The sequence below is a fragment of the Mesorhizobium sp. WSM4837 genome (assembly GCF_055811435.1).
This window is the reverse complement of the sequence record NZ_JBVVQE010000005.1, coordinates 113,893-166,860: the sequence shown is the minus strand read 5'-3', so window position 1 is coordinate 166,860 and position 52,968 is coordinate 113,893. Positions and strand designations below refer to the sequence as shown.

Genomic DNA, 52,968 nt, shown 5'->3' with positions numbered 1-52,968 from the left:
GACTGGCGAAAACTGGCGCGACAGCCAATCTCCCCCCTCGTGGGGGAGATGTCCGGCAGGACAGAGGGGGGCGCGACAGAACGCGGACTTTGCAGATTGGCTGCTTTTTTTCTCGCCGCACTGACTGCATTCCTGCTCGCCACTCCCGCCTCCGCCACAAAACTCGACACCCAGTTCCGTGCCTGGCTCAACAACGACCTCTGGCCCGAGGCCAACGCCAAGGGCATCTTGAGAAAAACCTTCGACGCCGCCTTCGATGGCATCAAACCGAACCTCAAACTGCCCGACCTGGTGATGCCGGGCAAAAAGGCGACGACGCCGCAAAAGCAGCATCAGGCGGAGTTCGGTTCGCCCGGCGCCTATTTCGCCGAAAAGACGGTTCGCGCCGTGACCGCTGGTGGGCGCACCCGCAAGGCGGCCAATGCCAGGACCATTGCTGCGATCGAGAAGCGCTACGGCGTGCCGGGCGAGGTGCTGCTGGCGATCTGGGGCCGCGAGAGCGGCTTTGGCGCGGCGAAGATGCCCTACGACGCTTTCGAAGTGCTGGGGACCAAGGCGTTCATGGCGACCAGGAGGGACTTCTTCCGCACCGAGCTTATGGCAGCGCTCGAGATCGTCGAGCGCGGGCTGGCCCCGGTCGGCGCGATGAAATCGTCATGGGCCGGCGCACTCGGCCAGCCGCAGTTCATGCCGAGTTCGTTCCTCAAACATGCCGTCGACTTCGATGGCGACGGTCGGGTCGACATTTGGAACTCGGTGCCGGACACGCTGGCCTCGATCGCCAACTACCTCGTCCATTATGGCTGGGTGAAGGGCCGCGGCTGGGGTTTTGAGGTGACGGTGCCGGAAGCGGTCTCCTGTTCGCTCGAAGGCCCGGACCAGGGCAAGCGGATTTCCGAGTGGGCTGATCTGGGCATCAAGCGCATCGCGGCAAGACCGGTCCCGGCGCGCGAATTGAAGGCCGAAGGCTTTCTTCTGATGCCGGCCGGGCGCAGCGGTCCGGCCTTCATCGTCACGCCCAATTTCTACGTCCTGAAGCAATACAACACCAGCGATCTCTACGCGCTGTTCATCGGCCACGGTGCTGACCGTATCGCCAATGGCGACAGCAATTTTTCTGGGCGCTGGGGTGCTGTCGGCGGGCTCCACAGGTCCGACATCGCCACCTTGCAGCGGGCGCTGGAGGCCGAGGGCTACGACGTCGGCAGCGCCGACGGCCTGCCCGGTTTCAAGACGCGCCGGTCGATCGGCAAATGGCAGGCAAGGAACGGTCGCGCCGCCACCTGTTTTCCCGACGCCGACCTGGTCACCGCGTTGAAATAGGGCGACTGCGGGTGCCGATTCCGGCGGCGGCGGCTGGCTGATCCTGGCCCAACAAACAGCTTTGCAAATGCTCGTTGCCGCGCCTGAAACCGCCGGATATGGTGAGGCGGAACTGGATAAAAATCACCAGGACGACCGGTTCAGGGTCACCGTTCGATTAGAGCGCCGCGCGTCCGTTGGACGCGCAAAGGACGCTCTAAGACTTTGAACTACACATCGTGCTTTCCGAAAATCGATTCCGATTTTCAGGCCGATGTGTCAAGTGAATGCCAAACCCTGAGCCGGGAACTCAGGTCAACAAAAACAGGGAACAGTCAAAAATGATGATGGAAAAGTTTGCTCTACGCTCCCGCGTCCTGCTCGCCGGCGCAGCCATGTCCGCGCTGCTTCTGGCCGGTGCTCCTGCCCTTGCTGTCACGCCGGCCGACACGCTGGTTGAGGGTTTCGCCATCGACGACATCATCTCGATGGATCCGGGCGAGGCGTTCGAGCTGTCGACCGCAGAGGTCACCGGCAACACCTACGATCTTCTTGTCCGCCTCGACTTGAGCGACACCTCCAAGGTCAAGGGCGATCTCGCCGAAAGCTGGACTGTCTCCGACGACGGCCTGACCTACACTTTCAAGCTCAAGCCCGGCCTGAAATTTGCATCGGGCAATCCGATCACCGCGGCTGATGTCGCCTATTCGTTCGAGCGCGCCATCAAGCTCGACAAGAGCCCGGCCTTCATCATCGGCCAGTTCGGCATCAATGGCGACAACGTCACCGAGAAGGCCAAGGCCGTCGATGACACGACGTTCCAGTTCACGGTCGACAAGGCCTATGCGCCGAGCTTCGTCCTGAACTGCCTGTCGGCAACGGTCGCGTCGGTCGTCGACGCCAAGCTGGTCAAGGAACATGCTGCCGCGGTGACGCCCAGCGCCGACTACAAATACGACAACGACTTCGGCAACGCCTGGCTGAAGACCGGCTATGCCGGCTCCGGCGCCTTCAAGCTGCGCGAATGGCGGGCCAACGAGGTCGTCGTCATGGAGCGCAACGACAATTACCACGGCGAAAAGGCCAAGCTCGCCCGCGTCATCTATCGCAACATGAAGGAAAGCTCGGGCCAGCGCCTGGCGCTGGAGGCCGGCGACATCGACGTTGCCCGCAATCTCGAGCCGAACGATCTCGACGCCATCGCCAAGAACGCCGATCTCACCACCACCAGCGCGCCGAAGGGCACGGTCTTCTACATCAGCCTCAATCAGAAGAACCCGAACCTCGCCAAGCCGGAGGTTCGCCAGGCCTTCAAATATCTCGTCGACTATGATGCCTTGAGCTCGACCATCCTCAAGGGCATCGGCGAGATCCACCAGACATTCCTGCCAAAAGGCGTGCTTGGCGAGCTGGACGAAAATCCGTTCAAATTCGACCTCGCCAAGGCCAAGGAACTGCTCGCCAAGGCCGGCTTGGCCGACGGCTTCAGCGTCACCATGGACGTACGCAACACCCAGCCGGTGACCGGCATGGCGGAATCGTTCCAGCAGACGCTCGGCCAGGCCGGCGTCAAGCTGGAGATCATTCCCGGCGACGGCAAACAGACGCTGACCAAGTACCGCGCCCGCAATCACGACATCTATATCGGCCAGTGGGGCCAGGATTATTTCGATCCGAACTCCAACGCCCAGACCTTCGCCAGCAACCCTGACAATTCGGATGAAGGCAAGACCAAGACCTTGGCCTGGCGCAACGCCTGGGATATTCCGGACTTGACCAAGCAGACGGAAGCGGCCCTGCTCGAGAAGGATCCGGCCAAGCGCGCCGCAATGTACCAGGATCTGCAGAGGAAGATTCTCGAAACCAGTCCTTTCATCATCGTTCACCAGCAGCTGGAAGTCGCCGGCCTGCGCAAGAACCTCAAGGGTTTTGCGCTCGGCCCGAGCTTCGACACCAATTTCGTCAGCCAGATCTCCAAGGAATGACGCTGGCGGACGCGCCGCATGAGTACTGTTGAAAGCGAAGCGACGGCAGGGCGCGGCAGCGCCCGCGCTGTCGCTGTCGCGTCGTCGATCGCCCGTTTCCTGGTCATCGCGATAACCACCTATCTCGGTCTTCTCGCGGTGACCTTCTTCATCGGCCGGGTCATCCCAATCGACCCGGTGCTGGCGGTGCTCGGCGACCGGGCGCCGGCCAATGTCGTCGAGCGCACCCGCCGCGAGATGGGTCTCGACCTGCCGCTGATCGAGCAGTTCTACATCTATGTGAAGAATGCCCTGAACGGCAATTTCGGCACCTCGGTGCTGACCACCAATCCTGTGATGACCGACATCCGCCGCGCCTTTCCGGCGACGATCGAGCTGGCGACGCTGGGAACGCTGATCGGTGCTTTGCTTGGCGTGCCGCTCGGCGTGCTGGCCGCGGTCCGGCGCGGCAGCATCATCGACCAGATCGTGCGGATCATCGGCCTGGTCGGCTACTCCGTGCCGATCTTCTGGCTGGGACTGCTGGCGCTCGTGCTGTTCTACGCCAAGCTGCAATGGGTGGCTTTTCCCGGCCGCCTCGATATCGTCTACGAATATACCTTCACGCCGATCACCGGCTTCTATCTCCTGGATGCGCTGTGGCAGCGGCAGTGGGATGTGTTTCGCGACGCCTTCCGCCACATCATCCTGCCGGCCTCGCTGCTTGGCTATTTCTCGCTCGCCTACATCAGCCGGATGACGCGATCGTTCATGCTGAACGAGCTTGCCCAGGAATATATCGTCGCGGCGCGCGCCAAGGGCCTGTCGGAAACACGCATCATCTGGGGCCACGCGCTGCGGAACGCCGCGGTGCCGATGGTCACGGTGATCGCGCTTTCCTATGCCGGCCTGCTCGAAGGCTCGGTGCTGACCGAGACCGTTTTTTCATGGCCGGGCATCGGCCTCTACATCACCAATTCCCTGCAGAACGCCGACATGAACGCGGTGCTCGGCGGCACCATCATCATCGGCTCGGTGTTCATCGGCATCAATCTCCTGTCCGACCTGCTCTACCGGGTGCTCGACCCAAGGACCAAGGTACGATGAGCGCTGAAGCAATCCAGAGCCGCCGCGACTGGCTGCTCAGCGAGCGGCCGGCGTCGCGCATGCAGGCCAGGCTCGGCCGCGCCTATGTCGCGTGGCGGCGCTTTTCAGCCAACCGGCTGGCGTTTCTCGGCCTGCTCATCATCATCGCTTTGCTGGTGGTCGCCGCCTTTGCCGATGTGCTGGCGCCCTATTCGCCGACATTCGGCGACCTCAAGGGCTCGCGGCTGCTGGCGCCAAGTGCCGAGCACTGGTTCGGCACTGACGACCTCGGCCGCGACATCCTTTCGCGCGTCATCTTCGGCTCGCGATGGACGCTTTACGTCGTCATTCTCGTCGCAGTCATCGCCGCTCCTATCGGCCTGCTGGTCGGCACCGTCGCCGGTTATGCCGGCGGCTGGATCGATGCGATCCTGATGCGTATCACCGACATCTTTCTCGCCTTTCCGAAGCTGATCCTGGCGCTGGCCTTCGTCGCCGCACTCGGCCCCGGCATCGAGAATGCGGTGCTCGCCATCGCCATCACCTCATGGCCGCCCTACGCCCGTATTGCGCGTGCCGAAACGCTCACCGTGCGCAATTCGGATTACATCAAGGCGGTGCAATTGATGGGCGCCTCGCCGTTCCGCATCGTGCTGCGCCACATCATGCCGCTCTGCATCTCCTCGCTGATCGTCAGGGTGACGCTCGACATGGCCGGCATCATCCTGACCGCCGCCGGTCTCGGCTTCCTCGGCCTCGGCGCGCAACCGCCGCTGCCGGAATGGGGCGCGATGATCGCGTCGGGCCGCCGCTTCGTGCTCGACCAATGGTGGGTGGCCGGCGCACCGGGCTTTGCCATCCTCATCGTCAGCCTCGGCTTCAACCTGCTCGGCGACGGCCTGCGTGACGCGCTCGACCCGCGCAGTGGTGACCAATGAGCACGCTTCTCGAGGTCGACGATCTGCGCGTCACCTTCCCGACGCGCACCGGCCGGATCGAGGCGGTGCGCGGCGTTTCCTTCTCGCTCGGCCGCGAACGGCTCGGCATCGTCGGCGAGAGCGGTTCCGGCAAGTCGCAGACCGGCCGCGCCATCATGGGCCTGACCCCGCCGCAGGCCGAGGTCACGGCCAGGAAACTTGCCTTCGACGGCATCGACCTGCTCGCCGCCTCGCCCCGCGACCGCCGGGCGCTGCGCGGCAAGCGCATCGCCATGATCCTCCAGGATCCAAAATACTCGCTCGACCCGGTGATGAGCATCGGCCGCCAGATCGTCGAGACGCTGCGCACGCATGAGAAGGTCGGCAAGGCGGAAGCCCGCGACCGGGCGCTCGCCATGCTGGAGGCGGTGCAGATCCGTGACCCCGCCCGTGTCTTCGACCTGCATCCCCACGAGGTGTCGGGCGGCATGGGCCAGCGCGCCATGATCGCCATGATGCTGATCGCCGGGCCGGAGATGATGATCGCCGACGAGCCGACCTCGGCGCTCGACGTCACCGTGCAGCTCGACGTACTCGGCATCCTCGACAGGCTGGTCAGCGAGCGCGGCATGGGCCTGATCTTCATCTCGCACGATCTGCGCCTGGTCTCGTCCTTCTGCGACCGGGTGATCGTCATGTATGCCGGCAAGGTGGTCGAGCAGCTCAAGGCGTCGGAGCTCGGCCGCGCCCAGCATCCCTATACGCGCGGCCTGCTCAACTGCATGCCCAAGATCGGCGCCGACCGCCACCCGCTGCCGGTGCTCGACCGCAAGCCGGAGTGGGCGGCATGACGGCAGCACTTTCTGTCGACAGGCTGGAGGTGGTCTTCGACCGCTTTCGCGCGCTGAAGGGTGTCAGCCTCGAGGTGCAATCCGGCGAATCCTTCGGCCTGGTCGGCGAATCCGGCTCCGGCAAATCGACGCTGCTGCGCGCGATTGCCGGCCTCGCGCCGGCCGCTTCGGGCAGCATCACCGTCAACGGGAAAAAACTCGGTGCGCGCCGCGACAAGGCGTTCTATCGCGAGGTGCAGATGGTCTTCCAGGACCCCTACGGCTCGCTGCATCCGCGCCAGACCGTCGACCGACTGCTGCAGGAGCCGCTCGCCATCCACGGCTTTGCCGATGGCGAGAAACGCATCCAGCGGGCGCTCGACGAGGTCGGGCTCGGCACCGGCTTCCGCTTCCGCTATTCGCATCAATTGTCGGGTGGCCAGCGCCAGCGGGTGGCGATTGCGCGGGCGCTCATCCTCGAACCGGCGATACTGCTGCTCGACGAGCCGACCTCGGCGCTCGACGCTTCCGTGCAGGCGGAGGTGCTCAACCTGTTGGAAGACATCCGGCGGCGGCGCAAGCTGACCTTCCTGATGGTCAGCCACGACCTCGCCATCATCACCCATATGTGCGAGCGGCTGATGGTGATGCAGAACGGCGAGGCGGTCGAGCACCTCACCGCTGATGACCTCGTCGAGCGCCGCGTCAGCAAGGATTACACGCGCAATTTGCTCAGGGCGAGTGAGGGGTTTGTGCGGACGGCGTGAGTCAAATCAGCTGTCCGCGTCGCGAAGGAATGCGACCTTAGCGGCGGCAGGCCCAATCGCCTGGCGGCGGTGCCAACTTGAGGAAAACGTGAAATAAGGTCAGAACAGGTCTTAGCATATACCAAACGAGAACGGGCGCCGGCCCGGTGAGGGAACATCATGAAGAACTCAGCCATCTCCGAACGCAAGAACCAGTCGATCTCGCGCGGCGTCGGCATGACCACGCAGATTTATGCCGACCGCGCCGAGAACTCGGAAATCTGGGATGTCGAGGGCCGTCGCTACATCGATTTCTCGTCCGGCATCGCCGTCGTCAACACCGGCCACCGCCATCCCAAGGTGATCGAGGCGGTCAAGGCGCAGCTCGACCGCTTCACCCATACCTGCCACCAGGTGGTGCCCTATGAGAGCTATGTCAGGCTGGCCGAACGGCTGAACGGCTTGCTGCCGGGCAAATTCGACAAGAAGACGATTTTCGTCACCACCGGTGCCGAAGCGGTGGAGAACGCCATCAAGATCGCCCGCAACGCAACCGGCCGTCCGGCGGTCATTGCCTTTGCCGGCGGCTTCCATGGCCGCACCTTCATGGGCATGGCGCTGACCGGCAAGGTTGTGCCCTACAAGGTCGGCTTCGGCGCCATGCCGGCCGATGTCTTCCACGCGCCGTTCCCGGTGGCGCTGCACGGGATCACGGTCGCCGATTCGCTGGCCGCGCTCGACCGGCTGTTCAAGGCCGATGTCGATCCGGCCCGCGTCGCCGCCATCATCGTCGAGCCGGTGCAGGGCGAGGGCGGATTTTACGAGGCGCCGCGCGACTTCATGACGGCGCTGCGCAAGATCTGCGACCAGCACGGCATGCTGTTGATCGCCGACGAGGTGCAGACCGGTTTTGCCCGCACCGGAAAGATGTTCGCCATGGATCATCACGAGGTGGCGCCCGACATCACCACCATGGCCAAGAGCCTTGCCGGCGGCTTCCCGCTGTCGGCGGTCACCGGCCGCGCCGAGATCATGGATGCGCCCAGCCCCGGCGGGCTCGGCGGCACCTATGGCGGCAGCCCGATCGGCGTTGCCGCGGCGCATGCCGTGCTCGACGTGATCGAAGAGGAAAAGCTCTGCGACCGCGCCAACACGCTAGGCAACCGGCTGAAGCAGCGGCTGCAATCGATCCGCGACGACACGCCGGAGATCGTCGATATCAGAGGCCCGGGCTTCATGAACGCTGTCGAGTTCAACGATGTGAAGAAGGGCCTGCCGTCGGCCGAGATCGCCAATGCGGTCCGGCTGAAGGCGCTCGACAAGGGCCTGATCCTGCTCACCTGCGGCGTCTACGGCAACGTCATCCGCTTCCTCGCGCCAATCACCATCCAGGACGGCGTCATGAACGAAGCGCTCGACATCCTGGAAAGCTCGATCCGCGAGGTCCGCGCCGCCTGAGCGGATCTTTCTTCCCTTGTTGTGGGAGAAGGGAAGGATCAGCGCAGAAAACCGCCGTTCGCTGGCATCAACACATCCTTATTCGGCGGCGCGGACGGGCTCTACCTGCTGGAAAGCGGCGAGCGCCGCCTTCAATCCGTCCGGTCCCGTCGCAACCGTCTGCGGCGTCGGCGAAAAGCCGGCGCCGAGCATCTTGCGGCCAAGCATGTGGTCGCCAGGCCGGTTGACCGATTCGATGCCGAGCAGACGATTCCCAGCATAGTGGTAGATGGAGAACCGGTTCTCGTTGACGTCGCCCAGCACGACATGGCTGTCGCCGCCCGAAATCAGGCCGACCATCTGCAGCTTGATGTCACCGATATCGGACCAGAACCACGGCACCGCCGCAAACGCGTCCGCATGGCCGACAACGGTGCGTGCTGCAAGACGCGCCTGGTCGGTCGCATTCTGCACCGATTCCAGCCGCACATCGCCACCGGTGAGCCAGTGCCGGTAGGAGGCGGCATCGCCGATGGCGAGGATTTCGGGCACCGACGTGCGCATCTGCTGGTCGACGCGGATGCCGTTGGCGATAGTGATGCCGGCGGCTTGCGCCAGTTCGACATTCGGCACGACGCCGATGCCGATGATGACCATCTGCGCCGGCAGCCGCTCGCCGGATGCGGTGATTGCCGCCGAGACATGGCCGTTCTCGGCTTCGAGCCGTGCAATCGTGGTGCCGGTGAGAATGCGCACGCCGGTCGCTTCCAGCCGCTGCCGCACGTGGCGCGCGATGATCGGCGCCACCGCCCGGCCGAGCAGCCGGTCGACCGCCTCGACCACGATGACCTTGCGGCCGGCCGCTGTGAGCGTCGCGGCGATCTCCAGCCCGATGAAGCCGGCGCCGAGGATGACGACATCCTCGCTCTGCGCGCTCAATTCGCGGATCAGGCGCGCGTCGGCGAGTGAGCGCAGCGACACCACGCCCGAAAAATCCGAACCCGGCAGCGACAGCATGCGCGGCCGCGAACCGGTCGCCAGGATCAGCCGGTCGAACGGCAGTGTGCCGCCATCCGATAGCTCCAGCGTGCGGCCGCCGGCATCGATGCGATCGATGCGGACGCCCGGCCGGTAGTCGATCGCGCTGCCGGTATAAAAAGCCTCGCCGCGCAGCGGCTGCGGTTTGGCCTCCTGATCCTTGATGAAGGTCTTCGACAGCGGCGGCTTGTGGTAGGGCAGTTCGTCCTCATCGCTGATGAGGATCACGGGTTCGTCGTAGCCGTCCTCGCGCAGGCTGGCGGCCGCTTGCACGCCCGCATGACCGGCACCGACAATGACCACACCGTTTTTCATCGCAGCCCCAATTCCTCATCTCTCCTAGGCGTTATCCAAGTCTAGGACGTCTCGCCAAGTGGCGATTGTCTGACGCCGCCGCAAGACCACCCTTGCGGGTCGCACCCGGAATGGCGGTCTGTCAATCGTTCGTTCGACGGCGGCGCGGCAAATACGGCTAAAGTTGATACTGGCAGTTTAGAATAATTCTAAACTGTTGTTTCAATTGGCTTTTCTCTCTGAAATTGGTTGACTTCCGGCACCTTCATCGCTTTATGGAAGCGTGCGCGTCAAGCGCATCCCTTTGATGTCTGGGCCTTGAACCCTTTCGATTGGAGGCATTTCGATGTCTTTCTTCCGCAAACCGCGCTATGCCGCGGCCTGTATCTCGCTCAATGGCATGGACCTGCCTTGGCGCCGATTGCCTGCCGACGCGCCTTTGGCGCCGGCATTTTCACTGAATTCCCGAGGGAGATGACAATCATGAGAGTGATGATCACGGCGCGATATGGCAGCAGGCTTGCAGCGATCGGCGCTACGGCGGCATTGACGGCGGCGATATTCGTGCTGCCGGCCAAGGCGGAAACCGATGCCAAGGCGGTCATCAAGACCTATTCCGATATTGCGCTCGCCAAATATGAGGATTCGCTGACCACGGCGCAGGCGCTCGACAAGGCCGTCGACGCGCTGCTCGCCAAGCCTTCGGTGGAAACGCTGACTGCCGCCCGCGAGGCCTGGAAAGCGTCGCGCGTTCCCTATCAGCAGACCGAAGTCTATCGCTTCGGCAACGCCATCGTCGACGACTGGGAAGGCAAAGTGAACGCCTGGCCGCTGGACGAAGGCCTGATCGACTATGTCGCCGAGAACTACGGCACCGAGTCGGACGCGAATGCGCTGTACACCGCCAATGTGATCGCCAACAAGTCGATCGAGATCGACGGCAAGAAGATCGACGCCACCAATTTTACTCCCGAGTTCCTCTCCGGCACGCTGCAGGAAGCCGGCGGCATCGAGGCCAATGTGGCGACCGGTTATCACGCCATCGAATTCCTGCTGTGGGGCCAGGACCTGCACGGCACCGGCCCGGGCGCCGGCGAACGGCCCTATACCGACTACGACCTCGCCAACTGCACCGGCGGCAATTGCGATCGTCGCGCGCAGTACCTGAAGTCGGCGAGCGAGCTTCTGGTTTCCGATCTGCAGGACATGGTCAACGACTGGAAAGAAGGCGGCGCCGCCCGCAAGAACCTTGTCGATGGCGAGCCGAAAGCCGGCATCTCGACCATCCTCACCGGCATGGGCTCGCTGTCCTACGGCGAACTCGCTGGCGAGCGCATGAAGCTCGGCCTGCTGCTGCACGACCCGGAAGAGGAGCATGACTGCTTCTCCGACAACACCTACGATTCCCATCTCTACGATGCCGTCGGCATTCACGCCGCCTATAAGGGCAACTACACCCGCCTCGACGGCACTGTCGTCGAAGGACCGTCGGTATCCGACATGGTCAAGGAGGCCGATCCGGCGGTCGACAAGGAACTGTCGGACAAGCTTGATATCACCGTCGCCAAGATGGAAGCCATCAAGGCGCGAGCGCTTGGCGGCGAGGCCTATGACCAGCAGATCGGCGAAGGCAATACGCAAGGCAACGCCACCGTGCAGGCGGCGATCGACGCGCTGGTCGACCAGACCAAGTCGATCGAACGCGCCGTCGGCACCCTGAAACTCAATGCCATAGCCTTCGAGGGCTCGGACAGCCTCGATGCGCCGGACAAGGTGTTTCAGTAAGGCGTCGATGCCCGGAGCCCGAACCGAAAGTCCAGGCTCCACTAAGAAAATAAGCCACATGGCGCCGAGCACGCGCCGTCAGCCACACAGAGCAAATAATGCTGATCTGCCATTGCAACATCATCACCGAGAAGGAGATTGAGCAGACGATCGTCGGGCTGCTGGATCAGGATCCCTGGCAGCTTATCGTGCCGGCGAAGATCTATCATGCCATGCAGAAGCGTGGTCGCTGTTGCGGCTGCTTCCCAAATGTGGTCGAAACGATCATTCGGGTAACCGAAAATTACCACGCCCGCTCGGAGGCGAGCGGCGTGGACGTCGTTTCACACCTGGATCGCGTCAGAGGCCTGCGCGTCCAATACGGGAGCAGAACCCATGAAAGGCGAACAACAGATCATAGAGCGGCTTAACGAAGCTCTGTTTCTGGAACTTGGAGCAGTCAATCAGTACTGGGTGCATTTCCGGCTGCTGGAGGACTGGGGATACGCCAAGCTGGCAAAGAAGGAACGCGCGGAATCGATCGAGGAGATGCACCATGCCGACCGGCTCGTGGCCCGCATCATCTTCCTTGAAGGCCATCCGAACCTGCAGTCGGTAGCGCCGCTGCGCATCGGCCAGAATGTCAAGGAAGTGCTCGAATCGGATCTTGCCGGGGAGTATGACGCGCGCACTGCCTACAAACGGTCGCGCGAGATTTGTGACGAAGCAGGTGACTATGTGACGATGAAGCTGTTCGAGGATTTGTTGTCCGACGAGGAAGGTCACATCGACTTCCTCGAGACGCAACTCGACCTGCTCGCCTCGATCGGCGAGGAAAAATACGGCCAGCTCAACGCCGCATCGGCCGACGAGGCGGATTAGGGACATGCGGGAATGCGGCGCCGCTTAGACTACTTGCGCCGCTTGCGGCGGGCCGAGGATTGCGGCCTGCCGTCCCAGCACAACCCGCGATACGGCTGGCTTCGCCGGCTTTCGCCTGCCGTAGTGGTCGCGCTGACCGCCTCGGCGCTGGCCGGCGCGCCCGAACCGGCGGGTCTCGCCACCAGCCGTGCCGATCTGACGCCGAAGGATCTGGCGCGCGTCATTGCCATCGCCAGGCCGACCAGGGATTTCTCCAAGCCCGAGAAGTTCGAGCCGATGCAGGGCGGCGCCGGCACGTCGCGGAAAGGCGCCAACAAGGACGCTTTCTCGCAATCTTCCGCCAATATCACTTTCGAGGAACAAGGCACCTTCAAGCTCGGCAATGCTCTTTTCCGCAAGAACTGGGTGTCGTCGCCCTCGTCGACGCAGGCATCGGACGGGCTTGGTCCGCTGTTCAACGAGCGGGCGTGCCAGAATTGCCATCTGAAGGACGGTCGCGGTCATCCGCCGCAAGCCGACAGCGGCACCACCTCGATGTTCCTGCGGCTGGCGCGGCAGGCGAGCACCGAGGAGGAGAAAGCAGCGCTGGCCGCCGGCAAGGTGCTCAACTTCCCTGATCCGGTCTACGGCTCGCAATTGCAGGAACTGGCCGTTCCGGGCCTTCGCGGCGAAGGCAGGATGCGTGTCGTCTATCAAGAGCATAAAGTCACCCTGCCGGACGGCACCGTGGTTTGGCTGCGCAAGCCGAGCTATTCGGTCGATGATCTTGCCAACGGGCCGCTCGATCCGCACACCACGCTTTCGCCGCGCTTGACGCCGCCGATGATCGGCCTCGGGCTGGTCGAGCAAATCGCGCCGGCCGACATTCTCGCCAGTGCCGATCCGGACGATCGCAACAGTGACGGCATCTCCGGCAAGCCCAACATCGTGCGCGACGGCCACAGCGGCGAGCCGACGCTCGGCCGCTTTGGCTGGAAGGCGCAGACCCCTTCGATCCGCCAGCAAGCGGCGGACGCATTTGCCGGCGACATCGGCATTTCGACGCCGGAAGTGCCGAACCACTGGGGCGATTGCACCGCGGCCGAAAAGAACTGCCTTGCCATGGCCAACGGCGTCCAGAAGCGCCTCGGCCCGGTCGAGGCGCCGCCGCCGGTCATGGACCTGGTCACCTTCTATTCGCAAAACCTCGCCGTGCCGGCGCGGCGCGATCTCGACAAGCCCGATGTGCTGGCCGGCAAGAAGCTGTTCTACGACATGGGCTGCATTTCCTGCCATACGCCGAAATTCGTCACCCGCCGCGGCACGCCCAACAAGGCACAGGCCTTCCAGCTGATCTGGCCCTATTCCGATTTTCTGCTGCACGACTTGGGACCGGGCCTCGCCGACGGGCAAGCGGTGGGCGATGCCAGCGGGAGCGAATGGCGCACGCCGCCGCTGTGGGGCATCGGTCTTACCCAGACCGTCAACGGCAACAACTTCTTCCTGCACGACGGGCGGGCGCGCACGCTGACCGAGGCGATCCTGTGGCATGGCGGCGAGGGGCAGAAGGCGCGCGACCGCTTTGCCGCCGCCGCCGCGCCCGATCGCGCCGCATTGGTCAAATTCCTGGAGTCGTTGTGATGTCGAAGCGTCTGGCGTTTATCCTGGTTCTCCCGCTCGTCCTCGCCGGCGCATTGCCGGCGTCCGCAGCGGTGAAGGCTTCCGACGTGATCCAGCGAGCAATCGACGGCTTTGTCCGCCCGGCCTATGCACGCCTGCAAGACCATGCCGACAGCCTGAGCAAGGCAGTGCGCACGCTGTGCGACGCGCCTTCGCAGGACCATCTCGATGCGGCGCGCGCCGAATTCTCCGGCACCGTGGATGCCTGGTCGGTCGTCGAGATCATCCGCATCGGACCGATCACGCAGAACAACCGGCTGGAACGCATGCTGTTTTGGCCGGACCGCAAGAGCATCGGCCTGAGGCAGGTGCAGGCGGCGTTGGCCAGTAAAGACCGGACCGCCGCCGATCCGGCCCATCTGGCGACAAAGAGCGTCGCCATGCAAGGGCTCGGCGCGCTGGAATTCGTGCTTTACGGCGATGGCGCCGAGCGGCTGGCCGGCAAGGACGATCCCTATCGCTGCGCTTACGGCGCGGCCGTCGCCGGCAACATCGAAACGATTGTCGCCGAGGTCAGCGACGCCTGGAACAAGCCCGACGGCTTTGCAGCACTTTGGGCCAATCCGGGGCCGCAAAACGCACTCTACCGCGACGGCACGGAAGCGGTGACCGAATTGGTCGGCGTCTTCATCAACGAACTGGAGATGGTCCGTGACGTGCGCCTGAAAGGTTTTCTGGGCAGTAGCCCGCAGGCCGACAAGCCGAAACAGGCGATCTACTGGCGTTCACAAAACACCGCGCGTTCGCTGACCGGAAATCTTTCGGGCATGGACGCTCTGTTCCAGGCTTCGCAGCTTGGCGACGCGCTGTCGCCCGATGCGCGCTGGATGGCAGAATCGATCCACATCCAGCTCGTCAACGGCGCCGCCGACGCCACCGCCATCAGAGGCCCGATCGACAAGGCGCTTGCCGATCCGGCGCTGCGCCAGAAGCTCGACCACTTCTCGCTGGTGACATCCAGCCTGTCGACCCTGATTGGCACCAGGCTAACCGCCGAATTCGGCCTGACCGCCGGTTTCTCGTCGCTCGACGGAGACTGATCCTGAAAACGTCGCTGATCGACCGCCGCGACTTCCTGAGGGCTGCCGGGGCAGGCTTTGTTGCCGCGATGGCGCCATTGGCATGGGCGAAGACGCTTAGCACGGACGCCGTCTTCGCCACCGCTTTCGTCAAGCGCGACGGCAGCTATGGCGCGGCGATCCTGTCCGAGGCCGGCAAGGTGCTGCATGCCATCGACCTGCCCGCCCGCGGTCACGACGTCACCTTCGATCCGCTGTCGAAACGCTCGGTGGTCTTTGCCAGGCAGCCCGGCACTTTCGCGGTTGTGTTCGACCATACCGGCCGCGACGAGCCGCTGACCATTGCCAGCATCAGTGGCCGGCATTTCTTCGGCCACGGCGTGTTTTCGACCGACGGTGCGCTGCTCTACGCCACCGAGAACGATTTCGACAATGCCGCTGGCGTGGTCGGCGTCTATGACACGCGTGCGAAATTCAAGCGCGTTGGCGAGTTCCCGACCTATGGCATGGGTCCGCACGAGCTGCTGCTGCTCGGCGATGGCAGGACGATTGCCGTCGCCAATGGCGGCATCGAGACGCATCCCGATTATGGCCGCGCCGAGCTCAACATCGCGACGATGAAGCCATCTTATGTGCTGGTCGACCGCCTTACCGGCGACCTTGTCGAAAAGCACGAATTGCCGCCGGCGCTGCACCAGCTTTCGATCCGGCATATGGATACCGACAAATCCGGCGCGGTCTGGTTCGGCTGCCAGTACAGGGGGCCGGGCGGCGATCGTCCGTTGCTGGTCGGCCGCGCCGCGCGCGGCAAGGCTCTGCAACTGCTCGACATGCCGCAGGACGTGCTGTCCGGCTTCAGGAATTACATCGGCTCGGTCGCCGCCAACCCTGCTGCCGGTACCGTCGCGGTGTCCTCGCCGGAAGGCAACTCGCTTGCCATCATCGATGCGGCCAGCGGCCGGATCGTCGCCACCAGCGCACTGGCCGAGGTCTGCGGCGTGGCGCCCGACGGGGCGAGCTTCATGGCGACGACCGGCACGGGGCAGATAGCCCAAGCCGGCGGCGCGACACGGTCCGAGCCGGACTATGTCTGGGACAATCACATGCTGCGCATCGACCGGGCCGCATAGTGCGGCACTGGTTCATTGACGGTTGTGGTCGCCGAGAGTTACCTCTTTTTGGGCGAGGTCGAAGCGAAGCCGCCAAACGATTTATGCATTATCCCCTTGCAGGGACGAGCCATGGCAGGCACAGGGAAATTGTCTTTCGAACCCCCTGTGCCCCAAGCGGGCGCTGCCAACCGGCCGTCTCATGAAGTTGCTTGCCATCGATTGTGCCGCCAATCTCTGCGCCGCCTGTGTCTACGACGCGGCGGCCGGGAAGGAACTCGGCCGCTCGGTGCTCGATCTCGGCAAGGGCCATGCCGAACATCTGATGGCTGTGATCGAAGAGGCGTTGACGACCGGCGGCACCGACTATGCCGGTCTTGGCGCCATCGCTGTCTCCACCGGCCCGGGCTCCTTCACCGGCCTGCGCGTCGGCGTCTCGGCGGCGCGGGGCCTGGCGCTGGCGCTGAAAATCCCGGCAATCGGGGTGACGACGCTGGAAGCGCTGGCGGCGCAGGCGAAAGAGACATTTCCCGGCCGCGCCGTGCTGGCCGCGCTCGACGCCGGCCGCGAGGAGATCCATGCAGCGCTTTACGACGAAGCATCCGTTTTGATTTATGGTCCCGCGGTGGCCACGCTTTCGCAAGCCGCCGCCATGGCGGTTGACGGGTTTCCGGTTCTGGCCGGCACCGCGGCCACGCAAATTGCTGCATCGGCCGGGCGCGCCTTCGACGTCGGCCCGACAAGCGCCACTACGGATATCGCAATCTATGCCCGGCTGGCCGCTACCAAAAGTGAAGGCGAAAAGCCGAAACCGCTTTATCTGCGCGGAGCTGACGCCAAGCCGCAGGCCGGGTTTATCCTGTCCAGGAAGAAAGCCGGGAAGAAAAACTGATGCGCATTCCTTTCCTCCAGCCGCGCCGCAGGGACTTTGCGCTCGAGCCGCTGACGGTCGCCGACAGTGCGGCCCTGTCGGTGCTGCATCGCGAGGATTTCGTCCGGCCGTGGAGTGATGACGAATTCGCCGCGCTGATCGAGCAGGACACGGTGTTCGGCTATGCCGCGCGCGAGACCGGCCAGGGTGCCAAGCCGCCGGTCGGTTTCGTGCTGGCGCGCCTGGCGGCCGGCGAAGGCGAGGTCCTGACTGTCGCGGTGGCGCGCTCCCATCGCCGCCAGGGCCTTGGCTGGCAACTGATGGATGCGGTGCTGCGCGAACTGCATGCGCAACGCGCCGAGGCGCTTTTCCTCGAGGTCGACGAGACCAACGTCGCCGCGATCGCGCTCTATCGGCGGCTGGGATTCCGCGAGGTCGGCAAACGTGCCAACTACTACAGATCGCCCGAGCACGGCCCGACCGGAGCGCTTGTCATGCGCCGCGATCTTCGCTAGCGCATCGGCCCGCAAATCGGAACCGATTCTCGGAAAGCACGATGCGCAGGTTGAGATGCGCAGATTAAAAAGCGCTAGAGCGTGCTTGGACGTCCAGTTGGACGCGTCGCTCTAGCCAGAACTCGGGACAGGGCCAAGATCGAATGATCGGAAAAATCAGGATTTTCCTGGCGCTGGGCCTCGTTGTCGCAGGCTCGTTGATTCTCGTGCCGTTGCAGATCCTGTCGATGAAGACCGGCCTGTGTCGCGAGACGTTCATCCTGAAGATCTGGCACCGGCTCATCATCCGGGCGCTCGGCATGCGCATCCACGTCAAGGGGACCTTGTCCAATCAGCGCCCGTTACTGGTTGCGTCGAACCACGTTTCATGGACCGACATCATGGTGCTGGGGTCGATGGCCGACGTGACGTTCATCGCCAGGGCCGACATGGCCGGCTGGCCGTTGATCGGCATGTTGTCGAAGCTGCAGCGCACCGTTTTCATCGAGCGCGAGCGCAAACGTTCGTCGGGCGACCAGGCGAGCGAGATCGCCAGCCGCATGGCCAAGGGCGACGCCATGGTGCTGTTTGCCGAAGGTTCGACCAGCGACGGCAACATGATCTTGCCGTTCAAGAGCACGCTGTTCGGCGCCGCCTCGATGGCGATTTCGGAAGGGGCGGCCGAAACGGTCTTCATCCAGCCGGTGGCGATCGTCTATACGCGCCTGCACGGCGTGCCGCTCGGCCGCAGGCACCGGCCGATTGCCGCCTGGATCGGCGACGAGGATTTGATGCCGCATCTCAAGGTGCTGATGGCGGAGGGCGGGCTCGATGTCGAAGTGCATTTCGGCGAGCCGGTCGCCTTCTCCAAGGGCTCCAGGCGCAAGGAAACGGCCAGGCTGATGGAAAGTCAGGTGCGTGATATGGTGCAGGCGGCGCTCGCCGATCCGCGCCCGAGCCGGTAAGCCGGAAAAGCTCCAGCGCTTTGCGCGTCCAAAGGAGGCGCGGCGCTGTAAGGCAGAATCGTCTGTTTTTTGTCGGGGAAAGGCGTTAGAAGCCGCCAGATGGAATTGAACACGATCGAACGGGACGACATCGATACTGCGACCGAAACTGCGGTCGCGCCGCCTGCCGCGAGCCGGAAGGTCTTCGTCAAGACCTATGGCTGCCAGATGAACGTCTACGATTCGCAGCGCATGACCGACGCGCTGGCCGCCGACGGCTATACTGCGACGGATGCGATCGGCGAGGCCGATCTGGTGCTGCTCAACACCTGCCATATCCGCGAGAAAGCCGCCGAAAAGGTCTATTCCGAACTCGGCCGCATTCGTGAGATGAAGGCCGAACGGGCTCGGGCCGGCCGCGAGATGCTGGTCGGCGTCGCCGGCTGCGTGGCGCAGGCTGAGGGCTCCGAGATCATCCGCCGCTCGCCTTCTGTCGATCTGGTCATCGGCCCGCAGACCTATCATCGGCTGCCCGACGTGCTGGCACGGGTGCGCGGCGGCGAAAAGATCGTCGAGACGGACTACGCCATCGAAGACAAGTTCGAGCATCTGCCGCAGCCGAAGCGCGCCGAGATCATCAGGCGCGGCGTCACCGCGTTCCTGACGGTGCAGGAAGGCTGCGACAAGTTCTGCACCTTCTGCGTGGTGCCCTATACCAGAGGCTCGGAAGTGTCGCGGCCGGTGGCGCAGATCGTCGCCGAGGCCGAGCGGCTGGCGCAAGCCGGCGTGCGCGAGGTGACGCTGCTTGGACAGAACGTCAATGCCTGGCACGGCGAAGGCGAAGCCAAAGGGGGCAAGACCGAGGAATGGGGTCTTGGCCGCCTGCTGTTCCGGCTGGCCGAGATTCCCGGGCTGGCGCGGTTGCGCTACACCACCAGCCACCCGCGCGACATGGACGACGAATTGATCGCCGCTCACCGTGACTTGCCGGCGCTGATGCCCTATCTGCATTTGCCTGTGCAATCCGGCTCCGACCGCATCCTCAAGGCGATGAACCGCAGGCATACGTCAAAAGATTATTTGACGCTGCTCGACCGGATCCGCGCCGCACGGAGCGATATCGCGCTTTCGGGCGACTTCATTGTCGGCTTCCCCGGCGAGACGGATGCGGATTTCGAGGCGACGATGGACCTTGTCCACCAAGTGAACTATGCCTCGGCCTTCTCGTTCAAATATTCGCCGCGCCCCGGCACGCCGGGCGCGGAAATGGCCGATCATGTGCCGGAAGCGGTCAAGGACGAGCGCCTGCAGCGACTGCAGGCGCTGTTGCTGACCCAGCAGCAGGAGTTCGGCGCCAGCCTGGTCGGCAGCACCATCGACACGCTGATCGAGAAGCCGGGCCGCCAGGCTGGCCAGAAGGTCGGCCGCTCACCGTGGCTGCAGCCGGTTATTGTTGATGAAAAGTCCGGCGAAATCGGTGAGATTATCCAGGTACGAATCACGAAGACGGGTTACAACAGCCTGTTCGCCGAATTGGCCTGAAGGTCTCGGCAGATGAGGAGAGACGGTTGAGCGCTGCGGAAGTGAAGAACCTGCCCCAGAACCTACCATCGGGGGCTTCGGATATGGCGCACATCGTTCTGACTTTCGACAACAACAAGCTTGCCAGCGCCCTTTATGGTCAGTTCGACGAGAATCTGGCCAGGCTCGAGCAGAAGCTTGGCGTCGATATCCGCTCGCGCGGCAACCAGTTGACCATCAAGGGCTCCGCCTCGGCCGCCGAGCAGGCGCGCCGCGCCCTGGATAATCTCTACGGCATTCTCCAGAAAGGCGCTGACATCGGCCAGTCGGACGTCGACGGCGCCGTGCGCATGGCGATCGCCGCCGACGACCAGCTGACGCTGCCGACGCTGGAGCGCAAGGGCAAGGTGTCAGCCGCCCAGATATCGACGCGCAAGAAGACGATCTATGCCCGCTCGCTCAACCAGGACGCCTATATGCGCGCGCTGGAGCGGTCCGAACTCGTCTTCGGCATCGGCCCGGCTGGCACTGGAAAAACCTTCCTGGCGGTGGCGCATGCGGCGATGCTGCTCGAACGTGGCATGGTCGAGCGCATCGTGCTGTCGCGGCCTGCCGTCGAGGCCGGCGAGCGGCTCGGCTTCCTGCCCGGCGACATGAAGGAGAAGGTCGATCCCTATCTGCGGCCGCTCTATGACGCGCTTTACGAGATGATGCCGGCCGACAAGGTCGAGCGGGCGATTGCCGCCGAGGTGATCGAGATCGCGCCGCTGGCCTTCATGCGCGGCCGCACGCTGGCGCACTCCGCCGTCATCCTCGACGAGGCGCAGAACACCACGCCGATGCAGATGAAGATGTTCCTGACCCGTCTCGGCGAGAATTCGCGCATGATCGTCACCGGCGATCCGACCCAGATCGACCTGCCGCAAAACACCAAATCCGGTCTGGTCGAGGCGCTCAGGATCCTCGACGGCGTCACCGGCATGGTGACGGTGCGCTTCAACGAAGGCGACGTCGTCAGGCATCCGCTGGTCGCCGAGATCGTCAAGGCCTACGACCGCGACGGCAAGCTGGCCCGGGGCCTGGGCGCCGAAGGCTGAAGATGCAGCCTTATGGCTGAGGACAAAAAATCTGTAGGCGGGGATCTTCCGGTCCCCGTCGACATCGATATAGCAGTCGAAGCGGGCGACTGGCCCGATGAGGCCGCGCTGACGCGGCTGGTCGATCGCGCCGTTGCCGCCGCGTTTGCCGAAACCGGCGCGGCCGGCCGTTCCGAGCTCAGCATCGTTTTTTCTGACGATGCCCACATCCGCAGTCTCAATGCGGGATGGCGCGGCAAGGACAAACCGACCAACGTCCTGTCTTTCCCGGCTTTTCCGCTCGCCAAGGGCCGTCCGCTGCCGCCCATGCTCGGCGACATTGTGCTGGCCGCCGAGACGGTCGCGCGGGAAGCCGCACTGGAAGACAAGCCTGTCGACAACCATATCACCCATCTCGTCATCCATGGCCTGCTGCATTTGCTGGGCTACGATCACGAGACCGACGCCGAGGCCGAAGAAATGGAAGCCGTCGAACGCGCAGCACTTGCAAGGCTTGCCATTCCCGATCCCTACGCGTAACTAAAAAGATCAAATGACCGGACGACGATGAACGACAAACCAGAGACTGCCGCCCACCCAGACGCCGGCAGTGCGACCAAGCCATCCGAACAGACGGAAGAGGACTCTAGTCCGAGTACCACGACCGGCAGCTTCGCCAGCGAGCCATCGCCTGCCGGTCCTTCCCTGTTCGATCGCGTGCTCGGCCTGTTCAGGCAGCGCAACGGCACCAGCCTGCGCGAGGAGATCGCCGACGCGCTTGCCGAAACGGCGAGCGATGCCGGCGCCTTTTCGCCCGGCGAACGGGCCATGCTCAACAACATTCTGCGCCTGCGCGAGGTTCGCGTCGAGGATGTCATGGTGCCGCGCGCCGACATCGAGGCGGTCGAGATCACGACGAACCTGGGCGATCTTCTGGGACTGTTCGAGCAGTCCGGCCATTCCCGCATGCCGGTCTATTCGGAGACGCTCGATGACCCGCGCGGCATGGTCCACATCCGCGACGTGCTCGCTCACATCACCAAGCTGGCCCGCGTCAGAAAGAGCAGGACGACCAGGAAAGCCGCCCCTGCCACGCTTCTCGATCTCGCCAAGGTCGATCTCACGCGCACCATCGGCGACCTGACCCTGATCCGCCCGGTGCTTTTCGTGCCGCCGTCGATGCTCGCCTCCGACCTGATGGGGCGCATGCAGGCGATGCGCACCCAGATGGCGCTGGTCATCGACGAATATGGCGGCACCGATGGTCTGGTCTCGCTCGAGGATATCGTCGAGATGGTGGTCGGCGACATCGAGGACGAGCACGACGAGGACGAGCCGATGATCACCCAGACCGGCGAGGGCGTGTTCGTCGTCGACGGCAAGGCCGAGATCGACGATGTCGCCAAGATGATCGGCGAGGATTTTGCCGCCGGCGAGCATGGCGAATATGTCGACACGATCGGCGGCATGATCTTCAACACGCTTGGCCGGGTCCCTGCACGCGGCGAAGTGGTGCAGGCCATCCCCGGCTTCGAATTCCATGTGCTCGACGCCGATCCACGCCGCGTGAAGCGTGTGCGCATCGTGGAGACCCAGAAAAGCGAGCGCCGGCGGCGCGCCGTCCGCGCCGAGCAGGCTTGAAAGACGCCGCTCGCCCGATGATGGTCGACGATCCGTTCAAGCGCTCAACCTTGGGCTCCGGCATATTCTACAGGAATCCGCGCGCCGCCTTGATCTGGCTTGAAACGGCTTTCGGCTTCGAGCCGAGCATGGTGGTCAGCGACGCTGATGACAGGCTCGTCCATTCCGAGATGCGGTTCGGTGACGGCTATATGATCGTCGATTCCGAATGGGCCGACCATGTAGCCAGTCCCGCGTCGGTCGCCGGCAAGAACACGCAGTCGGTTTATGTGCGCCTCAAGGACGGCCTACGGCGGGAGCCGAGATCGTCCAGGAGCCGGCTGACCAGTTTTACGGTGAACGGCAGTACAGGGCGTGCGATCCTGAAGGTCACGTCTGGACATTTTCCCAGACCGTACGCGTTGTTCCATGCGAGGAGGCTGAACGGCTGGGCGATCTGCAGATTGAAGGCTGGCACCGACTAGAATCCTCGGGCTGAATTTCAGCAATGGGGGGAGCGGTCTCGAACTACATGGTTTGCGAACCAATTCGGACGCTGTCCTGAGTACTAGGAGAATGTCCGATGTCGTGGAAACTCGATGAGGCCGTGGAAACATCCGCGGGCGCTGTGGCAGCGGGTCAATTTGGTAGTGGGCCCGCGCTTGTGCTGGCTCACGGCTGGCCGTGGTCTTCGTTCTCATGGCATCGGATTATTCCAGATCTTGCAAGGCGGTATCGTGTCCACTGGTACGATATGCCCGGATACGGGCGATCCGACAAACGCGCGGAGCAGCGCACCTCACTCGATGTGCAAGGAGAAGTATTCGCCGAGATGCTCGCGCATTGGGACCTTGAGCAGCCCACCGTTGTTGCCCATGATTTCGGCGGAGCGACGACGCTACGGGCGCATTTGCTGCATGGCTGCGACTTCGAGCGGTATGTCCTAATGAATGTCGTCGCCATGCGCCCTTGGGGATCGGAGTTCTTCGATCATGTCGGTCGCCATGTGGATGCCTTTCTGGGCCTGCCGCCGCATATCCACAGAGCGCTCGTGGAAGCATATATCAAGGGGGCGATCGTAAATGACATCGCGCCCGGAGATTTCGAGAAACTTGTCGAGCCGTGGCTTGCCGAGGAGGGACGAGGAAGCTTCTATCGGCAATTCGCGCAAGCCGACGAAAAATATACCGCCGAAGTCGAGCCGGCGTTCGGTGATATCAGGTGTCCGGTAAAGATAATTTGGGGCAAGGACGATCCATGGATCCCGCTGGAGCGAGGCAAAGCGCTTCATACGCTGATCCCGCAGGCATCGTTCGAAACATTACCTGGCGTCGGTCACTTGCCTCAGCTCGAAGCCCCGGATCTCGTGCTGGAGCGGCTGAACGCATTTTTATCACGCGCATTATAGTGATACACCGGCACGTGCGGTCTGCGCGACAATTCACATGCGACACTTATCTTGCCGGCGTCAGTCGCCCCACCTATCCAGCAGACCTAATCCGGCAGGCTGGCTGAAGCATAGCCGTTTGGAGCGTGGACTGCGGCCTGATAAATCTTCTGCCGTGATTCGCACGACTCGGAAGCATCGATGAAGCGCCTGGCCGGCCGGATAATTCTGCTGTGGGGCTGGCGCCGCGCGCTTGTGGCGTTTCTTGCCGGTGCGCTGGCGGTTCTTGCCCAGGCGCCTTACGATTTCTTCGCCGTCTGTTTCGTTTCGTTTCCGCTGCTGGTCTGGCTCCTCGACGGCGCAACCGGCGAAGCCTCCGATGGCTGGTTCCGGCATTTGCGGCCGGCCTTCGCCGTCGGCTGGTGGTTCGGCTTCGGCTATTTTCTCGCCGGATTGTGGTGGATCGGCTCAGCACTCCTAGTCGAGGCCGACAGTTTCGCCTGGGCGCTTCCCTTCGCAGTGGTCGGAATTCCGCTGGCGCTCGCCTTTTTCTATGGCTTCGCGACAGCGGTTGCCCGGCTGCTGTGGAGCAACGACATCGGCCGCATCGCCGCCCTTGCCTTCGGCTTCGGCCTGGCGGAATGGCTGCGCGACTTTTTGTTCACCGGCTTTCCCTGGAATGCCGTCGGCTACGCGGCGATGCCGGTGCCCTTGCTTATGCAGAGCGTGTCGGTGACCGGCATGGTCGGCATCAACGCGCTGGCGGTCTTCGTCTTTGCCTTGCCGGCCCTGCTTGCGGCGCGCCGGCATGTCCGCCTGGGGGGTGCACTGGCTGCCGTTCTCGTCGCGGCCCATGTCGGCTTCGGCTATGTCAGGCTTGCTGCCAAGGTCGAGCCCGCAACCCGCGCAATCGACGTCCGCATCGTGCAGCCCGCCGTCGACCTCAGCGAAAAGTGGGACCCTTCAGTGCCCGACCGGATCTTCGCCACGCTGCTGGGGCTTTCGGCCAAGGCGCCAGAGACTGGTCATGCCAAGCCGCAATTGATCCTGTGGCCGGAAACCTCCGTGCCGTTTTTTTTCGCCGAACGTCCCGATGCGCTGACGGCGCTGGGAGAGATGCTTGGCGACGGCCAGACGCTGATCGCCGGCGTCGTCCGGGAGGAAGGCGGGTCGGCGGAAGATGCCGACAGGCGGTACTACAATTCGGTGGTGGCGATCGACGACAAGGGTCAAATCGCCGATGCAGTCGACAAGGTTCATCTGGTGCCCTTTGGCGAATATCTGCCTTTTGCCGACCTGCTTGGTCGCTTGGGGCTCAAACAACTCGTCGCCGGGCCGCCAACCTACGCGGCGGGCAATGAGCGGCACCCGATCGCGTTGCCCGGCGGCATCCGCGTGCTTCCGTTCATTTGCTACGAAGTCATCTTTCCCGATCTGGTGGCGGTTGACGCAACGTCAGCTGAGCTTATTGTGAATGTCACGAACGACGCGTGGTTCGGTGACACGCCGGGTCCGTACCAGCATTTCAGGCAGGCGCAGATTCGTGCGGTGGAGAACGGGGTGCCCTTGTTGCGTGCAGCCAATAACGGCATTTCCGCTGTCGTCGATCCGCGCGGACGCATCCTCGACGCGCTGGCGATCGATATTCGCGGAGCCATCGATGTCCACGTGCCGATTTCCAATCGAGCCATCGTTTCTTCCAGCCAAAGACGCATTAATGGACTGCTGATCATGTTGCTGTTCGCTCTAGCCGCTTTCACAATGAATGTAAGGCAACGGCTACGGGCGAATTGACAGTCGACACATTAGAAACTCATACTGTAACCGCCTGAAATTTCTCGAAGTCAGCACGTCGGTTCTGTTGGGGCACTGGCCGCCGGCTTCGTTTTGGGCAGAAAAAACACAAAAAGCCGGAAAAATTCGGCGAGGAAAAAATGGCAGAAGAAAACAAGAAGAAGCCGAATCCTATCGACATCCATGTCGGAAGTCGCATCAGGCTTCGTCGCAATATGTTGGGAATGAGCCAGGAAAAGCTGGGCGAGAACCTCGGTATAACGTTTCAGCAGATACAGAAATACGAAAAGGGTACCAATCGCGTTGGCGCCAGCCGTTTGCAGGCAATCGCCTCGATATTGGGTGTGCCCGTCGCTTTCTTTTTCGAGGACGCGCCGGGCCAGGAGGCCGTGGGCAACCGCGGATTTGCCGAGGATGCATCAATGGCTTCTGCCGTCGAATTCTGCGGCAGTCCTGAAGGTCTTCAACTCAACCGGGCCTTCGTCAAGATCACCGACGTGAAGATACGCCGCAAGGTTATCGAGCTTGTGAAGGCTCTTTCCTCCGACGCAGTCGATTGATTACGCAGATTGGTCTGGGTCGATTGATTGGGTAGCCGTTGAAGAAGTCGAAGATAGCGAAGCCGTCATTGCGGGCAGGCAATTTCTTGCGATCTCGCGCATCGTGGAATTTACATCCCGCAGGCGTGCAGGAGGGCGGATCGATTTTGCTCGACAGCCATGCTCAAAGTCTTTCTCCATCAACGTGTTGAAGCTAAAGCACGTGCTGGAGCCAAGCAGGCTGGCGGCCGCCTGCCGGCGGTCAAAGTGGTACAAGATAATGGTGCCCACCGCTTGACGAGCGCTGCTCGACACAGCTAACACGTGGCGCGCCAATCGGCAGCGTGCCGATGATTTTTCAAGAGGGGACACCCGTGACGCGGCAAAACTATCTATTCACCTCGGAATCCGTTGCCGAGGGTCATCCCGACAAGGTCTGCGACCGTATCTCCGACGAGATCGTCGATCTGGTCTATCGCGAGGCCAGAAAGACCGGCATGGACCCCTGGAAGGTCCGCGTCGCCTGCGAAACGCTGGCAACCACGAATCGCGTCGTCATCGCCGGCGAGGTGCGCGTCCCCGAGACCCTGCTCAAGAAGGACAAGGCCGGCAACATCCTGATGGATGCCGCCGGTCATCCGCTCGTCAATCCGGCCAAGTTCAAGTCGGCCGCCCGCAAGGCGATCCGCGAAATCGGCTATGAACAGGCCGGTTTCCACTGGAAGACGGCAAAGATCGAGGTTCTGCTGCATGGCCAGTCGCCGGATATCGGCCAGGGCGTCGACAATGCCTCCGACCGGCAAGGCGAGGAAGGGGCCGGCGACCAGGGCATCATGTTCGGCTATGCCTGCCGCGAGACCCCGGATCTGATGCCGGCGCCGATCTACTACAGCCACAAGATCCTCGAACTGCTGGCCGCCGCGCGCCATGAAGGCAACGGCGATGCCGGCCGGCTCGGGCCGGACGCCAAGAGCCAGGTCACCGTCCGCTATATCGACGGCAAGGCGGCGGAAGTGACGCAAATCGTGTTGTCCACCCAGCACCTCGACGCCAGCTGGGATTCGAAGAAGGTCCGCAACGTCGTCGAACCCTATATTCGCGAGGCGCTGGGCGACCTGAAGATCGCCGACAGCTGCAACTGGTACATCAACCCGACAGGCAAGTTCGTCATCGGCGGGCCCGACGGCGACGCCGGCCTGACCGGGCGCAAGATCATCGTCGACACTTACGGCGGTGCTGCGCCTCATGGCGGCGGGGCTTTTTCCGGCAAGGACACCACCAAGGTCGATCGTTCCGCGGCCTATGCGGCCCGCTACCTCGCCAAGAACGTGGTGGCGGCGAAGCTCGCCGATCGCTGCACCATCCAGCTTTCCTACGCTATAGGCGTGGCCCAGCCGCTGTCGGTCTATGTCGACCTGCACGGCACCGGCAGGGTCGGTGAGGCAAAGCTCGAGCAGGCGCTGCGCACCGTGATGGATCTGTCGCCGTCCGGCATCCGCCGCCATCTCGATCTCAACAAGCCGATTTATGCCAAGACGTCGTCTTATGGTCATTTCGGCCGCAAGGCCGGCCGCGACGGGTCCTTCTCCTGGGAAAAGACCGACCTCGCCAAGGCTCTCAAGGACGCACTCGCCGAAGCGCCTGCCGAAGCAGTCGCGGCCTAGCCGCGGCGTCCATAGATCCGGAAGACATGGATCCGAAAGACCGGCCAAGCCGTGCGACCGAAGCATTTTTCGGTCGCCGGCGCGGCAAGGCCATCCGTCCGCAGCAGGCAGCGGCACTGGAAAGCGGTTTCAGCACCTACCGGCTTGATCTGACGGCCGGACCGCCGGCCGACTTGCACAGCCTGTTCGAAGCCGATGTCCGCGCCATTCATCTCGAAATTGGTTTTGGTGGCGGCGAGCACCTGCTGCATCGGGCGACGGCGGCTCCTGAGACCGGTTTTGTCGGCGTCGAGCCTTTCGTCAACGGCATGGCCAAGATGATGATGGCGGTCAGGGAACGGCCGCTTGCCAATCTTCGGGTCTATGACGACGACGCCACGCGCCTGCTCGACTGGCTCCCGCAAGCCTCGCTCGGCGGCATCGACCTTCTCTATCCCGATCCCTGGCCGAAGAAGAAACACTGGAAGCGCCGCTTCGTCAGTCCGGTCAATCTCGACCGTTTCGCGCGCGTGCTGAAGTCAGGCGGAACATTCCGCTTTGCGTCCGATATCGATAGCTATGTGAACTGGACGCTGCTGCACTGCCGGGCACATGAAGAGTTTGCGTGGCAGGCTGAAGAGGCAGCCGACTGGCAGCGGCCTTATAAGGGTTGGCCGGGTACACGCTACGAGGCGAAGGCCGTTCGCGAAGGCCGGCGGCCAGCCTACCTCACCTTCGTCCGAAGATAGTCCTATTCAAAGCGCGCCTAGGCGCGCTTTGACGTCGATGAGGACCAGAGATGTCCTCGTCCATGCGTCGCCGGACTTAGACTTAGAAGCGGCCGATCTTGTTGAAGGCGGCCGGATCCATGCCGAGATTGCGCAGATCGCGTGCGCGCGGCTTGCGGCCGGCTTCGACGGCGTGCGAAGCGGCGACGGCGCTGCCGAAGACGGTGAAGAAATCGCCGATGGCCGAGAAAACCTTGCGGTTGGTCATGATTATGCCCTTTCGCCTGCTGCAATGCGTGGTTGATTTTGTGCAACGCAGCATAGATAGGCGCGTACTGCCTGATATCACAGGGACGTTGGCGCATGGCCGCCATGCGCTCTGTGCAACGCTGCCGCCCCCAACAGTTTCGCCCACCCTGCATGCGGACAATTCATCTGCTTACCGACACGGACTGCATGCGGACTTGAAACGACGGCTGCGATCGTCTATATCAGGCTCAAATTCTTGGTCGGTATGGCGAAGAGTGGGTCCACCCGGTCCCGCTCTTTTTTGTTACCTTCCGGCCGCCGATGAAGCGACAGGGATAGAATGACGGCAACGGTACCCGACAGCGACGACCGCATCATCCGCGAAAGCGGCATCGATGCGCGCATCGCGCTGATCGTGCAGCCGGTTCTGCGTGCCATTGGCTTCCGCCTTGTCAGGGTGCATCTGACGGGCCAGAACGGACTGACGCTGCAGATCATGGCCGAACGCGAGGACGGCACCATGACCGTCGAGGATTGCGAAGAGGTCAGCCGGGCGGTGTCGCCGGCGCTCGATGTCGATGATCCGATCGAAAAGGCGTATCATCTCGAAGTGTCGTCGCCGGGGATCGACCGGCCGCTGGTCCGAAAGTCGGATTTCTCGACCTGGACGGGTCATCTGGTGAAGATGGAAACCTCGGTCCTCGTCGCCGACCGCAAGCGCTTCAAGGGCAAGATCGCCGAGAGCGACGCGGACGGCGTGCTGATCGAGCGCGACAAGGCGGCCTATGGCGAACAGCCGACGGTGCGTGTGCCCTACGATTCGATTGCCGAAGCACGGCTGATCCTGACCGACGACCTTATCCGCGACGCACTGTCGAAGGACAACAGGGCGCGCAAGGAAGCCAAGAAGCGCCGCGGCGAGCCCGAAGACGCGCCAGAGAGCGTAGAAGCGGGCGTAGAAGATGAAACCGAATAGGAAATGTGATTGGGCTGCCGGGCGCAAAGGCTCGGCAACAAGCTCGGGAGAAAAACGATGGTTGTAAGCGCAAACAGGCTTGAACTGCTGCAGATCGCCGATGCGGTCGCGCGTGAGAAGTCGATCGACAAGTCGATCGTCATCGCCGCCATGGCCGATGCGATCCAGAAGGCGGCGCGCTCGCGCTATGGCCAGGAAACCAACATCCGTGCCGACATCAATCCGAATACCGGCGAGATGAAGCTGCAGCGGCTGATGGAAGTGGTGGAGAAGGTCGACGACTATGCGACGCAGATCGCCATATCCTCGGCGCGTGAGCGCAATCCCGACGCCCAGCTCGGCGACTTCATTGCCGAACAGCTGCCGCCGATGGATTTCGGCCGCATCGCCGCCCAGTCGGCCAAGCAGGTCATCGTGCAGAAGGTGCGCGAGGCCGAGCGTGACCGCCAGTACGACGAGTACAAGGACCGTATCGGCGAGATCGTCAACGGTACTGTCAAACGCGTCGAATACGGCAACGTCATCGTCGATCTCGGCCGCGGTGAGGCGATAATCCGTCGCGACGAGCTGATCCCGCGCGAAAATTACAAATATGGCGATCGCGTCCGCGCCTATGTCTATGACGTGCGCCGCGAGCAGCGCGGTCCGCAGATATTCCTGTCGCGCACCCATCCGCAGTTCATGGCGAAGCTGTTCACCATGGAAGTGCCGGAAATCTACGACGGCATTATCGAGATCAAGTCGGTCGCCCGCGATCCGGGTTCGCGCGCCAAGATCGCCGTCATCTCGCGTGACAGTTCCATCGATCCGGTCGGCGCCTGTGTCGGCATGCGCGGCAGCCGCGTTCAGGCGGTGGTCGGCGAATTGCAGGGCGAGAAGATCGACATCATTCCGTGGTCGCCTTCGGCCGCTTCCTTCATCGTCAACGCGCTGCAGCCGGCGGAAGTCGCCAAGGTCGTGCTCGACGAGGACGCCGAACGCATCGAGGTCGTGGTGCCGGACGACCAGCTGTCGCTGGCCATCGGCCGCCGCGGCCAGAACGTCCGGCTCGCCTCGCAGCTCACCGGCTGGGATATCGACATCCTGACCGAGCAGGAAGAGAGCGAGCGACGCCAGAAGGAGTTCGTCGAACGCTCGGCTCTGTTCATGGATGCGCTCAACGTCGACGAGATGGTCGGCCAGGTGCTCGCCTCCGAAGGCTTCACCAGCGTCGAGGAAGTCGCCTATGTCGATGCCGACGAGATCGCGTCGATCGATGGCTTCGACGAGGACACCGCCTCGGAAATCCAGGCTCGCGCCCGCGAATATCTGGAGAAGATCGAAGCCGAGCATGACGAGAAGCGTAAGGCGCTCGGCGTCAAGGACGAGTTGCGTGAGATTCCAGGCGTGACCACCGCCATGATGGTGACGCTCGGCGAGGATGGCGTGAAGACGATCGAGGATTTCGCCGGCTATGCAGCCGATGATCTGACCGGCTGGAAGGAACGCAAGGACGGCGAGACGAAGGTATTCCCGGGCGTGCTCGCCAATCACGGCGTGTCGCGGGCCGATGCTGAACAGATGGTTCTGGCTGCTCGCCTCAAGGCCGGCTGGATCACCGAAGACGAGCTTGCAGCCGAAGACGTGCCGGCTGACGAAGCCGTTGGTGCGTGAGGTGAAACCGCATCGCACACAAGCCGCCCTTGGACGAGATGAACGATCGCACTTGCATCGTCACGCGCAAACAGGCCGAACCGGATGAACTGATCCGTTTCGTCGTCGGCCCGGATTCGGCCGTCGTTCCGGATATCAAGAAAAACCTGCCCGGACGCGGTTGCTGGGTGACTGCCGACCGCCTACATATCGACAAGGCGGCAGCGAAAAACCTGTTCGCTCGCGCCTTCAAGGCGCAGGTGACCGTGCCGGCCGATCTCGGCGACATGGTCGACGGGCTGCTTTCCAGATACGCTCTGGGCATGCTCGGTCTTGCCCGCAAGGCAGGCGCGATCGCGCTCGGCGCCACCAAGGTCGAGAGCGCGGTGCGTGGCGGGCTAGCGCTTTTCGTGTTGCATGCGACCGAGGCGTCAGATGACGGCGTCCGCAAGATCAGCCAGGCGCGACGGGCAACCGTCCACCTCGGTGGCCCCGCCATCCTTGCCTACAAACTTTTCTCCGAGGCCGAGTTGAGCTTGGCATTGGGGGGTACAAATGTGATACATGCTGCCGTTCTCGCGGGAGACGCGGGCAGGGCGGTCCAGAAGCGCATGGTTGCGCTCGACCGGTATCGGGGCGGTTCCCCGGACGATCTGGCAATGCTTGCGGCCGTTGCTGACGAAGATGATGCCGCAGAGGATATGGAATGAGCGATACGAAATCGGGCGACGACAAGACGTTGAGTGTTACGCCGAAGAAGACTTTGACGCTGAAGCGCCCCGGTACGGAACAGGGCACCGTGCGCCAGAGCTTCTCGCATGGCCGCACCAAGGCGGTCGTGGTCGAGACCAAGAAGCGCAAGTTCTCGCTGCCCGGTGACAAGCCGGAGCCGGCTGCTGCCCCTATGTCCGTCTTCACCCCGAAGCCACCGGTCGCGGCAGCGCCGGTTGTGCAGGAAGCGCCCAAGGCGCCGCCGCCTCCGCCGCCGGTCGAACGCGGCGGCATGGTGCTGAACCAATTGTCGCGCGATGAAATGGAGGCGCGCCGCCGGGCCCTTGAGGGTTCGAAGGTGCGCGACGTCGAGGATCGCCAGCGCGCCATCGACGAGGCCAAGCGCCGCGCCGAGGATGAAGAGCGCCGCCGTCGCGAGCGCGAGGAATCCGCGCGCCGCCAGGCCGAGGAAGAAGCCCGGCTGCAGGCCGAGGCCGAGTCCCGCCGGCGTGCCGAGGAAGAGGCGCGCCGCCGCGCGCCGCTGACCGCCGAACTGGCGACAGTCGACGACGAGGACATCAAGCCGAAGCGGACCGGCGCCGGCGCCCCGGTGCGCCGTCCGGTCACGCCGGAAGTGGCGCGTCCGGCCAAGCCGACCAAGAGCGAGGAAGATCGCCGCCGCGGCAAGCTGACGCTGAATGCCGCACTTTCCGATGAGGATGCGCGTGCGCGTTCGCTGTCGTCGATGCGTCGGCGCCAGGAGAAATTCAAGCGCGCGCTGCATAACGAACCGCGCGAGAAAGTCATGCGCGAAGTGATACTTCCCGAAACCATCACCATCCAGGAACTGGCGCAGCGCATGTCCGAGCGCGCCGTCGATGTGGTCAAGTTCTTCATGAAACAGGGCCAGATCCTGAAGCCGGGCGACGTCATCGACGCCGACACGGCCGAACTGGTCGCTACCGAATTCGGCCACACGGTTCGCCGCGTCGCCGAGTCCGACATCGAGGAAGGCCTCTTCAACATCGCCGATCGTCCCGAGGATCTCGAGCCGCGTCCGCCGGTGGTGACCATCATGGGCCATGTCGATCACGGCAAGACGTCGCTGCTCGATGCCATCCGCAATGCCAATGTTGTGTCCGGCGAGGCCGGCGGCATCACCCAGCATATCGGCGCCTATCAGGTCGAGAAGAACGGTAACAAGATCACCTTCATCGACACGCCTGGCCACGCCGCCTTCACGGCGATGCGCGCCCGTGGCGCTCAGGCGACCGACATCGCCATCCTGGTAGTGGCGGCCGACGACAGCGTGATGCCGCAGACGATCGAATCGATCAGCCATGCCAAGGCGGCCGGCGTTCCGATCATTGTGGCGATCAACAAGATCGACAAGCATGACGCCGACCCGCAGAAGGTGCGCTCGGAACTGCTGCGCCACGAAGTCTTCGTCGAATCGATGGGCGGCGAGGTGCTGGACGTCGAAGTGTCGGCGACCAAGGGCACCAATCTCGACAAGCTACTCGAAGCGATCCTGCTGCAGGCCGAAATCCTCGACCTGAAGGCCAATCCGGACCGCACCGCCGAGGGCGTCGTCATCGAAGCACAACTCGACAAGGGCCGCGGCCCCGTCGCCACGGTGCTGGTCCAGACCGGCACGCTGATGCCTGGCGACATCCTTGTTGCCGGTAACGAATGGGGCCGGGTGCGCGCGCTGGTCAACGACCGCGGCGGGCAGATCAAGGAAGCGCCGCCGGCGATGCCCGTGGAAGTGCTCGGACTGCAGGGAACCCCGCAGGCCGGCGACCGCTTCGCCGTCGTCAACAACGAGGCCCGCGCCCGCGAGATCACCGAATATCGCCAGCGTCTGGCGCGTGAGAAGGCGGTGGCCAAGCATGCCGGCCAGCGTGGTTCGCTCGAACAGATGATGTCGCAACTGCAGACGAGCGGGCTGAAGGAATTCCCGCTGGTCATCAAGGGCGACGTGCAGGGCTCGATCGAGGCGATCAGCGCGGCGCTGGACAAGCTCGGCACCGACGAGGTGCGTGCGCGCATCGTTCATGCGGGCGCCGGCGGCATCACCGAAAGCGATGTCTCGCTGGCGGAAACCTCCGGCGCCGCAATCATCGGCTTCAACGTTCGCGCCAATGTGCAGGCGCGTGCGGCGGCCGCGGCTGCAGGCATCGAGATCCGCTACTACTCGATCATCTACAACCTTGTGGATGACGTGAAGGCGGCGCTGTCCGGCCTGCTGTCGCCGGAGCGTCGTGAGACCTTCATTGGCAATGCCGAGATCCTTGAGATCTTCGACATCACCAAGGTCGGCAAGATCGCCGGCTGCCGTGTCACCGAAGGCAAGGTCGAGCGCGGTGCGGGCGTTCGCCTGATCCGCGACAACGTCGTCATCCACGAAGGCACGCTGAAGACGCTGAAGCGCTTCAAGGACGAAGTTGCGGAGGTTCCGGGTGGCCAGGAATGCGGCATGGCCTTCCAGAACTACGAAGACATGCGCGTCGGCGACGTCATCGAGTGCTTCCGCGTCGAGATGGTGACCAGGACGCTCTGAGTTCGAGCAACTTGAGTTCGAGCATTTACAGACCGGGCGGTGGTCGAAAGGCTGCCGCCTGAACCATGATCCCGAAAAGTGGTATCCGGTTTTCGGAGAAGATCATGGTCAACAAAAAATAGAGCCTGATCCATTCCGATTTCTATCGGGATGGATCAGGCTTTAAAGCATATGAGACATGCGGCGCGGTCCCATCCCGTGCCTCACGATTTCAGGATAGAGAAAAATGCCCCGTTCAACCACGTCAGGTCCATCCCAGCGCATGCTTCGCGTCGGCGAGCAGGTGCGTCATGCGCTGTCGGAAACCTTGCAACGCGGCGAGATCCTCGATCCATTGATCGAGAATTCGGTGGTTTCGGTCTCGGAGGTGCGCATGTCGCCCGATCTGAAGATCGCCACCGCCTTCGTCTCGCCGCTTGGCGCCAGTGATGCCGATGCGGTGGTCGAGGCGCTCAACAAGCATGCGAAATTCGTGCGCGGCCGCGTTTCCGGCGCGCTCCGGCAGATGAAGTACATGCCGGAATTCCGCTTCCGGCTCGACACCAGCTACGACAATTTCCAGAAGATCAACGAATTGTTGCACTCGCCCGAAGTGGCGCGCGATCTCGGCCCAGACGCCCAGATCGGCGACCAGAACAAAGACAACGACAAGGACGAAAAATAGTGGCGCGTCGCGGCAAGAAGAAGGGTCGGCCGATCTCCGGCTGGCTGGTGCTGGACAAACCCGTCGGCATGGGTTCGACCGAAGCCGTCTCCAAGATCAAATGGCTGTTCCAGGCGGAAAAGGCCGGCCATGCCGGCACGCTCGACCCGCTCGCTTCCGGCATGCTGCCGATCGCGCTCGGCGAAGCGACCAAGACCGTCCCCTATGTCCAGGATGGCGCCAAGATCTACCGCTTCACGGTTGCCTGGGGTGAGGAGCGTTCGACCGATGACCTCGAAGGGCCGGTGACGAAAAGCTCCGAGCAGCGTCCGGCTGAAGCCGATGTGCTTTTGCTGATGCCGAAATACACCGGCGTCATCATGCAGACACCGCCGCAATTTTCGGCCATCAAGATCGCAGGCGAGCGCGCCTATGATCTTGCCCGCGACGGCGCGACGGTCGACATTCCGGCGCGGGAAGTCGAGATCGGCCGCCTCGACCTGATCGAGCACAGTGCTGAGAGCACCATTTTCGAGGTCGAATGCGGCAAGGGCACCTATGTCCGCTCGCTGGCCCGCGACATGGGCCGCGATCTCGGCTGTTTCGGTCACATCGCCGAACTGCGCCGGATCGAGGTCGAGCCGTTCACGCAGGAAGACTTCGTCACCATCGCCGAGCTGGAAGCCGCCCGCTTGGGCGAACAGCCCGATGAGGGTTCGAATTCAGCGGACACGGTGCCGGTCGACTTCGACGCCATCGACGCGTTTCTGGTCGACACGTCAGCCGCGCTCGACTGCCTGCCGCAGATCGCGATCAGCGACGACGCGGCAACAAAAATCCGCCTCGGCAACCCGGTCATCATCCGTGGCCGCGACGCGCCGGTGGAAGCCGAGGAAGCCTGCGCCACGGCGCGCGGCAAGCTGGTCGCCATCGGCGCCATCGAGCAAGGCATGTTCAAGCCGAAGCGGGTCTTTGCCGGCTGAGCCCCCTCGTCTAATCTCGATCAGAGGTACATTCGAGGGGCACATGGCAAAGGCCGAGACGATCAGGAAGCGGGCGCCGGTGACAGCACGGCGGCCACCGATCGGCGCATCACCAGGCACACTGATCGCCGACCCTGCGGCGCGGCGCAGCGAACTGCGACTGACACTGATGTCGCCCGACAAATTCGAGACAATCGAAGATGCCAGCATCAACGACCTGAATGCTCATTGCAACGCATGGCCGGTCATCTGGCTCGATTGCACCGGTCTCGCCAACATCCCGCTGATCGAGGAGATCGGCCGGATTTTCAGCCTGCATCCGCTGGCGCTGGAAGACGTCGTCAACACCGGCCAGCGGCCGAAGGTGGACTTCTTCGAGGACCATGCCTTCGTCGTCGTCAGGATGATCGACGACGTCACCGCGCATCGTTACGAGCAGATCGCGGTCTTCTTCGGCAGGAACTTCGTCGTCACCTTCCAGGAGCGCGAAGGCGATCCGTTCGATCCCGTGCGCAAGCGCATCGAAAGCTCGATGCCCAACCGGCTGCGCTCACGCGGCGCCGACTATCTCGCCTATGCGCTGATCGACGCCATCGTCGACAGTTATTTCCCGCCGATCGAGACCGCCGGCGACTTGGTCGACAGCATCGAGGACCAGATGCTGCGCGCGGCGGACAAGCACCAGATGCGGCGGCTTCACGAGTTGCGGCGCGACGCCAACGTGCTGAAGGGGGTGCTTTGGCCGATGCGCGACGCGCTGGCGACGCTGATCCGCAACGACGTGCCCTACGTCAAGCCAGAGACCAAGATCTTCCTGAACGACACGCTCGATCACTCGCTTCGGCTCATCGAACTGGTCGAAACCCAGCGCGACATGCTGACCGGTCTGATCGAGATGCATCTGTCGCTGAGTCAGGCACGCACCAGCGACGTCATCAGCTATCTGACGATCGTCTCGGTGATCTTCATCCCGCTCACCTTTCTCGCTGGCGTGTGGGGCATGAACTTCGACCCCGAAGCCTCGCCATGGAACATGCCGGAGCTGAAGGCCCAATACGGCTATCCGGCAGCGCTGGTGTTCATGGCCGTTGTCGCGCTCGTGCTTGTCGCCTTCTTCAGATGGAAGAAGTGGCTTTAGCCGAGGCGAAATCTTCGTTTGTGCAGCAAAAAGCCGGCTTGTGAATTGGGCTGGTGTTTTTGCCTGAATTGCCCTATATGCGCCGCAGCATCGTGCAATGCCACGTTGCTTGTACCGGCCCCTGCTGGACGACATCCCGGCCGAGGGCGTCCCGTTTCCTCAAACAGATAAGGAAAAACACGATGTCGATTACTGCCGAGCGCAAGAAGGAATTGATGGGTGAATTCGCAACCGCTAAGGGCGATACCGGGTCTCCGGAAGTCCAGGTGGCCATCCTTTCCGAGCGCATCAAGAACCTGACCGACCATTTCAAGGACCACAAGAAGGATAACCATTCCCGCCGTGGTCTGCTCGCTCTCGTCTCCCAGCGCCGCAGCCTGCTTGATTATCTCAAGCGCAAGGACGACGCGCGCTATCAGACGCTGATCGAGAAGCTCGGTCTGCGCCGTTGACGAATTGACCGGCGGGTTCTTTCGAGAGCCCGCCGGTCGCGCATTGGAGCAGTCCGTTGCTCCAATGAAGGAAGTAGAGCGCCGCGCTTCGATTTGGACGCGCACATGGGACGCTCTGAACTTTGAATTTGCGCAAGGCATTTCCGAGAGCCGCGGTTTTCGGGTCATGCGCAAGGCCAGTCGGATCGATTGGCCAGACCCGGTTTCGATATAGCACAGGGCCATTCGAAACCGCCCATGGACGGTCATGGGGCAGGATTGCAGGACGCTCGCGCGGCACCCGCGCCGGATTTACCCGAGCTTCCCGTTGTCTTGCCCGTGGCTGCCCGAGAAACGAAGCCAAGGGAAAGGGGCACTCGCGCACGGTGAAATGGCGCGGCCCTTTCCGCATATGAAGGACAAGACATGTTCAATCACCACAAAGTGGAAATCGAATGGGGCGGCCGTCCGCTCATCCTCGAAACCGGCAAGATTGCGCGCCAGGCTGACGGCGCGGTGCTCGCCACCTACGGCGAAACCAAGGTTCTCGCCACCGTCGTTTCGATGAAGGAACCAAAACCGGGCCTCGATTTCTTCCCGCTGACCGTCAACTACCAGGAAAAGACCTATGCCGCCGGCAAGATCCCGGGCGGCTATTTCAAGCGCGAAGGCCGTCCGAGCGAAAAGGAAACGCTGGTTTCCCGTCTCATCGACCGTCCGATCCGCCCACTCTTCGCTGACGGTTACAAGAACGACACGCAGATCGTTGTCACCGTCGTCCAGCATGATCTCGAAAACGACCCGGACATCCTGTCGATCGTCGCCACCTCGGCGGCTTTGACGCTGTCCGGCGTCCCTTTCATGGGTCCGATCGGCGGCGCCCGCGTCGGCTACATCAACGGCGAATATGTGCTCAATCCGCATGTCGACGAGATGCAGGAATCCAAGCTTGACCTGATCGTCGCCGGCACCTCCGACGCCGTGCTGATGGTCGAGTCCGAAGCCAAGGAACTCGGCGAGGATCTGATGCTCGGCGCCGTCATGTTCGGCCATCGCGGCTTCCAGCCGGTGATCGACGCCATCATCAAGCTGGCAGAAGTCGCCGCCAAGGATCCGCGTGACTTCACCGCGCCGGATTATTCGGCGCTTGAAGCCGAGATGCTGAAGATCGTCGAAGGCGAGCTTCGCGATGCCTACAAGATCACCGACAAGCAGAAGCGCTATGCCGCCGTCGACGCCGTCAAGGCGAAGGTCAAGGCTGCGTTCGCACCCGCCGAAGGCGAAGAAGCCAAGTATACGTCCGAGCAGATCGGCACCGTGTTCAAGGAGCTCCAGGCCAAGGTCGTGCGCTGGAACATCCTCGACACCGGTTCGCGCATCGACGGCCGCGATCTGAAGACGGTTCGCAAGATCGTCTCCGAAGTCGGCGTCCTGCCGCGCACCCACGGCTCGGCGCTGTTCACCCGCGGCGAGACCCAGGCGCTGGTCGTCGCCACGCTCGGCACCGGCGAGGACGAGCAGTATGTCGATTCGCTGACCGGCATGTACAAGGAGAAGTTCCTCCTTCACTACAACTTCCCTCCCTATTCGGTCGGTGAAACCGGTCGCATGGGTTCGCCCGGCCGCCGCGAAATCGGCCACGGCAAGCTCGCCTGGCGCGCGATCCGCCCGATGCTGCCGACATCGGACCAGTTCCCCTACACGCTGCGCGTCGTCTCGGAGATCACCGAGTCCAACGGCTCGTCGTCGATGGCTACCGTCTGCGGCACCTCGCTGGCGCTGATGGATGCCGGTGTGCCGCTGGCCAAGCCGGTCGCCGGCATCGCCATGGGTCTGATCAAGGAAGGCGAGCGCTTCGCGGTGCTCTCCGACATCCTCGGCGACGAGGACCATCTCGGCGACATGGACTTCAAGGTTGCCGGCACCGCCAACGGCATCACCTCGCTGCAGATGGACATCAAGATCGAGGGCATCACCGAGGAGATCATGAAGATCGCACTGGATCAGGCCAAGGACGGCCGCCAGCATATCCTCGGCGAAATGGGCCATGCGCTGTCCGGCGCGCGCTCCGAACTCGGCGAATTCGCGCCGCGCATCGAGGTCATGCACATCCCGACCGACAAGATCCGCGACGTGATCGGCTCGGGCGGCAAGGTCATCCGCGAGATCGTCGAAAAGACCGGCGCCAAGATCAACATCGAGGACGACGGCACGGTCAAGATCGCTTCGTCCAACGTCAAGGAGATCGAGGCGGCGAAGAAGTGGATCCACACCATCGTCGCCGAGCCGGAAGTCGGCGAAATCTACGAGGGCACGGTCGTCAAGACCGCCGACTTCGGCGCTTTCGTCAACTTCTTCGGTCCGCGTGACGGCCTCGTCCACATCTCGCAGCTCGCCAATGATCGCGTCGCCAAGACTTCGGACGTCGTCAAGGAAGGCGACAAGGTCTGGGTCAAGCTGATGGGCTTCGACGAACGCGGCAAGGTACGCCTGTCGATGAAGGTCGTCGACCAGGCCACCGGCAAGGAAATCGCCCGCGACAAGAAGGCCGACGGCGAAGAAGACGCCGCCTGAGCGATCTGACCGAACAATCGAAACGGGCGCGCCGACAGGTCGCGCCCGCTTTCATTTTCTGGTCAAGCCAGCTGCACTTCGAGATCGAAAAATGTCCGCTGAGCCGCTGAAGACACTGTTCCATCCGTTCGAGGCGGAGGCTGTTTCCTTGCCGCGTAAGGGCGAGCGTGTCCTCTTTCTGGGCGCTGAGCCGGGCTTCCGCCTGCCCGAAGGTTTTGATGCAGCACTGCATCTGGTGCAAGGCTTCCGGCCGCACTATCGCGCGCTGCAGGCGGCCGGTTCCTCCGTCACGCCGCGCCTGGAGGGCGAAGGCTTCGATGCGGCATTGGTGCTTGCCGGCCGCCATCGCGGGCAGAACGAATTGCGCATCGCCGAGGCTATCGAGTGTGTGAGGCCGGGCGGATCGATTGTCGTTGCCGGCGCCAAGGACGATGGCATTGCCAGCCTGCGCAAGCGCATCGACGAGCTTGTGCCGCTCGACGGCCATTTGCCGAAACATCACGGCATCGCCTTCTGGTTTCATCAACCTGCCGATGCTGCGCTCGCAACGGCACTTCGCGCCGCCAATCCAGCCCTTCTGGTCGAGGATCGGTTCCGCACCGCGCCAGGCATGTTCTCTTTCGACAAGATCGATGCAGGTTCGAGATTGCTGGTCGACAATCTGCCCGGCGATCTGCGTGGCAGCGTTGCCGATTTCTGCGCCGGCTGGGGCTATGTGGCGGCCGAAATCGCCGCCCGCTCACCTGGCATATCGGCGCTCGATCTCTACGAGGCCGAGTTCGATGCGCTGGAGGCGGCGAAAGGCAATATCGGCAACACAGCGACGGAACCCAATTTCTTCTGGATCGATCTTTTGAGCGAGCCGGTCGAGCGGCGCTATGACGCCATCGCCATGAACCCGCCCTTCCATCGCAGCCGGGCGGCCGAGCCCGAGATCGGCACCGGCATGATCCGCGCCGCGGCAAAGGCGCTGAAGCCGGGCGGGCGGCTGTTCATGGTGGCGAACCGCCAGCTTCCCTACGAGCCGGTGCTGGCGGCCGCCTTCTCCAGCCATGCCGAGATCGCCCGCGACGGCATGTTCAAGGTTTTCGCGGCGCGCCGCTGAAGGCTGGTTCACGGGACCAATGCATGTCGCGCAAAAGTGCGCAGCGGTTTTGCGATAACGACATGCATAAACAAGAACTTAAAGCGCGTCGCATGAATCCATTCAAACGCGACGCGCTTTAAGGCATCTTCTGCGGCCGAAATTACTCTCGTCCGCTGTCGGTCCGCTTCAGCTCGTCGAGCGCCGGCATCGACACGATGTGGTAGCCGGAATCGACATAGTGGATTTCGCCGGTGACGCCCGACGACAGGTCGGACAGCAGATAGAGCGCGGAACCACCGACTTCGTCGATGGTCACTGTGCGGCGCAGCGGCGAATTGCGCTGCTGGTAGGAAAACATGTGGCGTGCGTCGGAAATCCCGGCGCCGGCCAGTGTCCGCACCGGTCCGGCGGATATGCCGTTCACCCTGATGCCGCGCGGGCCGTAGTCGTTGGCGAGATAGCGGACGCTGGCTTCAAGCCCGGCCTTGGCGACGCCCATGACGTTGTAGTTCGGCATGACGCGGACCGAACCGGCATAGGTCAGTGTGATCATCGAGCCGCCGTCCTTCATCAGCGCGGCCGCATGACGGGCGACCTCGGTGAAGGAATAGCAGGAGATGACCATGGTGCGGACGAAATTGTCGCGGCTGGTGTCGGCGTAAAGGCCTTTCAGCTCGTTCTTGTCGGAAAAGCCGATGGCGTGGACGACGAAGTCCAGGCCGCCCCAGGCCTCGCCCAAGGTCTCGAAGGTAGCGGCAACCGATGCGCTGTCCTCGACGTCGCAAGGCACGACCAGCGAGGAGCCGAGCTTGTCGGCGAGCGGCTTGACCCGGCGCCCGAAGGCTTCGCCCTGATAGGTGAAGGCGAGTTCCGCCCCATGTTCGGACAGTTTCCGGGCGATGCCCCAGGCGATCGAATGGTCGTTGGCGACACCCATGACAAGCCCGCGCTTGCCCTTCATCAATCCGTCCATGGCGGCAGTCCTTATGCGGAATAGCGCTGGAAAATCAGCGTTGCGTTGGTGCCGCCGAAACCGAACGAGTTGGACAAGACGGTGTCGATCCTGGCATCGTCGATGCGCTCTCGCACGATCGGCATACCCTCGAATTCCGGATCGAGCTGCTCGATATGGGCGCTCTCGCCGATGAAGCCGCCTTGCATCATCAGGATCGAGTAGATCGATTCCTGCACGCCGGCCGCACCCAGCGAGTGGCCGGTCAGTGATTTCGTCGAGGTGATGAACGGCATGTTTTCGCCGAACACCTCGCGGATCGCGCCCATTTCCCTGGAATCGCCGACCGGCGTCGAGGTGCCGTGCGTGTTGATGTAGTCGACCGGCGAAGAGACGGTCGCCAGCGCCTGCCGCATGCAGCGCACCGCGCCTTCGCCCGAGGGCGCCACCATGTCGAAGCCGTCGGAGGTCGCGCCATAGCCGACGACCTCGGCGTAGATCTTGGCGCCGCGCGCCTTGGCGTGCTCGAGTTCTTCCAGCACCAGCACGCCGGCGCCGCCGGCAATGACGAAGCCGTCGCGATCGACGTCATAGGCGCGCGAGGCAGCCGATGCCCGGTCGTTGAACTTGGAGGACATGGCGCCCATCGCGTCGAACAGGTCCGACATCGTCCAGTCGAGATCCTCATGGCCGCCGGCGAAGACCATGTCCTGCTTGCCCCACTGGATCAGTTCGTAGCCATTGCCGATGCAATGCGCCGAGGTCGAGCAGGCCGAAGAGATCGAATAATTGACGCCGTGGATCTTGAACCAGGTGGCGAGCGTCGCCGAAGCGGTCGACGACATCGCCTTCGGCACCGCGAACGGGCCGATGCGCTTGGGGCTGCCGTTCTTGAGCGTGGTTTCAGCGGCCTCGACGATGGTTCTGGTCGATGGTCCGCCCGATCCCATGACGATGCCGGTGCGCTCATTGGTGATGTCGTTCTCGCCAAGTCCAGCGTCCACGATCGCCTGGTCCATGGCGACATGGTTCCAGGCCGCACCTTGCGACAGGAAGCGCATGGCGCGGCGATCGATCAGCGCGGCTGGGTCGAGCGTCGGCGCTCCCCAGACCTGGCAGCGGAAGCCGTGTTCGGCGAAGGAATCGGAGAAGCTGATGCCGGATCTGGCATCATGCAGCGAGGCCTGCACCTCGTTGGCATTGTTGCCGATCGACGACACGATGCCGAGGCCTGTCACTACGACCCGTCTCATTCGCAACTCCTTCCAGCGCATGAACCCGAAACCTGCCGGACCGAAACCTGCCGGACAAGGGTGCGCAAATTAAGTTCTACAGCTTCCCTTGCGCCTCCCGCGGACTCGCCGCGCTGCGCAGGCGCCGGTCAGGCGGCGGCCGATTGCTTGGACAGACCCACCTTGAGATCCGTTGCTGCGTATATGGGTTCGCCATCCGCCTTCAGCCAGCCATCGGCGATACCCAGCACCAGCCGGCCGCGCATCACGCGCTTGAAATCCACGCCATATTCTACCTTCTTGACCGACGGCGTCACCATGCCTTTGAATTTCACTTCGCCGGTCGACAGCGCCATGCCCTTGCCCGGCTCGCCGAGCCAGCCGAGGTAGAATCCCGTCAATTGCCACATGGCGTCGAGGCCCAGGCACCCCGGCATGATCGGGTTGCCGATGAAGTGGCAGGCGAAAAACCACAGGTCCGGCTTGATGTCGAATTCGGCGCGGATGAAGCCCTTGTCGAAGGCGCCGCCGGTCTCGCTGATTTCGGTGATGCGGTCGAACATCAGCATCGGCGGATAGGGGAGCTGGGCGTTTCCAGGTCCGAACAGCTCGCCGCGGGCGCAGGCAAGCAGTTCCTCGTAATCGTAGCTGGATTTCGAAACCGCCATCAGTCTCCGTCCCCAATAATCGTCCGGGCGGTAGCGCGCCCTTGTCGTTGGTTTCCTAACACAATCTATTTCAGGCCGGAAACCGGCGTTTGCGCTTAACCCGCCCGCCTGCCGGGGTCAATGCGCGCTATTGATCGTATTCGGCCGACAGAATATATGTCGGGGGATGTCCAGGTTCGGTCAATGTTGGTTTTTTGCCGTTCTGGACAGGTTTTGAGGCGAAACTTGAGCTTGGATGGATAGATGGATCTGGGCTGCCGGAAGGAAAATGTCGCTGTGGACAAGCGGGTTCGCGAAGCTGGCCTGAGGCCGACGCGTCAGCGCATTGCGCTGGCCGATCTGCTTTTTGCCAAAGGCGACCGCCATCTGTCGGCCGAGGAACTGCACGAGGAGGCAATCGCCGCCGGCGTGCCGGTATCGCTCGCCACCGTCTACAACGCCCTTCATCAATTCACCCAGGCGGGCCTTCTGCGCATCCTGGCCGTCGAGGGGTCGAAGACCTACTTCGACACCAACACCTCCGATCACCATCATTTCTACATTGAGGGCGAAAACAGGATTTTTGACATCGCCAGCGGTCCTGTCACGGTTTCCAACCTGCCGGAGCCGCCGGAGGGCATGGAGATCGCCAATGTCGATATTGTGGTGAGGCTGCGCCCGAAACGCTGCGAGTGATCGGCGCTGATGAGGCCGCGAGATACCGTCTCGCCTGATCGGCCTCTAAAGCGCGTCGCGTTTGGCCGGCCTCATGCGACGCGCTTCAGGTTGTTGTTTTTACGCATGTCGTTATCGCAAAACCGCTGCGCACTTTTGCGCGACATGCGTTGGACCATCATCCCGAACCGGCAAGAAGAGGTCAGTCCTTGACCCGTTCGCCCGGATAGGCGCCCCAGACCAGCGACTGGGCGAGCCAGCCGGTGTGGCCACTGAAGGTCATTTCGCACCACTGGCCGTCACAGGACTTGATCGTGCCCATGGCGCCAGGCTCGACGATTGCGACGATGCCGGCATCCTTTTGCGGGTCGTCGAGCAGGTTGATTCGGGCATCTTTGCCGCGCTGCCAGGGTGCTACGATCGCCGTGCGGCGACCTGAAAGCAGCGACTGGTTGATCCAGCCTTCCGAGCCGTCGGCATCGCGCACCCGACGCCAGGTGTCGAATTCCTGGACGATCTCCATCGGCAGGCCGGGCTTCATATACATCCAGTCGACGGAATAGTTGACGCCTGGTCCGACGCGGGAGTTGACGCGGCCGGCCTTCAGGCTGACGAAGCGCGGCAGCGGCAGGCCGCTCGGCCCGAGCGTGACGCTCTGGGTCGGTGCTGCCGCATTCTGTGCCGCCACATCCGGGGAATAAAGCAGAGCGCCGAGAAATGCTGCGCTGAGGGCCAGGCGGAGCGACGCGAAACCAGACACTTTCGTTCCCTTTCGGCGCCGGCTCATCGCCCTGGCGCCCCTTTTTCTTTGTCTTCGGCGGAACCTCTTGTTACATGGAGAACTGGCACCGCGACCGGCCTGCAGTTTCGCCTGTCTTGGTTAAAGAGGTCTCAACGAGGTCGGGTTCGAGGAAACAATGGTAGGCAGAAAAAGGCCCCTCGTCGTCATCACGCGGAAGCTGCCCGACCCGGTCGAGACCCGCATGCGTGAGCTTTTCGACGCCCGGCTGAATGTCGAAGACCGGCCGATGACGCAGCCGGAATTGGTCGCGGCGGTCAAGGAAGCCGACGTGCTGGTGCCGACCATAACCGATCAAATCGACGCGGCGCTGATCGCTCAGGCCGGCGACAACCTCAAGCTGATCGCCAATTTCGGCAACGGCGTCGACAAGATCGACGTGTCAGCAGCAGCGAAGAAGGGCATTACCGTCACCAACACGCCGAACGTGCTGACCGAAGATACCGCCGACATGACCATGGCGCTGATGCTGGCGGTGCCGCGGCGGCTGGCGGAAGGCGCCAATGTGCTGACCGGCGACAAGAAATGGGCCGGCTGGTCGCCGACCTGGATGCTCGGCCGGCGTATCTGGGGCAAACGCCTCGGCATTGTCGGCATGGGCCGCATCGGCACCGCCGTCGCCCGGCGGGCCAAGGCCTTTGGCCTGTCGATCCACTATCACAACCGCCATCGCGTCCTTGCTGCGGTCGAGGATGAGCTGGAGGCGACCTATTGGGAAAGCCTCGACCAGATGCTTGCCCGCATGGACATCATTTCGGTCAATTGTCCGTCGACGCCGGCGACCTTCCATCTGCTTTCGGCGCGGCGGCTGGCGCTTCTGCAACCGTCCGCTTACATCGTCAACACGGCGCGCGGCGACATCATCGACGAGGACTCTCTGGTCAAGCTGATCCAGGACGGCAAGATCGCCGGCGCCGGGCTCGACGTCTACGAGCATGAGCCGGCGCTGAACAGCAAATTGCTGAAGCTCGCCGCCAAGGGCAAGGTCGTGCTGTTGCCGCATATGGGGTCGGCGACGCTCGAAGGCCGGATCGACATGGGCGAGAAGGTGATCATCAACATCCGCGCCTTCTTCGATGGCCATCGGCCGCCGGATCGCGTACTGCCGCTGCGGACGTGACCGGCTGCCATCTTAAGTTAGCGTATACTTACGAAAGCACCTTGCGCATGGTGATCGAGGTCGGTCGGTCATAGCCAGTGTGCGCCGTCCGTTCCGTTTCGCGAAAGCCAAGGCGGGCAAAGGCCGCGTGATTCCCGGTCAATTCGATCCGCGTCTGAAGCTCGATCGCAGGCTTGCCGCGGTCGCAGGCAAGGTCCTCGACAGCTTGCATCAGCCGCCTGGCAATGCCTTGTCCCCGAAAATCCGGTTCGACCGCGAGCTTTCCGACATAGAAATCTCTGGCCCGCTCGAGGACAAAAACGCAGCCGACAATCCTGCCGTCGTTCAGCGCCGCAAAGCCCGTCTCCTGCCGGGCCTTGTCGCGGAGATTCTCGACCGTGAGCCGATGCGCCGACGATGGCGGATCGATGACGCCGTCCATGGCAGCGAAGGCGCGCATGATCAGCGCCAGCACCTCGTCCCAACGCTCGAAATCGGCCGGAAGCTGCGCGACGGAAACCAGGCTGCCCAAAATCTAGCTGCTCTTGTAGCGGATCGTGTCGAAGCGCGCGGCCAACGCATCGTAAAGCAGCAGCCGGCCGACCAGCGGCTCGCCGATGCCGGCGATCAGCTTGATCGCCTCCATGGCCTGCAGCGTGCCGACGACGCCGGTCAGCACGCCGAGCACGCCGGCCACGGCGCAGGATGGCACCAGGCCGGCCGGCGGTGGTTCCGGGAAAAGATCGCGATAACTCGGATTCGGCCTGCCGTCGGTGCCGGTCTCGAACGGTTTCAGCACGGTCACCGAGCCGTCGAAGCGGCCGACGGCGGCATGGACCAGCGGCCGCTTTTCCGCGGCGCAGGCGTCGGCCACCGCATAACGGGTTTCGAAATTGTCGGAGCCGTCGACGACGATGTCATATCGGGCGACTAGGGCAGGGGCGTTGTCCGCCGTCAGCCTGAGATTGTGTAGTTCCACGGCGACGTTGGGGTTGATGCGGGCGATCGCCGCCTTGGCACTGTCGGTCTTCGCCATGCCGACAGCGCCGGTGCCGTGGATCACCTGCCTTTGCAGGTTCGACAGCGAGACGCTGTCGTCGTCGACGATGCCGAGCGTGCCGATGCCGGCTGCGGCAAGATATTCAAGCACCGGCGCTCCCAGCCCGCCGGCGCCGACGACCAGGACCCGAGCCCGCTTCAGTCGCTGCTGGCCGGCGCCACCGATCTCGGGCAGCACGATGTGGCGGGCGTAGCGTTCGAGTTCTTCGTCGGTGAGCGCGGTGGTGATCATCGCCGGACCATATAGCGGGAGAAAAACCTTGTCAGGCGGTAATGCACGTTGCCAAAGCCTGCCACCGGCCTGCCCATCGGGGTGCGCAGCGGTTGAATGGTGAATAGTGAATAGTGAATAGTGAATAGTGAATAGTGAATAGTGAATAGTGAATAGTGAATAGTGAATAGCGACCACTCAGTAGTGATTAGTGATTAGTGATTAGTGAAATAATGGCGCTCTCACCACCATTCACCATTCACCATTCACCATTCACCATTCACCGAACCGTGCCATGATCGACGGTCAAAAACTGCGCGCGTCCGTCGAGACTGGAAAACAGCGCCGCATCGGTCCCGGTCATGAAAGCCTGGCAATTCAGCTCTTCGAGGATCGAGAACAGCGCGGCGCGTCGGCCCGCGTCGAGATGGGCGGCGATTTCGTCGAGCAGCAGGATCGGCGTCATGCCAGACATCTCGCCGGTCAGCCGGGCGTGCGACAGGACCATGCCGACCAGCAGCGCCTTCTGCTCGCCCGTCGAACAGAGTTCGGCCGGCATCGCCTTGGGCCGGTGCCGCACCACGAGGTCCGACCGGTGCGGGCCGTCGAGCGTGCGCCCGGCGGCGCGGTCGCGATCGCGAGCTTCGGCAAGCGCGCGGCGGAACCGCTCCTCGACATCGACAGCCGCGCTGGTTGTGACCTCGCTTTCCAGCGCGCCGGACAGGCCGATGTCGACTTGCGGAAATGGACCGGAGCTTGGCAGCCTGTCGATCATGGCGGTGAGCAGGCGCACCAGTTCGGCACGCGCCGCGGCAATCGCCACACCGGTTTCGGCCATTTGCGTCTCGATCGCATCGAACCAGGCGCCATCGCGCGAGCCTTCGGCGAGCAGTCGATTGCGGCCGCGCATCGCTTTTTCGTAGTCGAGCGCGCGCTGGCCGTGGCCCGGATCGATCGCCAGCACCTGCCGGTCGAGAAAGCGCCGCCGATCTGCGGCCGGCCCGGTGAACAATGCATCCATCGCCGGTGTCAGCCAGACGACGCGCAACCATTCCAGCATGTCCTCCGCCGAGCGCGCCGCCGCGCCGTTGATCCGCACCCGCCGGCCGCCTTCGGCGGCGTCGCCGCCCGCGATGCCGGTGCCGATCTCGACCGGGCCGACCGGCCCATCGAGCCGGGCATGAATGGCAAAGCCGCCGTCGCCGCCTTCGCGCGCCACGTCGGCATAAGGCGCACGGCGCAGGCCGCGCCCCGGCGTCAACAGGGAAATCGCCTCCAGCAGATTGGTTTTGCCGGCACCATTGTCACCGGAAAAAACCACCGGGCCGGGATCGAGATCGATCGAAAGTGTTGTGTAATTGCGGAAATTGGTAAGCGAAAGCTTACTTATATGAGTCTGCTGATCGCGCTCAGGCTGCTTCGCAACTCCGGTCATGACAGCAAGATGGCCTCGTTCGGGCCTAAAGCGCGCCGCGTTTGACCGGCCTCATGCGACGCGCTTTAGGTTTGTTGTTTTTATCCATGTCGTTATCGCAAAACCGCGGCACACTTTTGCGCGACATGCATCAGACCCGCATCGGCATCAGCACGTAGAGGGTGGTTTCGTCGGCCATGTCGTGGATCAGCGTTGGCGAGCCGGCATCCGCCAGCATGAATTTTGCCTCGGTGCCGGTCAACTGGGCGGCGACGTCGAGCAGATATTTGGCGTTGAAGCCGATTTCGATCGCGTCGGACGAATAATCCGCGGCCAGTTCTTCGGTGGCGCTGCCCGAATCCGGATTGTTGACTGCAAGCGTGACCTGGCCTTCTCCAATCGAAAGCTTCACCGCCCGGCCGCGTTCGGACGAAATGGTCGATACGCGGTCGACGGCGGCGGCGAAACTCTGGCGGTCGATGATCAGCTTCTTGTCGTTGCCGGTCGGGATCACCCGCTGATAGTCCGGGAAGGTGCCGTCGATCAGCTTCGAGGTCAAAACGACGCTGCCGATGGTGAAACGGATCTTGGTGTCGGACAATTCGGTGGTCACCGCGATATCAGGGTCGTCGACGAGCTTTTGCAATTCGCTCACCGTCTTACGCGGAATGATGATGCCCGGCATGCCTTCCGATCCTGCCGGCGCGTCGATCTCGGCGCGCGCCAGCCGATGGCCGTCGGTCGCTACCGAGCGCAGCTTCAGCTTGCCGTCGGCGTCATGCGTGTGCAGGTAGATGCCGTTCAGGTAGTAGCGCGTCTCTTCGGTGGAGATGGCGAATTGGGTCTTCTCGATCAGGCCCTTGAGCGCGACCGAATCAAGCCGGAAGATATGCGAGAACGATCCGGCCGAAAGCTCCGGGAAATCGGATTGCGGCAGGCACTGCAGGCGGAAGCTCGAGCGGCCCGAGGTCACCGTCATGGCGTTGCCGTCCTCGTCGGTCTTCAGCATGACCTCCGCGCCGTCGGCGAGCTTGCGCACGATGTCGTAGAGCAGGTGCGCCGGGACCGTCGTCGCGCCGCCGCGCTCGACCTTGGCGGGCGTGGCTTCGGTCACCTCCAGGTCGAGGTCGGTCGCCTTCATTTCAAGGGTGGCGCCTTCGGCGCTCAGCAGCACGTTCGACAGGATCGGTATAGTGTTGCGCCGTTCGACCACGCGATGAACGTGGTTGAGCGACTTCAGGAGATTTGACCGTTCCAGGATAACACGCATGACGAAACAGGCTCGCTTGAATGAATGAGCGGGTCTCCGGCAAGCGGCAACCCGCGAAAGGTCTGAACAGGCTCAGAATCTGCACAAACTGACAGGAAAAAACCCGTGAACGCAAGCCCGTGCTGACGGTTCGGGCCGGTTACGCGGGCTTTCTTGGGATAAAACCGGCGAAGCCCGCAAGCCATGCCTGTCGCCCAAAAGCATGCCCTCGGGTCAGGCCCGAGAGTGTGCATGGGCTTTGCGGCAACGACGTGCATAAAGACAGAGATTTCAAGCGCGTTGCAGCCATCCAGACGCGACACGCTTCTGTTTTTTCGGGCCGGTCAGGCCTGGTCGTTGATCAGTCTTCTCAGCAATTCGAGCTCCTGCGCCAGCGTGTTGTCGACGCCTGAAAGATCCTCGATCTTGCGCACGGCGTGCAGCACCGTCGTATGGTCGCGGCCACCGAAACGCCGCCCGATCTCCGGCAAGGAGCGCGGTGTCATCACCTTCGACAGGTACATCGCGACTTGCCGCGGCTTGACGATGGTGCGGGTGCGCCGGTTGGACAGAAGTTCCGTCTTCGACACATTGTAGTGGCGCGCGACGATGCGCTGGATGTCCTCGATGCGCACCCGCTTCGGCTCGCCCGAACGATAGATGTGGCCGAGGATCTCATCGATGCGGTCGATGGTGATCTGCGGTTCGAACGACTGGCGGAACAGAAGCTGGTTGAACGCACCTTCGAGTTCACGCCCGCTGCCGGTCACCGTGCGGGCGACATGGTTGAGGATCTCCTCCGAGATGTCGAGCGATTGATCGTCGGCCTTGGCGGTGGCAAGGCGCAGCTTGAGCATGCCGATCCGCATGGCGAAATCCGGCGCCGACATTTCGAGCGCGACGCCGCCGTTGAGGCGCGAGCGGACGCGGGGCTCCAGTGATTCCAGTTCCGACGGCGGCCGGTCGGCGGCGACCACCACCTGCTTGGCGCTGTCGAGCAGCATGTTGATCAGATGGCAGAATTCATGCTGGATCGACTTGCCCTGCAGGAACTGCATGTCGTCGATGATGAGGAGGTCGATGTCGCGCAACTGTTCCTTCAGCGTCAGCGCGTTGTTGTCGCGGATCGCGGTGGCAAACCGCCACATGAAATATTCGGCCGTGAGATAGACGACGCGCGACTTCGGATTCTGCTTCAGCGATTCCGCCGCGATCGCCTGCAGCAGGTGCGTCTTGCCCAGCCCCACCGTCGCGTGCAGAAACAGCGGATTGAAGCGCACCGCGCTCGACTGCGATTCCGCCACCGCCTTGGCGGCGGCGAAGGCCACCCGGTTCGACGGTCCTTCGATGAAGGAGCCGAACGTGTAGCGCGGGTCAAGTGGCGAACCGAGCACATTGTGCCGGAACTCGGTCTCGGCAGGCATTCCCGGGCGAGGTGCCGGTACCCGCTCCACCCTGCCGGGGGCCGCTGTTCCCGCGGCCAGCGCCGTTTGCGCTTGCCTGGTCATCTTGCGCGCCGGGGCCACTTCGGGCTCGACGCCGTTGCGCCCCGGGCGGGTAGCGGTGCGCACGACGATCTCGATCTTGAGGATTTCAGGATCCTCGTGTTTCCACAGCTCGGCGATGAGGTCGAGGTAGTGGCCGTTGATCCACGAGCGCAGGAAGGCGGTGGGCACCGAGATGCGGACAATGCCCCGGGACGCCTCGGCGACCTTCATGCGCCCGAACCAGCTCGAATAGACTTCGGTTCCCAGACGCGCCTTCAACTGGGCCTTGACCCGGTCGAACTTTTGTTCCGCGTCGATGGAAGCCGACATAGCGTCCCCTCCGGTTAAGGTCCCAGGGAATGGGAGGTCGCCCGTAAGCTCCCTTTCGATGCCGCTCTGCATGATCGAGTTCCTTGTCCTTTTGTACCTTTTTCCGCCGGGAATGCGCCTCCTGCATCCATGTTTCCGGCGACCGTGTCCTCACAGCGACACC

General features: G+C 63.1%; 49 protein-coding genes. 38 read left to right on the top strand and 11 right to left on the bottom strand.

Features of this window, described 5'->3' with window-relative positions; genetic code table 11:
* Positions 1-48 precede the first annotated feature (48 nt).
* The 7 genes from AC0L3D_RS04870 to AC0L3D_RS04840 all read left to right on the top strand — a co-directional run bounded on the left by AC0L3D_RS04870 (position 49) and on the right by AC0L3D_RS04840 (position 8,303).
* A complete protein-coding gene (locus tag AC0L3D_RS04870; RefSeq protein WP_473643296.1) occupies positions 49-1,323 on the top strand; it encodes a lytic murein transglycosylase in 1,275 nt (424 codons plus the stop codon).
* A 320-nt stretch (positions 1,324-1,643) separates the two neighbouring features.
* Complete coding sequence (locus tag AC0L3D_RS04865) at positions 1,644-3,287, top strand: ABC transporter substrate-binding protein (RefSeq protein WP_287186537.1); 1,644 nt, start codon at positions 1,644-1,646, stop codon at positions 3,285-3,287.
* 18 nt (positions 3,288-3,305) lie between these two features.
* Positions 3,306-4,373: an ABC transporter permease gene (locus AC0L3D_RS04860; RefSeq protein ID WP_473643286.1), complete on the top strand. Its 1,068-nt coding sequence runs from the start codon at positions 3,306-3,308 to the stop codon at positions 4,371-4,373.
* Positions 4,370-5,290: a nickel transporter permease gene (nikC, locus tag AC0L3D_RS04855; RefSeq protein ID WP_128174047.1), complete on the top strand. Its 921-nt coding sequence runs from the start codon at positions 4,370-4,372 to the stop codon at positions 5,288-5,290. Before AC0L3D_RS04860 ends, nikC begins: the two co-directional genes overlap by 4 nt.
* Positions 5,287-6,120, top strand: coding sequence for an ABC transporter ATP-binding protein (locus AC0L3D_RS04850; protein WP_128174046.1), 834 nt, complete (start codon positions 5,287-5,289; stop codon positions 6,118-6,120). Before nikC ends, AC0L3D_RS04850 begins: the two co-directional genes overlap by 4 nt.
* Entirely contained in the window at positions 6,117-6,866 is a 750-nt protein-coding gene (locus tag AC0L3D_RS04845; RefSeq protein ID WP_473643283.1) for an ABC transporter ATP-binding protein, read from the top strand. Before AC0L3D_RS04850 ends, AC0L3D_RS04845 begins: the two co-directional genes overlap by 4 nt.
* A 159-nt stretch (positions 6,867-7,025) precedes the next feature.
* Positions 7,026-8,303: a 4-aminobutyrate--2-oxoglutarate transaminase gene (locus tag AC0L3D_RS04840; RefSeq protein ID WP_128247975.1), complete on the top strand. Its 1,278-nt coding sequence runs from the start codon at positions 7,026-7,028 to the stop codon at positions 8,301-8,303.
* A gap of 78 nt (positions 8,304-8,381) precedes the next feature.
* Here the strand turns inward: AC0L3D_RS04840 and AC0L3D_RS04835 are convergent, their stop codons facing one another.
* Positions 8,382-9,635, bottom strand: coding sequence for an NAD(P)/FAD-dependent oxidoreductase (locus tag AC0L3D_RS04835; RefSeq protein ID WP_473643281.1), 1,254 nt, complete (start codon positions 9,633-9,635; stop codon positions 8,382-8,384).
* Between the two features lie 471 nt (positions 9,636-10,106).
* Here AC0L3D_RS04835 and AC0L3D_RS04830 point away from each other — a divergent pair, with 471 nt between their 5' ends.
* The 19 genes from AC0L3D_RS04830 to trmB all read left to right on the top strand — a co-directional run bounded on the left by AC0L3D_RS04830 (position 10,107) and on the right by trmB (position 28,685).
* Positions 10,107-11,399 (top strand): imelysin family protein, encoded by a 1,293-nt coding sequence (locus tag AC0L3D_RS04830; protein WP_473643294.1) that lies wholly within the window; start codon positions 10,107-10,109, stop codon positions 11,397-11,399.
* A gap of 98 nt (positions 11,400-11,497) precedes the next feature.
* On the top strand, positions 11,498-11,809 hold the full coding sequence (locus AC0L3D_RS04825; RefSeq protein ID WP_023802096.1) for a (2Fe-2S)-binding protein: 312 nt from the start codon (positions 11,498-11,500) through the stop codon (positions 11,807-11,809).
* Complete coding sequence (bfr, locus tag AC0L3D_RS04820; RefSeq protein WP_023802097.1) at positions 11,775-12,260, top strand: bacterioferritin; 486 nt, start codon at positions 11,775-11,777, stop codon at positions 12,258-12,260. Before AC0L3D_RS04825 ends, bfr begins: the two co-directional genes overlap by 35 nt.
* Before the next feature lie 12 nt (positions 12,261-12,272).
* Positions 12,273-13,880, top strand: coding sequence for a di-heme oxidoreductase family protein (locus AC0L3D_RS04815; protein WP_473643279.1), 1,608 nt, complete (start codon positions 12,273-12,275; stop codon positions 13,878-13,880).
* Positions 13,880-14,959: an imelysin family protein gene (locus AC0L3D_RS04810; protein ID WP_473643277.1), complete on the top strand. Its 1,080-nt coding sequence runs from the start codon at positions 13,880-13,882 to the stop codon at positions 14,957-14,959. Before AC0L3D_RS04815 ends, AC0L3D_RS04810 begins: the two co-directional genes overlap by 1 nt.
* A 2-nt stretch (positions 14,960-14,961) precedes the next feature.
* The gene (locus tag AC0L3D_RS04805) at positions 14,962-16,068 is read left to right on the top strand and encodes a DUF1513 domain-containing protein (protein WP_473643292.1); all 1,107 of its coding nucleotides are present in this window, start codon (positions 14,962-14,964) and stop codon (positions 16,066-16,068) included.
* 181 nt (positions 16,069-16,249) lie between these two features.
* Complete coding sequence (gene tsaB / locus AC0L3D_RS04800) at positions 16,250-16,939, top strand: tRNA (adenosine(37)-N6)-threonylcarbamoyltransferase complex dimerization subunit type 1 TsaB (RefSeq protein WP_023802101.1); 690 nt, start codon at positions 16,250-16,252, stop codon at positions 16,937-16,939.
* Complete coding sequence (gene rimI, locus AC0L3D_RS04795) at positions 16,939-17,433, top strand: ribosomal protein S18-alanine N-acetyltransferase (protein ID WP_023802102.1); 495 nt, start codon at positions 16,939-16,941, stop codon at positions 17,431-17,433. Before tsaB ends, rimI begins: the two co-directional genes overlap by 1 nt.
* 143 nt (positions 17,434-17,576) lie before the next feature.
* Positions 17,577-18,377, top strand: coding sequence for a lyso-ornithine lipid O-acyltransferase (olsA, locus tag AC0L3D_RS04790; protein ID WP_473643275.1), 801 nt, complete (start codon positions 17,577-17,579; stop codon positions 18,375-18,377).
* 99 nt (positions 18,378-18,476) lie between these two features.
* Positions 18,477-19,898, top strand: coding sequence for a tRNA (N6-isopentenyl adenosine(37)-C2)-methylthiotransferase MiaB (miaB, locus tag AC0L3D_RS04785; RefSeq protein WP_419695871.1), 1,422 nt, complete (start codon positions 18,477-18,479; stop codon positions 19,896-19,898).
* A gap of 83 nt (positions 19,899-19,981) precedes the next feature.
* Positions 19,982-20,974, top strand: coding sequence for a PhoH family protein (locus AC0L3D_RS04780; protein ID WP_287305617.1), 993 nt, complete (start codon positions 19,982-19,984; stop codon positions 20,972-20,974).
* Positions 20,975-20,986: 12 nt separating this feature from the next.
* On the top strand, positions 20,987-21,493 hold the full coding sequence (gene ybeY / locus AC0L3D_RS04775; protein ID WP_091600007.1) for an rRNA maturation RNase YbeY: 507 nt from the start codon (positions 20,987-20,989) through the stop codon (positions 21,491-21,493).
* Positions 21,494-21,520: 27 nt separating this feature from the next.
* Positions 21,521-22,594 (top strand): hemolysin family protein, encoded by a 1,074-nt coding sequence (locus AC0L3D_RS04770; protein ID WP_023802107.1) that lies wholly within the window; start codon positions 21,521-21,523, stop codon positions 22,592-22,594.
* Positions 22,591-23,058, top strand: a complete 468-nt coding sequence (locus AC0L3D_RS04765) for a VOC family protein (RefSeq protein ID WP_473643273.1) — start codon at positions 22,591-22,593, stop codon at positions 23,056-23,058. Before AC0L3D_RS04770 ends, AC0L3D_RS04765 begins: the two co-directional genes overlap by 4 nt.
* A 98-nt stretch (positions 23,059-23,156) precedes the next feature.
* Positions 23,157-23,981 carry an alpha/beta fold hydrolase gene (locus AC0L3D_RS04760; RefSeq protein WP_473643271.1) on the top strand — a complete coding sequence of 275 codons (825 nt, stop codon included), beginning with the start codon at positions 23,157-23,159 and terminating at the stop codon, positions 23,979-23,981.
* A 180-nt stretch (positions 23,982-24,161) separates the two neighbouring features.
* Positions 24,162-25,754: an apolipoprotein N-acyltransferase gene (gene lnt / locus AC0L3D_RS04755; protein WP_473643269.1), complete on the top strand. Its 1,593-nt coding sequence runs from the start codon at positions 24,162-24,164 to the stop codon at positions 25,752-25,754.
* 140 nt (positions 25,755-25,894) lie between these two features.
* A complete protein-coding gene (locus tag AC0L3D_RS04750; RefSeq protein ID WP_023802110.1) occupies positions 25,895-26,314 on the top strand; it encodes a helix-turn-helix domain-containing protein in 420 nt (139 codons plus the stop codon).
* Positions 26,315-26,643: 329 nt separating this feature from the next.
* Positions 26,644-27,957 carry a methionine adenosyltransferase gene (gene metK / locus AC0L3D_RS04745; protein ID WP_473643267.1) on the top strand — a complete coding sequence of 438 codons (1,314 nt, stop codon included), beginning with the start codon at positions 26,644-26,646 and terminating at the stop codon, positions 27,955-27,957.
* 26 nt (positions 27,958-27,983) lie between these two features.
* Positions 27,984-28,685 (top strand): tRNA (guanosine(46)-N7)-methyltransferase TrmB, encoded by a 702-nt coding sequence (trmB, locus tag AC0L3D_RS04740; RefSeq protein ID WP_473643265.1) that lies wholly within the window; start codon positions 27,984-27,986, stop codon positions 28,683-28,685.
* A gap of 82 nt (positions 28,686-28,767) precedes the next feature.
* Here trmB and AC0L3D_RS04735 read toward each other — a convergent pair whose 3' ends face one another.
* Positions 28,768-28,932 carry a hypothetical protein gene (locus AC0L3D_RS04735; protein ID WP_095517012.1) on the bottom strand — a complete coding sequence of 55 codons (165 nt, stop codon included), beginning with the start codon at positions 28,930-28,932 and terminating at the stop codon, positions 28,768-28,770.
* Positions 28,933-29,253: 321 nt separating this feature from the next.
* On the opposite strand from AC0L3D_RS04735, the gene rimP reads away from it, so the two are divergent.
* From rimP to AC0L3D_RS04685, 10 genes are all read left to right on the top strand, one after another.
* Positions 29,254-29,889, top strand: a complete 636-nt coding sequence (gene rimP / locus AC0L3D_RS04730; protein ID WP_473643264.1) for a ribosome maturation factor RimP — start codon at positions 29,254-29,256, stop codon at positions 29,887-29,889.
* 57 nt (positions 29,890-29,946) lie between these two features.
* Positions 29,947-31,542 (top strand): transcription termination factor NusA, encoded by a 1,596-nt coding sequence (nusA, locus tag AC0L3D_RS04725; protein ID WP_023802116.1) that lies wholly within the window; start codon positions 29,947-29,949, stop codon positions 31,540-31,542.
* Positions 31,543-31,580: 38 nt separating this feature from the next.
* Positions 31,581-32,231 (top strand): RNA-binding protein, encoded by a 651-nt coding sequence (locus tag AC0L3D_RS04720; protein ID WP_473643262.1) that lies wholly within the window; start codon positions 31,581-31,583, stop codon positions 32,229-32,231.
* Entirely contained in the window at positions 32,228-34,795 is a 2,568-nt protein-coding gene (gene infB, locus AC0L3D_RS04715) for a translation initiation factor IF-2 (RefSeq protein WP_473643260.1), read from the top strand. Before AC0L3D_RS04720 ends, infB begins: the two co-directional genes overlap by 4 nt.
* Positions 34,796-35,021: 226 nt before the next feature.
* Positions 35,022-35,459 (top strand): 30S ribosome-binding factor RbfA, encoded by a 438-nt coding sequence (gene rbfA / locus AC0L3D_RS04710; protein WP_128169859.1) that lies wholly within the window; start codon positions 35,022-35,024, stop codon positions 35,457-35,459.
* Positions 35,459-36,421, top strand: coding sequence for a tRNA pseudouridine(55) synthase TruB (truB, locus tag AC0L3D_RS04705; RefSeq protein ID WP_473643258.1), 963 nt, complete (start codon positions 35,459-35,461; stop codon positions 36,419-36,421). Before rbfA ends, truB begins: the two co-directional genes overlap by 1 nt.
* Before the next feature lie 43 nt (positions 36,422-36,464).
* Positions 36,465-37,559, top strand: coding sequence for a magnesium/cobalt transporter CorA (corA, locus tag AC0L3D_RS04700; RefSeq protein WP_128169861.1), 1,095 nt, complete (start codon positions 36,465-36,467; stop codon positions 37,557-37,559).
* Between the two features lie 77 nt (positions 37,560-37,636).
* Entirely contained in the window at positions 37,637-38,011 is a 375-nt protein-coding gene (rpsO, locus tag AC0L3D_RS04695) for a 30S ribosomal protein S15 (RefSeq protein WP_274609416.1), read from the top strand.
* A gap of 405 nt (positions 38,012-38,416) precedes the next feature.
* Positions 38,417-40,564 carry a polyribonucleotide nucleotidyltransferase gene (gene pnp / locus AC0L3D_RS04690; protein ID WP_473643256.1) on the top strand — a complete coding sequence of 716 codons (2,148 nt, stop codon included), beginning with the start codon at positions 38,417-38,419 and terminating at the stop codon, positions 40,562-40,564.
* 91 nt (positions 40,565-40,655) lie between these two features.
* Positions 40,656-41,669 (top strand): class I SAM-dependent methyltransferase, encoded by a 1,014-nt coding sequence (locus AC0L3D_RS04685; RefSeq protein ID WP_473629841.1) that lies wholly within the window; start codon positions 40,656-40,658, stop codon positions 41,667-41,669.
* 142 nt (positions 41,670-41,811) lie between these two features.
* Here the strand turns inward: AC0L3D_RS04685 and fabI are convergent, their stop codons facing one another.
* From fabI to fabA, 3 genes are all read right to left on the bottom strand, one after another.
* The gene (gene fabI, locus AC0L3D_RS04680) at positions 41,812-42,624 is read right to left on the bottom strand and encodes an enoyl-ACP reductase FabI (RefSeq protein WP_023802125.1); all 813 of its coding nucleotides are present in this window, start codon (positions 42,622-42,624) and stop codon (positions 41,812-41,814) included.
* A gap of 11 nt (positions 42,625-42,635) precedes the next feature.
* Complete coding sequence (gene fabB, locus AC0L3D_RS04675) at positions 42,636-43,856, bottom strand: beta-ketoacyl-ACP synthase I (protein ID WP_091599979.1); 1,221 nt, start codon at positions 43,854-43,856, stop codon at positions 42,636-42,638.
* Between the two features lie 128 nt (positions 43,857-43,984).
* On the bottom strand, positions 43,985-44,503 hold the full coding sequence (gene fabA / locus AC0L3D_RS04670) for a 3-hydroxyacyl-[acyl-carrier-protein] dehydratase FabA (protein WP_023802127.1): 519 nt from the start codon (positions 44,501-44,503) through the stop codon (positions 43,985-43,987).
* Positions 44,504-44,746: 243 nt separating this feature from the next.
* Between fabA and irrA the strand changes: the two genes are divergently transcribed.
* On the top strand, positions 44,747-45,178 hold the full coding sequence (gene irrA, locus AC0L3D_RS04665; protein ID WP_023802128.1) for an iron response transcriptional regulator IrrA: 432 nt from the start codon (positions 44,747-44,749) through the stop codon (positions 45,176-45,178).
* 181 nt (positions 45,179-45,359) lie between these two features.
* On the opposite strand, the gene AC0L3D_RS04660 is transcribed toward irrA, so the two are convergent.
* Entirely contained in the window at positions 45,360-45,917 is a 558-nt protein-coding gene (locus tag AC0L3D_RS04660) for an SH3 domain-containing protein (RefSeq protein ID WP_473643254.1), read from the bottom strand.
* 157 nt (positions 45,918-46,074) lie between these two features.
* Here AC0L3D_RS04660 and AC0L3D_RS04655 point away from each other — a divergent pair, with 157 nt between their 5' ends.
* Positions 46,075-47,076 carry a 2-hydroxyacid dehydrogenase gene (locus AC0L3D_RS04655; RefSeq protein ID WP_023802130.1) on the top strand — a complete coding sequence of 334 codons (1,002 nt, stop codon included), beginning with the start codon at positions 46,075-46,077 and terminating at the stop codon, positions 47,074-47,076.
* Positions 47,077-47,104: 28 nt separating this feature from the next.
* On the opposite strand, the gene AC0L3D_RS04650 is transcribed toward AC0L3D_RS04655, so the two are convergent.
* From AC0L3D_RS04650 to dnaA, 5 genes are all read right to left on the bottom strand, one after another.
* Positions 47,105-47,587 (bottom strand): GNAT family N-acetyltransferase, encoded by a 483-nt coding sequence (locus AC0L3D_RS04650; protein ID WP_287226905.1) that lies wholly within the window; start codon positions 47,585-47,587, stop codon positions 47,105-47,107.
* Between the two features lie 3 nt (positions 47,588-47,590).
* The gene (locus tag AC0L3D_RS04645; RefSeq protein ID WP_473629842.1) at positions 47,591-48,346 is read right to left on the bottom strand and encodes a molybdopterin-synthase adenylyltransferase MoeB; all 756 of its coding nucleotides are present in this window, start codon (positions 48,344-48,346) and stop codon (positions 47,591-47,593) included.
* 259 nt (positions 48,347-48,605) lie between these two features.
* The gene (recF, locus tag AC0L3D_RS04640; protein WP_473480099.1) at positions 48,606-49,760 is read right to left on the bottom strand and encodes a DNA replication/repair protein RecF; all 1,155 of its coding nucleotides are present in this window, start codon (positions 49,758-49,760) and stop codon (positions 48,606-48,608) included.
* Positions 49,761-49,890: 130 nt separating this feature from the next.
* Entirely contained in the window at positions 49,891-51,009 is a 1,119-nt protein-coding gene (gene dnaN, locus AC0L3D_RS04635) for a DNA polymerase III subunit beta (RefSeq protein WP_023802134.1), read from the bottom strand.
* A 323-nt stretch (positions 51,010-51,332) separates the two neighbouring features.
* Positions 51,333-52,805 (bottom strand): chromosomal replication initiator protein DnaA, encoded by a 1,473-nt coding sequence (gene dnaA / locus AC0L3D_RS04630; protein WP_023802135.1) that lies wholly within the window; start codon positions 52,803-52,805, stop codon positions 51,333-51,335.
* Positions 52,806-52,968: the final 163 nt, after the last annotated feature.

What these genes read in the sequence shown, in the direction of transcription:
- AC0L3D_RS04870 (WP_473643296.1), top strand. Translation starts at nt 49, where the DNA reads ATGTCCGGCAGGACAGAGGGGGGCGCGACAGAACGCGGACTTTGCAGA.
- AC0L3D_RS04865 (WP_287186537.1), top strand. Translation starts at nt 1,644, where the DNA reads ATGATGATGGAAAAGTTTGCTCTACGCTCCCGCGTCCTGCTCGCCGGC.
- AC0L3D_RS04860 (WP_473643286.1), top strand. Translation starts at nt 3,306, where the DNA reads ATGAGTACTGTTGAAAGCGAAGCGACGGCAGGGCGCGGCAGCGCCCGC.
- nikC (WP_128174047.1), top strand. Translation starts at nt 4,370, where the DNA reads ATGAGCGCTGAAGCAATCCAGAGCCGCCGCGACTGGCTGCTCAGCGAG.
- AC0L3D_RS04850 (WP_128174046.1), top strand. Translation starts at nt 5,287, where the DNA reads ATGAGCACGCTTCTCGAGGTCGACGATCTGCGCGTCACCTTCCCGACG.
- AC0L3D_RS04845 (WP_473643283.1), top strand. Translation starts at nt 6,117, where the DNA reads ATGACGGCAGCACTTTCTGTCGACAGGCTGGAGGTGGTCTTCGACCGC.
- AC0L3D_RS04840 (WP_128247975.1), top strand. Translation starts at nt 7,026, where the DNA reads ATGAAGAACTCAGCCATCTCCGAACGCAAGAACCAGTCGATCTCGCGC.
- AC0L3D_RS04835 (WP_473643281.1), bottom strand. Translation starts at nt 9,635, where the DNA reads ATGAAAAACGGTGTGGTCATTGTCGGTGCCGGTCATGCGGGCGTGCAA.
- AC0L3D_RS04830 (WP_473643294.1), top strand. Translation starts at nt 10,107, where the DNA reads ATGATCACGGCGCGATATGGCAGCAGGCTTGCAGCGATCGGCGCTACG.
- AC0L3D_RS04825 (WP_023802096.1), top strand. Translation starts at nt 11,498, where the DNA reads ATGCTGATCTGCCATTGCAACATCATCACCGAGAAGGAGATTGAGCAG.
- bfr (WP_023802097.1), top strand. Translation starts at nt 11,775, where the DNA reads ATGAAAGGCGAACAACAGATCATAGAGCGGCTTAACGAAGCTCTGTTT.
- AC0L3D_RS04815 (WP_473643279.1), top strand. Translation starts at nt 12,273, where the DNA reads ATGCGGCGCCGCTTAGACTACTTGCGCCGCTTGCGGCGGGCCGAGGAT.
- AC0L3D_RS04810 (WP_473643277.1), top strand. Translation starts at nt 13,880, where the DNA reads ATGTCGAAGCGTCTGGCGTTTATCCTGGTTCTCCCGCTCGTCCTCGCC.
- tsaB (WP_023802101.1), top strand. Translation starts at nt 16,250, where the DNA reads ATGAAGTTGCTTGCCATCGATTGTGCCGCCAATCTCTGCGCCGCCTGT.
- rimI (WP_023802102.1), top strand. Translation starts at nt 16,939, where the DNA reads ATGCGCATTCCTTTCCTCCAGCCGCGCCGCAGGGACTTTGCGCTCGAG.
- olsA (WP_473643275.1), top strand. Translation starts at nt 17,577, where the DNA reads ATGATCGGAAAAATCAGGATTTTCCTGGCGCTGGGCCTCGTTGTCGCA.
- miaB (WP_419695871.1), top strand. Translation starts at nt 18,477, where the DNA reads ATGGAATTGAACACGATCGAACGGGACGACATCGATACTGCGACCGAA.
- AC0L3D_RS04780 (WP_287305617.1), top strand. Translation starts at nt 19,982, where the DNA reads ATGGCGCACATCGTTCTGACTTTCGACAACAACAAGCTTGCCAGCGCC.
- ybeY (WP_091600007.1), top strand. Translation starts at nt 20,987, where the DNA reads ATGGCTGAGGACAAAAAATCTGTAGGCGGGGATCTTCCGGTCCCCGTC.
- AC0L3D_RS04770 (WP_023802107.1), top strand. Translation starts at nt 21,521, where the DNA reads ATGAACGACAAACCAGAGACTGCCGCCCACCCAGACGCCGGCAGTGCG.
- AC0L3D_RS04760 (WP_473643271.1), top strand. Translation starts at nt 23,157, where the DNA reads ATGTCGTGGAAACTCGATGAGGCCGTGGAAACATCCGCGGGCGCTGTG.
- lnt (WP_473643269.1), top strand. Translation starts at nt 24,162, where the DNA reads ATGAAGCGCCTGGCCGGCCGGATAATTCTGCTGTGGGGCTGGCGCCGC.
- AC0L3D_RS04750 (WP_023802110.1), top strand. Translation starts at nt 25,895, where the DNA reads ATGGCAGAAGAAAACAAGAAGAAGCCGAATCCTATCGACATCCATGTC.
- metK (WP_473643267.1), top strand. Translation starts at nt 26,644, where the DNA reads ATGATTTTTCAAGAGGGGACACCCGTGACGCGGCAAAACTATCTATTC.
- trmB (WP_473643265.1), top strand. Translation starts at nt 27,984, where the DNA reads ATGGATCCGAAAGACCGGCCAAGCCGTGCGACCGAAGCATTTTTCGGT.
- AC0L3D_RS04735 (WP_095517012.1), bottom strand. Translation starts at nt 28,932, where the DNA reads ATGACCAACCGCAAGGTTTTCTCGGCCATCGGCGATTTCTTCACCGTC.
- rimP (WP_473643264.1), top strand. Translation starts at nt 29,254, where the DNA reads ATGACGGCAACGGTACCCGACAGCGACGACCGCATCATCCGCGAAAGC.
- nusA (WP_023802116.1), top strand. Translation starts at nt 29,947, where the DNA reads ATGGTTGTAAGCGCAAACAGGCTTGAACTGCTGCAGATCGCCGATGCG.
- AC0L3D_RS04720 (WP_473643262.1), top strand. Translation starts at nt 31,581, where the DNA reads ATGAACGATCGCACTTGCATCGTCACGCGCAAACAGGCCGAACCGGAT.
- infB (WP_473643260.1), top strand. Translation starts at nt 32,228, where the DNA reads ATGAGCGATACGAAATCGGGCGACGACAAGACGTTGAGTGTTACGCCG.
- rbfA (WP_128169859.1), top strand. Translation starts at nt 35,022, where the DNA reads ATGCCCCGTTCAACCACGTCAGGTCCATCCCAGCGCATGCTTCGCGTC.
- corA (WP_128169861.1), top strand. Translation starts at nt 36,465, where the DNA reads ATGGCAAAGGCCGAGACGATCAGGAAGCGGGCGCCGGTGACAGCACGG.
- rpsO (WP_274609416.1), top strand. Translation starts at nt 37,637, where the DNA reads ATGCGCCGCAGCATCGTGCAATGCCACGTTGCTTGTACCGGCCCCTGC.
- pnp (WP_473643256.1), top strand. Translation starts at nt 38,417, where the DNA reads ATGTTCAATCACCACAAAGTGGAAATCGAATGGGGCGGCCGTCCGCTC.
- AC0L3D_RS04685 (WP_473629841.1), top strand. Translation starts at nt 40,656, where the DNA reads ATGTCCGCTGAGCCGCTGAAGACACTGTTCCATCCGTTCGAGGCGGAG.
- fabI (WP_023802125.1), bottom strand. Translation starts at nt 42,624, where the DNA reads ATGGACGGATTGATGAAGGGCAAGCGCGGGCTTGTCATGGGTGTCGCC.
- fabB (WP_091599979.1), bottom strand. Translation starts at nt 43,856, where the DNA reads ATGAGACGGGTCGTAGTGACAGGCCTCGGCATCGTGTCGTCGATCGGC.
- fabA (WP_023802127.1), bottom strand. Translation starts at nt 44,503, where the DNA reads ATGGCGGTTTCGAAATCCAGCTACGATTACGAGGAACTGCTTGCCTGC.
- irrA (WP_023802128.1), top strand. Translation starts at nt 44,747, where the DNA reads ATGGATCTGGGCTGCCGGAAGGAAAATGTCGCTGTGGACAAGCGGGTT.
- AC0L3D_RS04655 (WP_023802130.1), top strand. Translation starts at nt 46,075, where the DNA reads ATGGTAGGCAGAAAAAGGCCCCTCGTCGTCATCACGCGGAAGCTGCCC.
- AC0L3D_RS04645 (WP_473629842.1), bottom strand. Translation starts at nt 48,346, where the DNA reads ATGATCACCACCGCGCTCACCGACGAAGAACTCGAACGCTACGCCCGC.
- recF (WP_473480099.1), bottom strand. Translation starts at nt 49,760, where the DNA reads ATGACCGGAGTTGCGAAGCAGCCTGAGCGCGATCAGCAGACTCATATA.
- dnaN (WP_023802134.1), bottom strand. Translation starts at nt 51,009, where the DNA reads ATGCGTGTTATCCTGGAACGGTCAAATCTCCTGAAGTCGCTCAACCAC.
- dnaA (WP_023802135.1), bottom strand. Translation starts at nt 52,805, where the DNA reads ATGTCGGCTTCCATCGACGCGGAACAAAAGTTCGACCGGGTCAAGGCC.